The sequence below is a fragment of the Streptomyces sp. NPDC050418 genome (assembly GCF_044458745.1).
In the GTDB taxonomy this organism is placed as follows: domain Bacteria; phylum Actinomycetota; class Actinomycetes; order Streptomycetales; family Streptomycetaceae; genus Streptomyces.
The window spans coordinates 1-57,671 of sequence record NZ_JBITIG010000017.1 but is presented as its reverse complement, the minus strand read 5'-3'; the positions used below and the strand labels follow the sequence as shown (position 1 = coordinate 57,671).

Sequence of the window (57,671 nt, the reverse complement as noted above, 5' to 3'; positions counted from 1 at the left end):
ACAGCACCACGAGAGGGCTCGCCGCCCCAACGGCGGGCCCTCTCGCCCCTTTTCGGCGCGGACGGCCCCACCGGACTTCGCAACTGCCATGCACCTTAGGGTCGTACGCATGAACCAGGATGCGAGCGGCGGCATGCCCGACAGCGAACTCTCCCTGCTCACCCCCGCGCAGGCCGCGCGCCTGCGCGAACTCGCCGCGCCTCACATGCAGCAGGGGCGGTACGGACTGCGCAGCCTCGCGCAGCGCTGCCTGCGCACCCCCGAGGACCAGTGGCCGGGCCTGGTGGAGCAGCATTTCGCGAGCCTGCGCTCGGCGGGCACGGGCGGCGAGAGCCGCGAGGAAATCCTCGACGCCGTGCACCCGCGGCTGCTGCCGCACGACTCCCTCGACGCGCGCACGATCCAGGCGATGGGCTACGCGAGCCTGGTGGCCGAGGGCCTCGTCTTCGCATATGCACTCGACCAGCCCACCAGCGTACGGATCCTCACGGACCCCGACGTGGCACGCGTCGGCGACAAGGACGCGCTCGGCGAGGCAGCGTACGGCAACCTGATGCGGGTGCCCGTCGAGCACGAGGAGATCGCCCTCGAAGGGCACGCGACGCTGCAGTCCGTGTACGGGGATTCGCCGTTCGTCGCCAGCCGCGCGCTGTACCTCGCCCAGCTGCACCGGCAGCTCACCGGCGAGCAACTGCCCGACGCGGGCGCCCTGTTCGTCGTACCCACCCGCCATCTGCTCGCCTACCACCCCATCGTCGACGGTTCGGTGGCCTCGGCGGTCAACGATCTCGCGATGTACGGACTCGGGGCGTACGAGGACGGGCCGGGCTCGCTGTCGCCGCGCGTCTACTGGTGGCACAAGGGCCGGATCACCTCGCTGACCGTGATCGACGAGGAGACGAAGTCCTTCTCGATCCAGCCGCCCGCGGAGCTTCTCACCCGGCTGCGCACGCTCGTCGGGCTCGACGACGAGGGCCGTGTCCCGAACCGTGCCGCACAGGCCGTCGAGACCTCCCGGCTCACCGCGTCCGCAAGCGAGTTGCTGGCCGCCCTGCCCCAGGATCCCGCCAAGGTGCGTGAGGCATTCCCCCGCCTCCTCGACCTCGCGCTCGTCCACTGCGCGGCCGACCAGGACGCCTCGCTCCTGGACACCTGGGACGCCTGGGCGACCTCCGTCCAGCTCGGCTCCGCGCTGTTCGCCGGCGCGGGCCCGCAGACCTGCGCGCTCGGCGAGGAGCTCGAACGCCCGCTGCCCGCCTTCCCCGCCGACCCGCCGGCCGACGCGCGGGCCTGGCTCGACGCCTTCTACCTGGCCCTCATCTGCCGTGAGCAGGCCCGCGTCGAGCGTCTTCGCCAGGTCCCGCTCGACGTGCTCCGCCAGGACACCAAGGCCGACCCGTACCTGCTGCACTGGATCGACACGCTGCAGACGTACTTCGCGCCGGACGGTCCGATGGACGACGTGGTGGCGAAGCTCGGCGCCGCCATCGAGACCTCCCACGGCGATGCGGTGACCCGTGCACCGGCCGAGCTGGTCAACGCCGTCGAGTACCAGCCCATCGCGCTCTTCCATCGGCTGATCGCCCGCGACCACGAGAAGTTCGCGGTGACCCTGGCCGACGCGCTCAAGGAGCACGTGCGCTACTGGGGCGACTCGCCCGCCCCGCGCGCGCAGGTGGCCCTCGGGCCCCTGGCGATGGCGGCGCTGGCGCACAGCTGGGGCTTCCCGGTGGACGTGGGGCTGCCGCAGCTGCCGGAGTGCCTCGTGGACGGGTCCCGGATCGAGCAGATCCCCGGCTGAGCGGCGCGCGGGCGGGCAGCCGCCGGGGCGCGGGCGGCTGTGCGGTCAGGTGCGGGCGGCTGCGCGGTGAGGTGCGTGTGCGGGTGGGCGGTGACCAGGGACTTTCGTCCCTCCCGTCACCGCCCTCCGCGCAGGACCCTTGAGGTATGAGCACGCACGCACCAGTGATCGCAGCAGTCGACGGTTCGGAGCACAGCCTCGCCGCCCTGGAGTGGGCGCTGCGGGCGGCGGGCAGACGGGGCACCGAGGTGCTCGCCGTGCATGTACGCTCCGTCGGCCCCACCCCCACCGCGCCGGCACTCGCCGCCCTGCCGCCGCTCCCTGTGGAGCAGGACGGCGATCCGGTCCGTGAACGGGTCGAGAGCTGTCTTTCGGCCCGTACGGATCCGGCGGTGCCCGTCACGTACTCGGCCCTGGAGTCCGGTGCACCCTCCACCGCCCTCGCCGAACTGGCCGCCAAGGCGCAGTTGTTGGTGGTCGGATCCCGTGGACTCGGCGGATTCGCCGCCCTGTTGCTCGGCTCCACCGGGCGCAAGCTGGCGATGCAGGCACCCTGCCCCGTCGTGATCGTGCCGCACGCCGACCGGGCGGCGGACCCGTCACCGGCCTCCGCGTCCGGGCGGGTGGTCCTGGGGCTCGCGCCCGACGAGACCTCCGACGCGGCGATCGGGTTCGCCTTCGCGGAGGCGGAGCGCCTGGGCGCCGGCCTGGAGGTCGTGTCCACCTATGTGGTGCCCCTGACCTCGCTGCTCGTTGTCGGTGAGTTCGTCGATACCTCCGACACCGACGCTTCCCGCACGCTCGAAGAGGCCCAGTCGCTCCGCCTCGCCCCGTTCCGCACCCGCCACCCGTCGGTCCCGGTCACGCAGATCGCCACCGCGGGCGACCCGGCCGGACGGCTCGTCACCGCGTCGCGCGCGGCCGCTCTCACGGTGGTCGGCCGCCACCGCCGGCGGCTGCGCCCCGAGGCCCTCGTCATGGGCTCGGTGACGAACGCGGTCCTGCAGCACGCGCACGGACCGGTGGCGGTGATCCCGGGGGACTGATCCCGGAGATCCTGGGGTTTCGGCCCGGACGCACGTCCACCGGCACGGGCGTCCCGTCCCGCCCGCCATTCCACTGGCACCGGCGCCCCATCCCGCCCGCCCGCATGCCTTGACGCGGTCATGCCCCTCGACAACCATCGCGTGGGAGCGCTCCCGTATGTCCCCTGCGAGCCAGGAGTGAACCATGCGACGTCGAGCAATTCCCCTGATATCCGCGGCACTTGCCCTCGCGGCCGCGGTCCTCACCGCCCCACAGGCCACCGCGGACGACGACCCCGGCGACCGCCACAGACCCCGCCTCCATACCCCCGACGCCAACCCCGACGCGTACGCCCAGGCCTATGACCTGGCCCGCGCCGGCCAGTTCCGCGACGCCGCCGGCATCGTCGCGATGGTGCGGACCCCGCACGCGGTGTGGTTCGGCGACCAGAGCCCGGCCGAGGTCGAGCGCGAGGCCCGTCAGGTCGTACGGGAAGCCGACGGCGCCACCGCCGTCTTCGCGCTCTACAACGTGCCCGGCCGTGACTGCTCCGGCTACTCGGGCGGCGGGGCCAACACCACCGCCGAGTACAAGGCGTGGATCGACGCGGCGGCGCGCGGCATCGGCCGCAGCGAGGCGATCGTCGTCCTCGAACCCGACTCGCTCGCGCTGATCCCGAGCGACTGCGGGCAGGACGACGAGCAGGGCACCAAGACCGCCGCGCGCTACGAGGAAGTGGCCTACGCCATCGACCGGTTGGAGCCCCTGCGCGGCACCCGCGTCTACCTCGACACCGGTCACCCCGGCTGGCACGGCCCGGACTCCATCACACCGCGCCTCCTGAAGGGCGGGATCACCAAGGCCTCGGGCTTCTTCACCAACGCCTCCAACTACAACACCGACGCCGCCAACTCCTGGTACGGCAAGCTCATCTCGGTCTGCATCGCGTACGCGGGCGAAGGCGGCGACACGCGCCAGTGCCCGCACCAGTCGTGGCCGCGCGAGAAGGCCGAGGAGTGGATCGACGCGAACGTCACCACGCCCCCGTCCCGCTGGAAGCACTTCGTCACCGACTCCAGCCGCAACGGCCAGGGCCCGTGGGTGCCCCCGCCCGGCAAGTACACGGACCCGCAGGACTGGTGCAACCCGCCGGACCGCGGTCTCGGCGAGCGGCCGACTCTGCGCACGGGGGACCCGCTGCAGGATGCCCGCCTCTGGATCAAGGTCCCGGGCGAGTCGGACGGCCTGTGCCTGCGCGGCACACCGGGCCCGGAGGACCCGGAGCGCGGGATGGTCGACCCGAAGGCGGGCGACTGGTTCCGGGAGCAGGCCCTTGAACTCGTACGGCTGGCCGATCCGCCGATTCTGCCCGGGAGTTGACCGTCGCGGGGCGTGACCCCACGAGTTTCTCCTTTCTGTGGACAAAGTATGGACGCTCGGCGACCCCATCCCTACGCTGAGCGTCGCCCCGCCACAGAAGTCTGCGTTCACCACAGCGGAACCACGCAGGAGGAACCGTGGAGCCACGCCCCGCGCGCATATCCCGCACCAACCGCCGCAGCCGCCGCAGAGCCCGAAGAACCGCCGGCCTTCTGCTGACCGCACTGCTCGCGGGGGCGCTCGCCGCACCCGCGGGAGCCGACGAACGCGACGACGACCCCCGCCCCTTCGCCGACCTGCCACCTCAGGAACCCGGCGTCACGCTCCGCGTGTTCGACATCCAGTCGCCGCTCGAGAAGATCTGCGACCTCAAGCCGGCCCAGACACCGAATGTCGACAAGCTGATCCCCACCGCCGACTGGACCTCGACCGAAGGCTTCGGGTTCTCCGACAACTTCGTCAGCCAGATCATCGGCAACCTCAACGTGCCCGAGGCCGGTACGTACGGCTTCCGGCTGATCAGCGACGACGGGTCCCGGCTCTTCCTCGGTGACCAGCAGGTCATCGACCACGACGGGCTGCACGGGGCCGAGCCCAAGGACGGCGAGATCCAGCTCAACGCCGGGTACACCGCGCTGAAGATCGACCACTTCGACCGCGGCGGCGGCCAGCAGGTCACCCTCCAGTGGAAGCCGCCGGGCGCGAGCGAGTACGTGACGGTTCCCAACTCCGTGCTCAGCACCGACGCCGGAGTCGTCCGCGTCACGGCGCCCGGACGCAAGGAGTGCGAGGGCACGTACGACACCCCGGGCGACGGACTGCCGCTGAACGAGGTGAACCCGGGCTACGAGCTCACCGATCTGCGGCCCGAGGGCTTCGAACCGCAGGTCTCCGCGATGGACTGGCTGCCCGACAAGCGCCTGGCCATCACGACCTGGGGCGGCAGTACGGAGACGAAGGGCGAGGTGTACATCCTCGACAACGTCGCCGGAACGACAGGACCCGACAAGGTCACGTACAAGAAGATCGCCGAGGGGCTGAAGGAGCCCATGGGGATCAAGTACGTGGACGGGAAGCTGTATGTGTCGGAGAAGCACCAGCTCACCGAGCTGACCGACACAGACGGCAATGACGTGATCGACGAGAAGAAGAAGATCGCCGAGTGGCCCTACGGCGGGAACTTCCACGAGTTCGCCTTCGGCCTGCTCTACCACAAGGGCGACTTCTACCTGAACCTCTCCGTCGCCATCAACTACGGCGGCGCGACCACCGATCCGCAGCCCGCACCCAACCGCGGGACCACGATCAAGGTCAACAAGAAGACGGGCAAGGTCAGTTATCTGGCCGGCGGTCTGCGGACTCCCAACGGGATCGGCCGGGGGCCTGGCGGCGATCTGTTCGTCACCGACAACCAGGGCGGCTGGCTGCCCGCGTCCAAGCTGATGCACATCAAGCAGGACCGGTTCTTCAACCACTACATGAACCCGGACGGGCCGTTCGACGACCAGCCCGTCACCAAGCCGGTGCTCTGGCTGCCGCAGAACGAGATCGCCAACTCGCCCTCCACCCCGATGCAGTTGAAGAAGGGGCCGTTCGCCGGGCAGATGGTCTTCGGTGACGTCACGTACGGCGGGCTGCAGCGCGCCGACCTGGAGAAGGTCGACGGCCAGTACCAGGGCGCGGTCTTCCGCCACACCCAGGGCCTCGAGTCCGGCATCACCCGGATCAGCGAGGGGCCCGACGGCGCGATCTACGTGGGCGGCCTGGGCGCCGACGGCAACTGGGGCCAGGCGGGCAAGCTCCGCTTCGGCCTGCAGAAGCTGACGCCGAACGGCAAGACGGCCTTCGACATCAAGACGATGCGCGCCACCCGCGACGGCTTCGAACTCGCCTACACCAAGCCGCTGTCGGACGAGACCGTCGCGAAGCTGGAGGAGGGTGCCTACTCCGTCGAGCAGTGGCGGTACGCGCCGACCCCCGCCTACGGCGGCCCCAAGGTGGACGAGGAGTCCCTCCAGGTCACCAAGGCCACGCTGTCCGACGACCGGCGCAAGGTCCGGCTGACGATCCCGGGCCTGCGCTCCGACCGGGTGGTGCACATCCGCTCGCCGAAGCCGTTCTCCGCCGAGGGCGGCGAGCAGCTGTGGTCCACCGAGGCCTGGTACACGCTCAACGCCAAGCCCGGTCCGGACGAGCCGGTCACCACGTACGACGCCGAGTCCGCGCAGCTCGGCGGAAGCGCCGGCTTCGACAACGAGCACGCCGGATACACCGGCGGCGGCTTCGTCGACGGATTCGGCGACAAGGGCGCGTCGGCGAGCTTCACGGTCGACGTCGAGGACGAGGGCACGTACGACGTCGGGCTGCGCTACGCGAACGGTCCGCACCCCGCGCCCGGCACGAAGACGGTCTCCGTCGCCGTGAACGGCGGCGACGCACAGCAGATCGCCCTGCCCACCACGGTCGAGTGGAACCGCTGGTCCACCGAACCCACGCGCCTGAAACTGCGCGAGGGCCGCAACACGATCACGTACGCGGTACGGGAGGGCGACAGCGGTCACGTCAACCTCGACGCGATCGATCTGCGCAAGCCCGGGGAGCGCCGGCAGCTCTTCGACGGCGGCAGCATCGCCGCCGCCTGGCAGCACACCGACGGCCGCAGCCCCGAGTGGCCGCACACCGCGGAGAAGTCCATGGAGGTCTGCTGCGGCGACCTGCGGACGAAGGAGGCGTACAAGGACTTCAAGATGCACGTCGAGTTCCGCGTGCCCAAGCTGCCGGACGACGTGACCGGCCAGGACCGCGGCAACAGCGGCGTGTACATCCAGGAGCGGTACGAGGTGCAGATCCTCGACTCGTTCGAGGACACGACGCCCGCGAACAACGAGGCCGGCGCGATCTACCTGAAGAAGCCCGCCGACTTCAACATGGCCACCGCGCCCGAGACCTGGCAGTCCTACGACATCACCTTCCGTGCCGCGCGCTTCGACGCGGAGGGCAAGAAGACCGAGGACGCCCGGATCACGGTCATCTGGAACGGCCGCAAGGTCCACGACGACGTCGCCATCGACGGTCCCACGGGCGCGGGACTGCCCGAGACACCGGCCGCCGGGGCGATCAAGCTGCAGGACCACGGGAACAAGGTGCGGTTCAGGAACGTCTGGATCCAGCCGCTCGGCTGAGCGGGAGGGCCGGGGCCGGGACTTTGGTCCCGGCCCCGGGTCCGCCCGGCCGGGCCGGACGGGACCTACGCCGGACGAAATGATCGATCAAACGGTGTGCAATGAGAGGAGCAGCTTCCCTCAAGGTCGATGGGAGTCCCCGTGGCCACCCCTGCCGTCGTCGAAAAGCGCGGTTACTGCACGCAGTGCAAGTCCCGCTGCGGAGCGATCTTCACCGTCGAGAACGGCCGGCTCACCGGCGTACGCCCCGACCCCGACCACCCGACGGGCGCCGCGCTCTGCCCCAAGGGCCGCGCCGCCCCGGAGATCGCCCACAGCACGCGCCGTCTGACCACGCCTCTGCGCCGCACCACCCCCAAGTCGGATCCCGACCCGGGCTGGGAGCCGGTCACCTGGGACGAGGCCCTCGACGACATCGCGGCCCGGCTCACCGCCATCGCCGCCGAGACCGGCCCCGAGTCCGTGGCCTTCGGCGTGGCCACCCCCAGCGGCACGATGGTCGCGGACGCCACCGAGTGGATCGAACGCTTCGTCCGCGGCTTCGGCAGCCCGAACACCGTCTACAGCGCCGAGCTGTGCAACTGGCACAAGGACTTCGCGCACGCCTTCACCTTCGGCACCCCGCTGCCCCCGCCGGACTACGCGCACGCCGACCTCGCCCTCCTGTGGGGCTTCAACCCGGCCAAGACCTGGCTCTCGCAGTCCGCCGGCGTCTCGGCCGCGCAGGCCCGCGGAATGAAGCTCGCCGTGGTCGACCCGCGGCGCTCCACCAGCGCCCTGCAGGCCGACCACTGGCTGCGCATCCGCCCCGGCACCGACGCCGCACTCGCCCTGGGCCTCGCCCACCTCCTCATCGAACACGGCTGGTACGACGAGGAGTTCGTCCGTACGTGGACCAACGGGCCGCTGCTCGTACGGGAGGACGACGGCCGCTTCCTCCAGGCCGCCGACCTCGCGGACGGCGCCGAAGGGTACGTCGTCTGGAACGAGGAGACCGGCGCCGCGGAGACCTACGACACCCGACGCGCGGCCGGCCGCCCTGAACGCTTCGCCCTGCGCGGCACCCACTACGTCCCGACGCGCACCGGCGGCGTCACCTGCGTCCCCGCCTTCCAGCACTACGCGCGGGCCTGCGCCGAGTGGACCCCGGCACGCGTCGCCCGCACGACCTGGATCCCCGAGCGCGCGATCCGGGACCTCGCCGAGCAGATCGGCCGCGCCGAGTCGGTGACGTACTACGGCTGGACCGGCGTCGCCCAGAGCGAGAACGCCTCGCAGACCGAACGCGCCCTCGCCACCCTCTACGCCCTCACCGGCTCCTACGACACCAAGGGCGGCAACCACGTCGTACCCCCGCCGCCCTACCGCCCCGCCGCAGGACGGCTGACCCCCGAGCAGGGCGCCAAGGCCCTCGGCCTTGACCGGCACCCGCTCGGCCCGCAGGCCTCCGGCTACATCAACGCGGGCGACCTGTGCCGGGCCATCGAGGACGGACAGCCCTATCCCGTACGGGCGTTGATGGGCTTCGGCTCCAACCTCGTCGTCGCCCAGCCCGACTCCGAACGGGTCGCGAAGGCGCTGCGCCGGCTCGACTTCCAGGTGCACGTCGACCTCTTCGAGAACCCCACGAGCGCGTCGGCCGACTACCTGCTGCCGGCCGGCAGCGCCTACGAGCACGAGGCCCTGCGCTGCGGCTTCGAGATCGGCCACCGCGCACAGGAGCAGGTGCAGCTGCGGCCGCGGATGGTCGAACCGCAGAGCGAGGCGCGTTCCGACACCGAGGTGGTGTTCGCGCTGGCGGGCCGCATGGGCATGGGGGAGCTGTTCTTCGGCGGGGACATCGAGGCCGCCTGGGACTGGCAGCTCGCCCCGCTCGGCCTCACGGCCGCCGCCCTGCGCGAGAAGCCCGGCGGCGTCCGCATCCCGCGCCCCGTCAAGTACCGCAAGTACGCGGAGCCGTCCGAGGACGGGGTCACCGGATTCGCCACGCCGACCCGCCGCGTCGAGCTGTACTCGCAGCGGCTCCTGGACCACGGCTACCCCGCCGTGCCCGCGCACCGCGAACCGGCCGCCCCCGAGCCCGCCTTCCCGCTCGTGCTCACCAACGCCAAACACGGCTACTTCCTGCACAGCCAGCAGCGCGGCCTCACCACCCTGCGCCGCCGTGCCGCCGACCCGTGCCTCGACCTCAGCCCCGAGACGGCCGCCGCCCGCGGCATCGCGGAAGGCCAGTGGGTGGAACTCGCCACCCGCCGCGGCTCGATCCGGCTGCGCGCCCGCTTCGACGACTCCCTGCACCCGTCCGTCGTCGTCGGCGAATACGGCTGGTGGCAGTCCGCCACCGACCTCGCCCTGCCGGCGAGCGACCCCCTGAGCCCGCTCGGCTCCAATTACAACCGGCTCGTCGACCACTCCGCGACCGACCCGCTCAGCGGCTCCACGCCGCTGCGCGCCCAGGTGTGCGAGGTACGGCCGCTGTCCGGCGACGCGGCCTGGACGGGCCGCCGCAGCTTCACTGTCACGGCCTGCGGCGAGGAGGGCCGCGGTGTGCGCACGCTGTCGCTCGCCCCCGCGGACGGCGGCCCGCTGCCCGACTACCGGCCGGGCCAGCATCTGACCGTACGCGCGGAAGGCACCGACCTCGCCCGTTCCTACTCCCTGACGGGACCGGCCCGCGACGCCGACCGCGCCGTCTACACCCTCGCCGTCCGCCGGATCGCCGAAGGCGCGTTCTCCACGTACGCCCATGACGAGCTGCGCATCGGCGACCGGCTCGAACTCGACGCACCCGGCGGGGTGTTCAGCATCCCCACGGACACCGACACCCCCGTGGTCCTGATCGCCGGCGGCATCGGCATCACACCGTTCCTCAGTTATCTGGAGACCCTCGCCGCGACCGGCGGCACCGTCCCCGAGGTCCATCTGCACTACGGCAACGCGCACGGCGAGGACCACCCTTTCCGCGAGCGGCTGCGCGCACTGGGAGCGCGGCTCCCGCAGTTGCGGATCGTCGACCACTACGCGAACCCCCTCCCGTACGAGAAGGAGGGCCGCGACTTCGGCCGGCGCGGCTACATCACGGCCGACGCCATCGCGCCCGCCTCGCTGGTCGAACGCCGCGCCCGGTTCTACTTCTGCGGGCCCGAGCCGATGATCGAGGCGCTGACCGCGGGGCTGCGGGAGCTCGGCGTGCCGCGCTTCGAGATCTTCAGCGAGAAGTTCCGCCCGGCGCAGCGCGAGGTCACCGTCCCCGAAGGCGCCCGTTTCACCGTGCGGTTCGCCCGCTCCGGACACGAGGCGGAATGGACGGCGGGCGACGGCACACTCCTCGAACTGGGGGAGCGGGCCGGCGTGAAGATGAACTCGGGCTGCCGGGTCGGCCAGTGCGAGAGCTGCGCGTGCACGGTCCTGAAGGGAGAGGTCGCCCACCGGGTCACCCCGTCCGACGACCTCCCGCCGACGGACGCGCTGACGTGCCAGTCGGTACCGATGTCGGACGTGGTCCTGGACGTATAGGGCCGGCCCGGCTGCGCCCGTCAGCGTTCGGTAGCGCCCGTCAGTGCCCGTCAGCCGGACCCGAACGCCCGCAGAATCCGCTCCGCCGCCAACGTGGGCGTCAACTCGCCTTCACGCACCCGCCGTTCAAGATCCGGCGCCTGCGCCCGCACCGCCGGATCCGAGTGCAGCCGGCCGAGCAACTCCTCGCGGACCATCGACCACGTCCAGTCGACCTGCTGCGCCCGCCGCTTCTCGACCAGCCGACCCGTCGACTCCAGCAGAGTCCGGTGCTGCTCCAGCCGGTCCCAGACCGTGTCCAGCCCCGCCGACTCCCGCGCACTGCACGTCAGGACCGGCGGAGTCCAGGCGGCGTCCGCGGAGTGCATCAGCCGCAGTGCGCCCGCCAGTTCCCGCGCCGCCGCCTTCGCGTCACGCTCGTGCGGACCGTCCGCCTTGTTGATGGCGAGGACGTCGGCCAGTTCCAGGACGCCCTTCTTGATGCCCTGCAGCTGATCGCCGGTCCGTGCCAGGGACAGCAGCAGGAACGAGTCGACCATGTTCGCGACCGCCGTCTCCGACTGTCCGACGCCCACCGTCTCGACGAGGACGACGTCGTAGCCGGCGGCCTCCATGACCACCATCGACTCGCGGGTCGCCTTGGCGACGCCGCCCAGCGTGCCCGCCGAGGGCGAGGGCCGGACGAAGGCGGCCGGGTCCACCGACAGGCGCTCCATCCGGGTCTTGTCGCCCAGGATCGACCCGCCCGTGCGGGTCGACGACGGGTCCACGGCGAGGACCGCGACCCGGTGCCCGAGCCCCGTCAGCATCGTCCCGAACGCGTCGATGAACGTCGACTTGCCGACCCCGGGCACCCCGCTGACACCGATCCGCCGCGCCTTGCCGGAGTGCGGCAGAAGCGCGGTCAGGAGCTCCTGCGCCAGCGCCCGGTGCTGGGGCCGGGTGGACTCGACGAGCGTGATCGCGCGCGCGACGAACGCCCGCTTCCCGTCGAGCACACCCTTGACGTACGCATCAAGATCGACTGTTTTCATCCGTTACGCGGCCTCGTGGCCCAGCTCCCTCGCCAACCGCTCCACCAGGTCGTACGCCGCGTCGGGGATGACCGTCCCGGGCGGGAAGACCGCCGCCGCGCCCATCTCCAGGAGCGTCGGGACGTCCTGCGGCGGGATCACACCGCCGACCACGATCATGATGTCCTCGCGGCCCTCCTCGGCGAGCGCCTCGCGCAGCGCCGGGACGAGCGTGAGGTGCCCGGCGGCCAGTGAGGAGACACCCACGATGTGCACATCCGCCTCGACGGCCTGACGGGCGACCTCGGCCGGCGTCTGGAAGAGCGGGCCGACGTCGACGTCGAAGCCCAGGTCGGCGAAGGCCGTCGCGATGACCTTCTGGCCGCGGTCATGGCCGTCCTGGCCCATCTTGGCGACCAGGATGCGGGGCCGGCGGCCCTCGGCCTCGTCGAAGGCATCGACCAGGGCACGGGTGCGGTCCACGTTCGCCGACTCTCCTGCCTCGTTGCGGTACACGCCGGAGATCGTACGGATCTGGCCCGCGTGCCGGCCGTACACCTTCTCCAGCGCGTCGGAGATCTCGCCCACGGTGGCCTTGGCGCGTGCCGCGTTCACGGCGAGTTCGAGGAGGTTGCCCTCACCCGCGGCCGCGCGGGTCAGCGCTTCCAGCGAGGACTGGCAGGCCTGCTCGTCCCGCTCGGCGCGCAGCCGCCGCAGCTTCTCGATCTGCTGGGCGCGCACCGAGGAGTTGTCGACCTTGAGGACCTCGATGGCCTCGTCGTTCTCGACCCGGTACTTGTTCACGCCGATCACCGGCTGGCGTCCGGAGTCGATCCGGGCCTGGGTGCGCGCCGCCGCTTCCTCGACGCGCAGCTTCGGGATGCCCGCGTCGATGGCCTGTGCCATACCGCCCGCGGCCTCGACCTCCTGGATGTGCTGCCAGGCACGCCGCGCCAGGTCGTACGTCAGCTTCTCGACGTACGCGCTGCCGCCCCACGGGTCGATGGTGCGCGTGGTGCCCGACTCCTGCTGGAGCAGCAGCTGGGTGTTGCGGGCGATGCGCGCCGAGAAGTCGGTGGGCAGCGCGAGCGCCTCGTCCAGCGCGTTGGTGTGCAGCGACTGGGTGTGCCCCTGCGTGGCCGCCATGGCCTCGACGCACGTACGCGTCACGTTGTTGAACACGTCCTGCGCGGTCAGCGACCAGCCCGAGGTCTGCGAATGGGTGCGCAGGGAAAGGGACTTGGAGTTCTTCGGGTCGAACTGCTTCACCAGCTTCGCCCACAGCAGGCGCGCGGCGCGCAGCTTGGCGACCTCCATGAAGAAGTTCATACCGATCGCCCAGAAGAAGCTGAGCCGCGGCGCGAACGCGTCGACGTCAAGGCCCGCTTCCTTGCCCGCGCGGATGTACTCGACGCCGTCCGCGAGCGTGTAGGCCAGCTCCAGATCGGCCGTCGCACCGGCCTCCTGGATGTGGTAGCCCGAGATGGAGATCGAGTTGTAGCGCGGCATCCGCTGCGAGGTGTACGCGAAGATGTCGGAGATGATCCGCATCGACGGCTTCGGCGGATAGATGTAGGTGTTGCGGACCATGAACTCCTTGAGGATGTCGTTCTGAATGGTCCCCGCGAGCTTCTCGGGCGGTACGCCCTGTTCCTCGGCCGCCACGATGTACAGCGCGAGGATCGGCAGCACCGCGCCGTTCATCGTCATCGACACGGTCATCCTGTCCAGCGGGATGCCGTCGAAGAGCTGCCGCATGTCGAGGATCGAGTCGATCGCCACACCCGCCATGCCGACGTCACCGGTCACCCGCGGGTGATCGCTGTCGTAGCCGCGGTGCGTGGGCAGGTCGAAGGCGACGGACAGCCCCTTCTGGCCGGCCGCGAGGTTGCGGCGGTAGAAGGCGTTGGACTCCTCGGCCGTGGAGAAACCGGCGTACTGCCGGACCGTCCAGGGCTGGTTCACGTACATCGTCGGGTACGGGCCGCGCAGATACGGGGCCATACCGGGACGCGTACCGAGGAAGTCGAGGCCCTCCAGGTCCTCGCCCGTGTACAGCGGCTTGACCGCGATGCCCTCCGGGGTCTCCCAGAGCAGCTCGCTGTCGTCCTTGCCGGTGGACTCCTCGACAGCCTTGCGCCACGCGGCCGTCGACGCGTCCGGCGCGGGGCTCCCGAGTGCGATCCCGGAGAAATCGGGGATGGACATCAGGACACTCCCAGACGGTCGAGGGCGGAGGAGAGCACGTCCACGGCGTTGCAGCCCGCGAAGACATAGGAGTCGACGCCCTCGTACGAGGCGGGCTTCCCGGCGAGGAAGACGAACCCGGCACCGGCCGCGCGCAGCTCGGCGGCGGCCGCGGCGGCCTGCTCCTCGTACAGTCCGTCGCTGGAGCACAGGCAGACGATCCGCGCGCCGCTGCCCGCGAACTCCGCGGGGGCACCGGTGACGGGCTCGATGCCGCCCGCCTGGAACAGGTTCGCGGCGAAGGTGGCACGGGCGGTGTGCGCGGCGGCGGGGCCGAGCGTGGCGAGGAAGACCTTCGGGCGTTCCCCGTGCTCCCGCAGATGGTCGTCGGAACGGGCGCGCAGATCCTCGTACGCCTCGTCCCTGCTGACCCGCACAAGCCCCCCGGCGGGAACGGCGGGCGCGGGCTCGCGCTCGACCGGCTTCTCGGCGAGGTGCGGGAACTCGCTGACGCCCGTGATGGGCTCCTTGCGGGTGGCCAGCTTGCGGCTGCGCACCGACCAGGTCTCGGCGATCCGCTCGCGGAGCATCCCGCCGCGCAGCGCCTCGGCCTGACCGCCCGTGCGCTCGATCTCCTGGAAGAACGCCCAGCCCGCCTCGGCGAGTTGGTCGGTGAGCTCCTCCACGAACCAGGAGCCGCCCGCCGGGTCGATCACCCGGGCGAGGTGGGACTCCTCGAGGAGGATCGTCGAGGTGTTGCGGGCGATCCGGCGCGCGAACGCGTCCGGCAGTCCGAGAGCGTGGTCGAAGGGGAGCACGGTCACCGACTCGGCGCCGCCCACACCTGCCGCCAGGGTGGCGACCGTGGTGCGGAGCATGTTCACCCACGGGTCGCGGCGGCTCATCATCACCGACGAGGTCACCGCGTGCTGGCTCTGTGCGCCCTCGGCGCCGCAGACCTCGGCGACCCGGGCCCAAAGGCGCCGCGCCGCGCGGAACTTGGCGATGGTCAGGAACTGGTCGGCGGTGGCCGCGTAACGGAACTCCAGCTGCCCGGCGGCCTCCTGGACGCTCAGACCTGCATCGGTCAGCTGCCGCAGATACGCCACGCCGGTCGCCAGCGAGGCGCCCAGCTCCTGCCCGGCCGAGGCACCGGCCTCGTGGTACGGCAGGGCGTCCACGGTGAGCGCCTTCAGACCCGGGTAACCGGCGGCGAGCTGCGCCGCGTACTCCGCGACCGGCGCGAAGTCCTGGACGCGGCCCGTCCGCGCCTCGTAGCCGAGCGGGTCGCCACCGAGGCTGCCGCGGATGTCGGCGGCCGGTGTGCCGCGTTCGGTGTGCAGCCGCAGCAACTCGCGCGCGGCCTGTGGGAACTGGGCCCCCGAGTCGAGCGCGATGGGCGCGAGATCGAGGTAGACACCGTCGAGCGCGCGCGCCAGGCCGTCGACGGGCAGTCCGCCCTCACCGACGACGAGCCACAGCGACGTGACCCCGTTCTCCAGGTCGCCGAGCAGCGCCTCGTTCGCGCGGACCGGATCGGGCTGTGTGTGCCGCTGGCGTACGTCCCAGCCGGCGGCCGCGGTGCCCTCGGGGCGGGCGCCGCGGGTGTACGGCGCGAAACCGGGCAGGCCGGGCGCCGTATCGGCAGAGGTGTACAGAGGGCGGGTGGTGAGCCCGTCCTCGAGCTGGGTGGAGAGGGCATCCTCGGCTGCGTCGCCCGAGACTTCCTTGCCCGACTTGCGCAGTACGCCTTCCACGAGGCGCTGCCACTGCTCATGGGTCGCATCAGGGAACTCGGCGGCCAGGGAGAGCCCATCGTCAGGCAGGACCGTCATGCTCGGATGTTAGCCGCCGTTAGCAAAGGAGCAGCAGAGGGCAAGGCTGTGACCTTGCCCTCTCCGGGTGGGTCTTGATCCTTGAGGCGTTCTGCACTACTGGCTGGTAACAAGCGGTCTGCCGGTGCCACGCGCCCGCTCTCCACCCGATCCGCCCCTACCCGATCTCGTAGTCGAACCAGATCCGATGCGTCCCGTCCTCGTCGACTGCGATCCCGCCCGTGCCGCCGATCCCGGTGAGCTCGCCGGTGCTGCTCGCCGGGACGATCACGAAGTACTCACCGAGCCGGGAGACGTCGCCGGTCGTGGTGGCCGCGTGCGCGAAGTTGAAACTGCCCTCGCGCCCGTCCACCGAGCCCTCGAAGGATTCCATCGCCACATATGTGCCCACGCCCTTCTCGTCGTCGTACGCCGCCGTGAAAAGGGTTGTGGAACGGCCCGTGATCGCGCCCTCGAAGTGCTTCTCCATCGTGGCGACCCCGGTCGGCACCGCCGTGCTCACCTCGCCGGGCACGGTGACCTCGGCCGGGACGAAGGACTTCACTGTGAAGGTTCCTGAAGCTCTCATGCGGCCGATCGTAGGGGCGGCCACTGACAACGGGCCGCAGCCGACGCCGGGTTGAGGACCGCCGTTGTCCGCAAGCGCCGCTACCGTGCAGGACATGACGGCAGCCAAGAAGGCCCACGGCCCGGTGCTCACCACCCGCGCGCTCAACCGCGCCTCCCTCGACCGCCAGCTGCTGCTGCGGCGGCACCCGATGAAGCCCGCGGACGCGGTCGCGCATCTGCTCGGACTCCAGGCGCAGAACGTCAAGCCGCCCTATTACGCGCTCGCGGCCCGCTTGGCGGACTTCGCGCCCGAGGAGTACTCGCGCCTGATGGAGGACCGCGAGCTGGTGCGCATCGTCACCATGCGCTCGACGATCCACGCCCACACCGCCGACGACGCCCTCGCGCTGCGCGGTCTCGTCCAGCCGGCCCGGACCCGCGAGCTGGGCCAGTTCCGCAAAGGGCTCGTCGGCGTCGACCTCGACGAGGTCGCCGTACGCGCCAAGGAACTGGTCGATGCCGAGCCGCGCACGCTCAAGCAGCTCCGCGAGGAACTCCTCAAGGTGTGGCCCGAGGCCGATCCGCAGGCCATCGGTGTCGCGGCCCGCTGCATGCTGCCACAGGTCCAGGTCACGCCGCGCGGGCTGTGGCGGCGCAGCGGCCAGGTCGCGCTGACGTCCCTCGTGCACTGGCTCGGCCGGGACGACATGCCGCCCGCCACGCCCGACGCCACCGTCCTGCGCTACCTCGCCGCGTTCGGACCGGCCTCCGTCAAGGACTTCCAGACCTGGTGCGGGCTGACCCGGATGCGCGAGGTCTTCGAGCGGCTGCGCCCCGGCCTGCTCACCTTCCGCGACGAGAAGGGCGTCGAGCTCTTCGACCTGCCGGACGCCCCGCGCCCCGACGAGGACACCCCCGCACCGGCCCGGCTGCTCCCCGAGTACGACAACCTGCTGCTCTCGCACGCGGACCGCAGCCGCTTCGGCCCGTCCGAGTACAAGGGCCGCACCTGGGACGGCAACTACGCGTACAGCATCTTCATGGTCGACGGCTTCCACGCGGGCGTCTGGAAACTGACCGAGGACAAGGACGCCGCCACCGTCACCTTCGAGGCCTTCGGGAAGCTCACCAAGGCCCAGCGCGCCGAGCTCGAATCCGAGGCGGCCCGGCTGCTCGAAGGGCCGATGGGCACGGGAGTTCCGTACGACATCCGTTACGCGCAGGTGGTCGGCACACAAAGGACAGGGGCATAGCGGCGGGCCGGTCTACTCGGCCCGCCCCGTAGCGGCGACCGTCACTCCGAGCCCGATCATCGCGAAGCCGCCCGCGCCGCCGATCATCGACAGGCGGCGGTCCGAGCGGGCGAACCAGGTGCGGGCGGCCGCGGCGGTCAGGCCCCACAGGGTGTCGGTGATCAGGCCGATGCAGATCGGGACCAGGCCGAGGACGAGCATCTGGGCGGGCAGGCCGCCGGCGGAGTGGTCCACGAACTGGGGGAGCACGGCGGCGAAGAAGACGATGCCCTTCGGGTTGGTGACGCCCACGATCACGCCGTCCACGACCGTCCGCAGATCCCCGCGGCGCTCGCCCTCGCCGGCGGCCGCGCGGATCGTGGCGGCCTTCATGTCCGCGCGGTGCCGGTACGCCTGCACACCCAGGAAGATCAGATACGCGGCCCCCGCGAGCTTCACCGTCACGAACACCGCGACCGAGCGCTCCACGAGCGTGCCGACGCCGAGCGCCACCGCGACCACGAGCAGATACGAGCCGACGACGTTGCCGAGCACGGTCGCCAGGGCCGTACGGCGGCCGTGCGCGAGCGCCCGGCCGATCACGAACAGCACGCTCGGCCCGGGAATCACGATCACCAGCAGGGACATCGCGGCGAACGCGAGCAGCCGGTCCATGGACACCATGTCCTCACCCCCGCCGCGATGCTAGGCGAGGAACGGGGACGGATGTCAGACCCCGGGGCACGGTCGTCCGACGGCAACGGTGCCCGTCAGCAGCGGCCCTCCGTCAGCCGGAGCAGATCCCCGCAGGAGCCGGCAGATCCCCGCGTCGGACTGTAGATCCCTGCGTCAGACGGCAGATCCCCGCGGGCACCTCACGGCAGCAGCCCCGCCCGCCGTGCCGCCACCACGGCCTCCCAGCGTGAGCGCGCCCCCAACTTGCGCATCGCCGAGCGCAGATAGCCCTTCACCGTCTCCGCACCGAGCCCCAGGTGTCCGGCCGCCGCGGCGTTGGTCGCGCCCAGTGCCACGCACGCGAGGACATCCAGTTCGCGCGGGGCCAGCCGTACCTCCGGCGAGGGCTGCGCCTCGGCCGGCGGCGCCAGTTTGCCGTGCAGTCGCTCCAGTTCGGCCCGTAGCTGCGGGTCCCCGATCCGCGGGGCGAGCGCCCGCAGCGCGCTGTGCGCCTCCCGCACGCGCTCCCACGCGTCCGCGCCCGCCGCCGGCTCGCGGGCCGCCAGCAGGAGCGCGAGCGCCTCCTCGCGTACGACCAGGGCCTGCTCCACGTCGCGGGCCGCCGCGACCGCCGCCGTCAGGACCCGCTCGCCCAGCGGCTGCGGGGAGCGCAGCGCCCCGTACAGGACGCCGCGGACCCGGCGGCGGACGATCACCGGGACCGCGAGGACCGAGCGGACGCCCTCGGCCGCCACCTGAGCGTCGTACTCGTGACTGATGTGCCGCGCCGCCGGGTAGTCGACCACGGCACACGGCCGCGCGAGCGCCACCGCCTTGCCGCCGAGCCCCGTCCCCGCCGCGACCACCACACCGGACAGCGCGTCGGAGAAGCCGCCGCTGACCTCGTCGATCCGGATCCGCCCGCGCTGCACCTGGGAGCCGGCCGCGGGGCCGGGCCGTTCGAGGAGCAGCCCGCCGAACGCCAGCGGCAGCCCGGTGTCCCGGCGCAACCGCGTCAGCGCCGACCGCAGTTCGAACGCGTCGGCTCCCTGCCCCTCGTACCCCGTCACCTGCCGGACCTCTCTCGACCTTCTCCCCGACGCACCTTTCGTAGGGCTGGTGGGACGGGGGTTTCACACCACAGGATGCTACGGAGAACGCACCGACCGTCGCACCGGATCACAGGAGATACGACATGCGGATGCCGATGACCGTCGCGGACTTCCTCCACCGGGCGGAGGCGGGCTTCGCCGGCAGTCCCGGTGTGATCGACGAACCGGACCAGCCCGCGTCCGCCGTGCCCGACCAGACCTACGGCCGCCTGGGCGAGCGGGTGCGGGCCTGGCAGGCCGGGTTCGACCGGCTGGGGATCGGCGAGGGCGAGCGGGTGGCCGTCGTCAGCCACAACTCCTCACGGATGCTCGAACTGCTCTTCGCGGTGCCGATGAGCGGACGGATCGCCGTCCCCGTCAACTTCCGCCTCAAGCCCGAGGAGACCGAGTACATCGTCCGGCAGAGCGGCGCCTCGGCCGTGCTGATCGACCCGGAGCTCGACGCATCCCTCGTCTCCGTGAAGGCGAAGCACCGCTTCGTGCTCGGAGAGCAGACCGAGAACGAGCTGATGCGTTTCGGCGTCGAGCCGCGGCCCTGGGCGCGCCCCGACGAGGACGCGACCGCCACCATCAACTACACCTCCGGAACCACCGCACGTCCCAAGGGCGTTCAGCTCACCCACCGCAACATCTGGGTCAACGGCCTCACCTTCGGCCTGCACACCCGTGCCTGGGAGCGCGACGTGTACCTGCACACGCTGCCGATGTTCCACTGCAACGGCTGGGGCATGCCCTTCGTCATGGCCGGGCTCGGCGCCAAGCAGGTCGTCCTGCGCAAGGTCGACGGCACGGAGATCCTGCGCCGCGTCGAGGAGCACGGCGTGACCCTGATGTGCGGTGCGCCCGCCGTGTGGAACGCGGTGCTCGGCGCGGCCGCCGACTGGCAGGGCGAGATCCCCGGCCGCGACAAGGTACGGATCGTCTGCGCGGGCGCCCCGCCGCCCAGCCGGACGATCCAGCGCGTCGAGGAGGAACTTGGCTGGGAGTTCACCCAGATCTACGGGCTCACGGAGACCTCTCCGCTGCTCACCTTCAACCGCACCCGCCCCGAGGACGACGCGCTCCCCGCCGAGGAGCGGGCCCGCAGACTGTCCCGGGCCGGACTCCCCGCCCTCGGCGTACGCCTCGAAGTCGCCGGTTCCGGCGAGGTCCTGGCCCGGTCCAACGTCGTCCTCGACGGCTACTGGGACAAGCCCGAGGAGACCGAGGCGGCCCTGGAGGGCGGCTGGTTCCACACCGGGGACGGCGGCGTGATCGACGAGGACGACGGCCATCTGACCATCTCCGACCGCAAGAAGGACGTCATCATCACGGGCGGCGAGAACGTCTCGTCGATCGAGGTCGAGGACACCGTCTTCAGCCACCCCGCCGTCGCCGAGGTCGCGGTCATCGGCGTCCCGCACGAGAAGTGGGGCGAGACCATCAAGGCGCTCGTGGTCCTGGAGGAGGGCGCCATGGCCACGGAGGCGGACCTGATCGCCCACTGCAAGGAACGCATCGCGGGCTACAAGGCGCCCACGTCGGTGGAGTTCCGCATGTCGATCCCGCGGACGGCCACCGGGAAGATCCAGAAGTTCAAGCTGCGGGAGCCGTACTGGGCGGGACAGGACCGGCAGATCAACTGAGCCCGGGCCCGCCGGGTCTCACGCGGGCGCGAGCTGCAGCGCCGCCGCGGCCGCGCCCACCAGGCCCGCATCCGTGCCCAGCGCCGCCGGGGTGAGTTCCAGATGCTGTACGAAGCCGAGGGCGGCGTACGTCTTCAAGTGGCGGCGCAGCGGCGCGAACAGGAGGTCGCCCGCGGCGGCCACGCCGCCGCCGATGACACACAGATCGATCTCCACGAGCGTGGCCGTCGCGGCGATACCCGCCGCGAGCGCCCGGCCCGCACGGTCGAAGGCCGCCAGCGCCCGTTCCTCGCCGGCCCGCGCGGCGACGGCCGCCGCCACCGCGTCGGGCAGCCCCGCGTGCCGGGCGATCGACGTACCGGACGCGACGATCTCCACACAGCCGCGGCTGCCGCACGGGCAGTCCTCGCCGTCGAGTTCGACACTGATGTGTCCGATGTGACCCGCGTTGCCGGTGGGTCCGGTGTGCAGCCGGCCGTCGAGCACGAGCCCGCCGCCGACCCCGGTGGACACCACCATGCACAGCGCATTGCGGTGCCCGCGCGCCGCGCCGAGCCAGTGCTCGGCCGCCGTCATCGCCACCCCGTCACCGACGAGCACCACCGGCACGGCCGCGCCCAGCCGGGCCAGCACCGCACGCGTACGGTCGACGACCGGATAGCCGCGCCAGGCACCGATGTTGACGGGGGACACCTCGCCGCGCGAGGCATCGACGGGCCCGGCACTGCCGATCCCGCAACGCCGCACCGAACCCCACTCGGGACGACCGGCGAGCTCGGCGACCACTTCCTCGACGGCGCCCATCACCTGATCCCCGTCACCGGTGCGCGGAGTCGCCCGCCGCGCACCCACCAGAACCCGCCCCGCCCCGTCCACGAGCGCCCCGGCGATCTTCGTCCCGCCGATGTCGATCGCAAGCGACAGCCCACTGGAGCCGGCGTCGGACGCGGCGGAGGGACGGATATCGAGGGTGGTCACGCGTGGTGCTCCAGTTCGTTTCAAGCCTCTGCGGCGATTGAGCAGATCTTTCAGCCCGGCCGGCGTTCGAGGCCATCCGAACGGAGTTCGGATGAGGGGGTCCGGGGGCGAAGCCCCCGGTCACCCGACAGGCACGGTACCCACAACCCCTCACCCTCCCTGCGGCACCCCCGTACTCTCCCGAGGCTCAAGATGCGGCAACTCCCCCTGGATACTCCGCACCGGCCCCCCATCGAGCCGCGCGAGCAACTCCGCCGCAGCCAACCGCCCGAACCCCGACGTATCCCTCACGAGCGCGGTGAGCCGAGGATGCGTCACGCGGCACAACGCCGAATCGTCCCAGGCCACGATCGACAACTCACCGGGCACCTTGATCCCACGCTCCGCCGCGACCGCCACCCCCGCGACCGCCATCACGTCGTTGTCGTACACGATCGCCGTCGGCGGCACGTCCTCGTCGAGCACCCGCCGCGTCGCCTCCGCACCCTCCGCGTCGGAGTAGTCCGTCGGCACCGAGCGGATCGCCGTGAGCCCGAGCCGCGCGGCCTCCGTCCGCAGCGATGTGATGCGGCGCTCGGTGTGCGCGAGCCCGGGCAGGCCCGCGACGTGGACGATATGCCGGTGTCCGAGGCCGTACAGATGGGCGAGCACGGAGGCCATGGCCGCCGAGTCGTCGGCCCAGACGGTCGACACCTGACGGCTGCCCTCCGCGGGCGCACCGATCAGCACGGACGTGAGCCCGAGGGAGTCGAGCAGTTCGGGCCGCGGGTCGTCGCTGCGCGGGTCGACGACGAGGACGCCGTCCACGCGCTTCTCGGCCCACCACCGCTTGTACACGGCGCATTCGGCCTCGATGTCCTCGACGACCTGGAACAGCAGCGCCACTTTGCGCGAGGCGAGCACTTCCTGGACGCCGGAGACGAGCTGGAGGAAGAACGACTCGACCCCGAGCGTGTGCGCGGGCCGCGCGAGGACCAGGCCCACGCACCCGGACCGCTCCCCGGACAGCGCGCGGGCCGCGCTGTTGGGCTGCCAGCCGAGGTCCTCGGCGACACGGTGGATCCGGTCCCGGGTGCCCTGCGACACCCCGGGCCGCCCGTTGAGCGCGAAGGAGACGGCGCTTTCGGAGACTCCGGCGCGGCGCGCGATGTCCTTGATGGTGGGCCTGCGCGCGGGGGTCGTCCCACCGTCGCTCTGCGGTGTCATGGTGTCTTCCCCTCCTGCGGTGCGGTGGCGTGCCCGGCCGCGTCCGACGGCCCGGGCCGCACGCGGACGGCCACGGCGGGTCCGTACGCGATGTGCCCTTGGCACACCGCTTTGATCAGGACCCAGTAGACACCGGGCGGGGTGTCCGCGGGCGGAGTCAGCCGGAACACGATCCGGGTCGCCGCCTGTCCGTCCACCCGCAGTGCGGTGCGCTGATCGGCGACGATCCGCCAACTGCCGTACGGCGACACGGCGAAGGCCTCGCCGTGCAGCGGGCTGCGCAGTCCGTTGCGCACCCGTACGGCGAGTTCGCCGACGTCCCCGGGCGTGAGTTCCACGGCTTCCGTCTCCGCCTCGACGCGCAGGCCCGGCGGCGGTACGGGCGCCGCGCCCGGCACGGTCACGGTGAGGCTGTCCTCGACCGCCCCTTCGGGACCGGTGGCGACGATCCGTACGAGATGGTCACCGGGCTCGGCACCAGGGGCGGGCTGCACGGTCAACGGCAGCCGGACGTGGCCGCCCGCCGTGATCCGTACGGAGTCGCGGGTCCAGGAAGCGGTCCAGCCCTCCGGCGCGTGCACGTCGATCTCGTGCTCCGAAGCGCCTTCGCCGCAGGGCTCGTTGGAGGTCATCGTGACCTCGGTGTGCAGCGCTTTCGCCGCCTCCATGGCGTACGGACGGACCTGCACCGAGTACGGGGCGTTGCCCAGCGGCGCCGTGCCGGTGTTGTGCAGCCAGTAGCGGCTGGGGACGGGCTGCACGGACTCGCGCCGCGACTGGGTCCCGGGCAGCGGTTCGGGGGTGAGGCGGAGCGTGGCGTATGCGTTGCCGTGCAGATCGAGCAGGTCACCGGGAGGGTTGGCCGCGGCCGCCTTGTCACCCGCGGAGGCCTCGAGCAGTCCGGTCCGCTCGGCGCCCACCGCCACCATCTCCCGGTACAGCGTCGCCCGTACCGCACGCCCCTGCGACTCGCGCAGCCGCAGCGCGAAGCCCTCGCCGTCCTCGGTCCTCTTCAGGGTCTCCACGAGCACCTGCCCGGCGGGTTCGACCGCGAGATGCGACATCGCGGCGGGCGCGGGTCCGTCGTGGAGTCCGCCGGCCACCGCGGTGAGCGGCTGGTTGAACTCCCGCCCTCTGCGGCCGAGATCGGCCTGCCGCCAGTCGCCCTGTGAGGCCACGAGCGCGTGCTCGAAGACATGCGTCCAGTGCTGCAGCTGGAACGAGCTGCCGTCCGGCGCGGTCCGCCGCGGCGGATCCATCCACTCGCCGGCGGGCCGCCCGGTGCACGAGCGCATCAGGGTGGAGTGCAGCCGGCCGTCCGCGTCGACGGCGAAGCTCGGGGTGCCGCGGACCAGCACACCGACCGTGCGGTCCTCGAAGCTCCCGTCGGTGCCGGGATCCAGCGGCCGCACGGCGGTCAGCTTCCCGTCCCGTACGACCTGTTCGGCCAGTGCTGCCAGGGCGTCAAGGTCGACCAGGACCGCCACCGGCAGATCCCGTACCCCCGTGAGATCACAGCCCGGCTGCCACACCTCGCGGAGCGCCTTGCGTGCGGGCACCCAGACGACGGGCGCCGCGCCGGACCGTACGGCCTCGGTGAACTCGGGTCCGGCGTCGGCGAGGACGGCCGCCGTGAACGCGTTGACGTCCGGACCGCCGATCGCGATACGGAAGTCGGGAAGGCTGCTGTCCACCGCGAGATCGCCCCAGCGAGGGCCGTGGGCGCGGGTCGGTGTCGTGGTGACGCCGTGCTGTACGAGGGCGGTGACAAGGTCGCGCAGGGGGTCGGCGTCGTCGTCCGCGGGCCGTCCGTAGCCGGGAAGTCCGGCGTCCGGCAGCACGATCTCGCCCGCGCCGAGCGGGCGTTGCCCGTCGCCGAGGTCCACGCGGAACGTGGAGGAGAGGGCGAACCAGTTCAGGCACGGGGTGTCGAGGGTCCAGGGCGCGCGGGTGTGGTCCGTCCCGGTGTCGGTCCCGGGGAACGCGAACCCGCGGCCGACCGCGGCCGCCGCCGTCTCCGCCACCGGCAACGCGCCCGGCACATCGGCCGGGATCCGCAGCCGGAGCAGCTGATCGCTGCCGTCGAACTCGTCGACCCGCGTGGTGAGTTCGACGCGGTCGAGGCCGTCCCACAGGGTGGTCGTACGGGTCCAGCGCACCGGCCCCGTACGGCCGCTCGCGACGATCCGTGCCCCGAGCGGGCTCCGCTCGACGCTCACCGACGCGGCCGGCGCCTCGCCGGAACCCACCCCCGGCCCCTTTGGCAGCAGATGCCAGGGGCCTTCCTCGAAGAAGGGGTGGGCCGCGTACTCGTCCTGCACGACCAGCTCGTCCACCGCGCCCGGCGTGAGGAGTTCGCGCCCCGCCCGCCGATCGGTGACCCGGCTCAGACCGCCGCCGCGCGCGGGATCGGCCTCGACGACGAACGCCTCGTTGGCGATCCGGGGCGCGTCCCCCTCCGTCCGGGGCGCCGTGGCGACCCACCCGCCGGACACCGGCCCGTCCGCCCGCACCAGCCACCACGTCCGATGCCCGAGCGACGGCACCACCCGCGCGAGGAACGCCACATGCGCCACCCCGTCGTGCACCCGCTCGACCAGCACCGGCGCGGGCGGACGGCCGGTCTCGTCGCGCACCCCGATCCACGCCGCGTCCTCGAGACCGAGCGCGTCCAGCGCGACCTCGGTGCGCACCACGTCGGTGCGCACCCAGGAGACCGGGTTGAACACCGTCACGGCCACCGCAACGCCGCTGCCCGGAGCGGCCTTGTCCACCACGGGCGCCCGCGTGTCCACCAGTTCCGTCCACGTGGCGAGCGCGGACTCCCGCACGGACGCGGCGAGTTCGTACGCCTCGCGCCACGTCGGCAGCAGATCCAGATACACCTGGTCCGAGAACGTGCCCGTCACCGCGTCGTGGTGCGCGGCGTGCAGCAGATGCCGCCACGCCTTGTCCAGGGCGTCCTTCGGATACGGGATCAGCGTGAGGCCGTGCACGAGCGACGCCCAGGTCTCCGCCTCCTGGACCAGGTACTCCGCCGCCCGGTGCGCCTGCTTCACATCGGCGTACGTGACGTCCTTGCCGGTGTAGACCGGCCCCATCTCCCGCGTCACGGGCAGCGGCCGCTCCCCGCGCGAGGCCAGCTCCGCCCGTACGGCGGCGAAGTGCTCGCGCGGGCCGGAGTGCTCCATGCGCGGCCACGTGTAGCGCCGGTTCCACGCGTGCTGGACGTCAAGGCCCCACGGGTGCGGCCAGGAGAAGTCCGTCCCCATCGGGATCAGCACGTTGCGGGTCGCCGCACCCGTCCGCAACAGCTCGTACAGCGCCAGGAGTTGCTCGCCGGCGGCCTCCGCGGACTCCGCCTTGTGCGAGAACCAGCCCGCCGAGTAGTGCGCGGGCAGATAGTGCAGCAGCAGCCCGCCCCCGTCCGGGCCGAGCCAGTCGTACTCGGCGGGCAGCTGCATCGTGCTCGGCGGGCGCAGCGCCTCGCCCCAGGTGTCCATCATCGGACCCCACTGATGGTGCGGTCCGCGCGCGAACACCGCCGAGTCGAGGCCCGCGTCCGCCATCAGCGACGGGAACGACGGGTCGTGCCCGAAGACGTCGAGCTGCCAGGCCGTGCGCGGATCGCCGCCGATGACATCGCGGTGGAAGCCGAGCCCGTGCACCGCGCTGCGAACGGTGGTCTCGGCGGTGGTGAGGTTGGTGGACGGCTCGTTGTACGTCCCGCCGACGATCTCCAGACGGCCCTCGCGGATCAACTTCCGTATCTCGTCACGGTGTTCAGGGTGCGTGTCCCAGAACGGCTTCAGGTAGTCGATCTCCGAGAGCACGAAGCGGTACGCGGGATCGTCGGCCGCCTGCTGCAGATGCAGCGGTACGAGGGTGAAGGCCGGGACGCCCGTGTACTCCCAGCCCTTCTCCGGTTCGCCCTCGCGCTGCGGAGTGTCCCAGAGCGCCGTGTACGCGGCCTGCGTGTTCCACCACATCGGGTCGTAATGGAAATGCGGGACGAGCCGGACGGTCCAGCCGGGCTCGGCGACGGTCAGCTCGAAGGGGTACGAGGCGAGCAGCCGGCCGTCCGCGGCGTGCACCCGTGCCGTGGCCGGGAGCCGGTCGCCCGGAGTTCCGCCCGTGCGCACAGGTACCTCGGCACACGAGGTCAGCGACTGCCGTGCGACGCCCCCGAGTTCGGCCTTCGCGTCGACCCCGGCGTACGCCTCGGCCGTGTCGGCGCGCACGAGGCGCGGCCGCGGCGTGGTCACATCCGGGCCGGTGACGGAGATCCGCAGCGGGCCCGCAGGGCGGGTGCGGCCCAGGTGGACGCGGACGACCTGCAGCGGATCGCTCTGCTCGCCCGTGAACAGGGCCGGCGTGTCGACACCGCTGACATGGACGGCGTGAACCTGGTCCGGCACGGGGGGAGTTCCTTCCGTCGGCGCTGACGTGACGTTATTACCTAAACCGCATTAGTGATCACACAGTGAACGCTGTCCGGCGGCGGTGTCAAGCACGAGTATTCAGCGAGATGGCAGCGAGGTGTTGACATGAGCTAAACCGCATTAGTAGAAATTCGGTTGTCGTATTCGGTCCGAGCAAAGGAGCCCCGGCCATGCGGATATCCCGTCGCGTCGCCACTGCCACCGCCTTCGCGGTCACCTCAGCCCTTGTCGTCACGGCCTGCGGAGGTACCGGATCCGGCGGCGACGGGAACAGCGGGTCCACCGGCAAGATCGAGGGCACGGTCAAGTTCCAGACGTGGAACCTGAAGACGAACTTCAAGGACTACTTCGAGGGCGTCATCGACGGCTTCGAGAAGAAGTACCCGGACGTCGAGGTCGAGTGGATCGACCAGCCCGCCGAGGGCTACGCGGACAAGCTCAGCGCGGACGCCACCGCCGGCACCCTGCCCGACGTCGTGAACGTCGCCCCCGACCTCGCCACCCCGCTCGCCAAGGCCGGCCTCGCGCTCAACCTCGACGAGGACAAGGCCGCCGCGAAGTTCAAGGGCGAGTACCTCGAAGGCGCCTGGAAGGGCCACGAGATGCCGGGCGAGACCGGCACGTACGCCTTCCCCTGGTACCTGAACACCGGCCCGATGTTCTACAACAAGAAGCTCTTCAAGGAGGCGGGGCTCGATGCCGAGAAGCCCCCGACCTCGTACGACCAGCTCTTCGAGGACTCGCTGAAGATGGCGAAGAACAGCAACGGCAAGATCGCCATGCTGTCCAACGCCCCCGCCATCGAGGACTTCGGGCGCTACGGCGTGCCGCTGATGAACGAGGACAAGACCAAGTTCACGTTCAACGACGCCAAGGGTGTCGAGCTCGTCGAGAAGTACAAGGAGCTCTTCGAGGAGGGTGCGCTCGACGAGCAGGCGCTGACCGCCGTCGCCGAGTCCTCGGGCCGCAAGTTCCAGCAGCAGCAGATCGCCATGAACCCGGGCAGTGCGCACGACCTGGAGACGTACAAGAAGGAGGCCCCGAGCCTCTACAAGAACATCGGCATCACGCCCGCGGTCAACAACACGGGCAAGGACAACATGTACGTCCAGGGCCTGATGGTGAACGCCCAGTCCAAGGTCAAGCCCGCCGCGATCGAGTTCGCGCACTGGGTGACGAACGCCGCGAACCAGGAGAAGTTCGGCCAGGAAGTGGCGGTCTTCCCGTCCACCAAGGGCAGCCTCGACAGCGACTTCTACACCAAGGACGACGGCACCGACGAGGGCCGCGTGCGCGTGGCCGCCGCCGAGGCCCTGAAGACCGCCGTCAACTACACCCCGGTGGTCTTCACCGAGCAGATGAAGACGGTCCTCAAGAACGAGGTCGCCAAGGCGATGCAGGGCAAGAAGTCCGCGAAGCAGGCCATGGACGACGCGGTCGCCGAGTGCGACAAGCTGCTGCAGCAGGCCGGCTGACCGGGCGCCCTGAGGACCGTACGTCATGAGTGACACGTCGACGAGGAACGGTGGGCCGGTCGCGAAGACCGGGCCGGCCACCGCGGCCTCGCTCCCCGGCGCCCGTGCCGCCGCCGCTGCCGGTGGTGGCCCGGGCCGTCCGGGCTCGCCCAAGAGGCGCCGCATCCGTACGCATCTGCCGAGCACACCCTGGCTGTTCCTGCTGCCGGGTTTCGCGGTCATCGGCTCGTTCGTGCTCTTCCCGTTCTTCTCGACGGTGTCGAGCTCGTTCACGGACCAGCGGCCGCTGGTCGCGGGCAAGTACGTGGGCGGCGCCAACTACCAGGAGCTGTGGCACGACGAGAAGTTCTGGATCGCGCTGCGCAACAGCCTGCTGTACATCGTGGGCGTCGTACCGCCGCTCGTCCTGCTGCCGCTGCTCCTCGCGATGCTGGTGCACCGCTATCTGCCGGGTATCTCGTTCTTCCGTTCCGCGTTCTACCTGCCGGTCGTGGCCTCCGCTGTCGTGGTCGGCGTGATGTGGAACTGGATGCTGGAGGACCGGGGTCTGATCAACGCCGTCCTCAGCACGATCGACGTCGGGCCCATCGGCTTCCTGAGCGACCAGTGGCTGCTGCTCATCAGCGCCATGATGGTCACGGTGTGGAAGGGCCTCGCCTACTACATGATCATTTACATGGCGGCCCTCGGTAACGTGCCCAAGGAGCTGCATGAAGCGGCGGCCATGGACGGGGCGGGTGCGGTCCGCCGCTTCGTCTCCGTGACCGTGCCGGCTGTGCGCTCCACGATGGTGCTCGTCGCCGCGCTGTCCTCGGTCAACGCCTTCAAGGTCTTCACCGAGGTCTATCTGCTCGCGGGCAAGGACGGCGGCCCCGGCGGCGAGGACAACACCCTCGTCATGCTGATCAAGCAGACAGGTATCGGGCTCGACGGTCGCGTCGGCTACGCCTCCGCGATCTCGGTCGTCGTCTTCGTGCTCACGCTCGGGCTGATGCTGCTTGTGCTCAAGGCGGACAAGAAGGAGAAGGACGCATGAGCGCGCAGACCATGAAGGACAAGTTCCTCGCCGACGGCGGCCGTCGGCCGCCCGCGTGGAAGCTCGTACTGCGGTACCTGCTCCTGCTCGTGGTGTTCGCGGTCATGGTCGGCCCCTTCCTGTGGCAGCTGTCCACCTCCCTCAAGGGACCGAACGAGGACATCTTCAGCTATCCGCCGAAGCTGCTTCCCTCGGACTGGACCTTCGCCAACTACAGCAAGGTCGCCGACCTCATCCCGGTCTGGGACTTCGCGCTCAATTCGCTGAAGGTGGCCGTCGCCAACGTCCTCACCAACGTGGTGGGCGCCGCGCTGGCCGGATACGCCCTGGCCCGGCTGAGGTTCAGGGGACGCAGACTCGCCACGCTCGCCTTCGTGATGGCGATGCTGGTTCCCGTCGAGTCGATCCTCATCGCCCAGTTCATGACGATGCGGGAGCTCGGCCTCAACAACACCCTGACCGGTGTGCTCCTGCCGGCCTGCGTCGGTGCGCTCAATGTGCTCCTGATGCGCAACGCGTTCTCCAACATCCCGTACGAGATCGAAGAGGCCGCCTTCGTCGACGGCGCCAACGCCTGGCAGCGCTTCACCAGGATCGCGCTGCCGGCGGTCAAGGGCACCCTTGCGGTCGTCGCGATCTTCGCCTTCATGGGCGCCTGGGACGACTTCCTGTGGCCGCTGATCGTGCTGAGCGACCAGTCCAATTACACGCTCACCGTCGGCCTCGACTATCTGCACGGCACGTTCGCGAACAACCAGCGCCTCGTGGCGGCCGGCTCGATCATCGCCGTCGCACCCCTGATCGCCCTGTTCGCCTGTCTGCAGCGCTACTTCTTCCGCGGCGTGGGTGAGGGCGCGGTCAAGGGCTGACCTTCCTCCGCGCGACCACCCACCCCTTGCACGCTCGCAACGCTAGGACCCCCATGCCCGACGCTGCCCGCACGCACCGCACCCCGCGGTTCGGCGCCAACTACACCCCCACCCAAGGCTGGTTCCACCACTGGCTCGACTTCGACCTCGACGCCGTGCGCGCCGATCTCGACTCCATTGCCGGGCTCGGGCTCGACCACATCCGGGTCTTCCCGCTGTGGCCGCTGTTCCAGCCCAACCGGACCCTGATCCGCCCACGCGCCGTCGAGCAGCTCGTGCAGCTTGCGGACGCGGCGGCCGAGCGCGGGCTCGATGTCAACGTGGACGGTCTGCAGGGGCACTTGTCGAGCTTCGACTTCCTGCCGGCCTGGACGCAGACCTGGCACCGGCGGAACATCTTCGCCGACCCGGAGGTGATCTCGGGCCAGGAGGAGTACCTGCGCACCCTCGCCGCCGCACTCGCCGACCGGCCGAACTTCCTCGGCATGACCATCGGCAACGAGATCAACCAGTTCTCGCACGACCCGCACCCCGACCCGGACCGTATCTCCCATGAGCAGGCGGCCACTTGGCTGGAGCGCATGATCGCCGCGTGCGAGGCGGGCGCGCCCGGGAAGTTCCATCTGCACGCCGAGTACGACGCCGCCTGGTACCACGACGCGCACCCCTTCACCCCGGCCCAGGCCGCCCGGATCGGCGGGGCGACCGCCGTGCACTCGTGGGTGTTCAACGGGACGGCCCAGCGCCACGGGCGTACGGGAACGGCCACCGAACACCACGCCGCGTACATGATCGAACTGGCCCGCGCCTGGCACACGGACCCGGCCCGCCCCGTCTGGCTGCAGGAGGTCGGCGCCCCCGCGCCGCACATCCCTGAGGAGCACGCCGCGCACTTCACCGAGCGGACCATCGCCAACGCGCTCGACTGCACCGACGTGTGGGGCGTGACCTGGTGGTGCTCGCACGATGTCTCGCGCGAACTGTCCGATTTCCCCGAACTCGAGTACAGCCTCGGCCTGTTGACGAACGAGCGGGAGGTCAAGCCGGCCGGCGCGGAGATCGCGCGGATCGTCAAGGAGTGGTCCGGCAGGGAGTACGCGCCCGCTCCCCGTACGACCGCACTCGTCCTCGACACGGGGGACACCGTCGCCTCCCCGCAGCGCGCGCTCTGCGGTCCCGGCGGCGCCTTCTTCGAGGCCTGGCACCGCCTGACGGCCCAGGGCGTGCGCCCCGCCGTGGTGCTGGCCGAGCACGAGCACGACAAGGAGCACCTGGCCGCGCGCGGGATCACCGCGACGGTCGCCCCCACCGAGGTCGACTGACCCCTCAGAGGAGCATCCTGCAATGACGCAGTCCCGCCCCACCCCTCGGATACGCCCCGCCTCCGGTACCCGCCCCACCCGTCGCACCGTCGTCCTGGGCTCGGCGGCCGCCGCGGCCGCGCTCATCGCTCCCACCGCCGCCGCCCACGCGGCTGCGGGCGCGGGCCGCAAGAAGGCGGCCGGTGACCTCCAGCCGTACGCCTCCTACTGGTTCCCCGACTCGCTGCCCACCGGCACCCCCGACCCGGGCGCCGTCTGGCGCTCCCTGAAGGCCTGGGACCCGGCGACGGACGCGGACCTCGCGTTCAACCGCTCCACCGTGCCGCTCGCCGAGCGCTTCACACCGGTCGCCGTGAACACGACGGCCCGCGCGGGCCAGGGCAGAATCTCCTCCCTCGTCTCCTTCCACCCCACCGCGGGCAACCCCTCGCAGGGCCACGCCACAGCCGACTACTACGCGCTCACGCACTGGGCGTACATCGACGAACTCGTCTTCTGGGGCGGCTCCTCCGGCGAGGGCATCATCCTCGCGCCCAACGCCCCGGTCGTGGACGCCGCGCACCGCAACGGCGTGCCCGTCATCGGCAACATCTTCCTGCCGCCCGTCGCGTACGGCGGGCAGCTGCAGTGGACCCGCGACCTCGTGCAGCAGGACGCGCTCGGCCGCTTCCCGCTCGCCGAGAAGCTCGTCCAGGTCGCCACGTCGTACGGCTTCGACGGCTGGTTCGTGAACACCGAGACCGACGGCGGGGACGCGGCACTCGGCGCGCGGATGCTGGCTTTCCTCAAGGAACTGAAGCGGCTCGGCTCGGCGAAGGGGCTGCGGATCACCTGGTACGACTCGATGGTCCACAACGGCTCGATCCGCTGGCAGGACGCCCTCAACTCCGAGAACAAGGACTTCTTCCTGGCCTCGGACACGATGTTCCTCAACTTCAACTGGACCACCGCGGACCTGAGTTCGTCAGGTGCTCTCGCCCAGGACCTAGACCGTGACCGCTACGAGCTGTGGGCGGGCGTCGACACCGAGGCGAACGGCTGGAACAAGGCGGTCGACTGGGACGCCCTGTTCCCGTCCGGCGCCGAGCACGTCACCTCGCTCGGCTTCTACCGGCCCGAGTGGACCCGCAACCATCTGCCGGAGGGCCGCACCCCCGAGCAGTTCCACGCGGCCGACGACCAGTTCTGGACCGGCACCTCACTCGACCCGTCGCGCCCGTCCACCGGGACGTGGCGCGCGCCCGCGAGCGCCGTCGCCGATCAGTCGACGGTCACGTCCCTCCCGTTCGGCTGCTCATTCAACACCGGCCACGGACTCAAGTGGTACGAGGACGGGGCGCCCCGTTCCGCGGCCGCCTGGAACCAGCTCGGCCTCCAGGACGTGCTGCCCGGCCGTCGCTGGGTCGTCCGCACCACGGGCGCCCGCCCGTCGGTGACCCTCGACTTCGCGGACGCGTGGCGCGGCGGTTCCTCGGTCCTCGTCGACGGAACCCTGGACGCCCCGGTCGTCCTCGAACTGCACGCCACCCGGCTGCCGTTGAGCGCGGACACCGTCGTACGGCTCGCGCAGCGTGCGGTGTCCGGTGCGGTGCGGGTCGAGCTGGGGGTGGCACTCCAGGAGCCGTCCGCGGCCGGCGAACCGCTCACGTACTCCTTCCTCGCGGCGGGCGAGGCGGGCGCCGGCTGGTCCACGGCGGCCGTGCGCCTCGCGTCCCTTGGCACCGGCACGATCCACGGTCTGGCGGTGCGGCTCACGGGCACCGGGGCCGTGAAGTGGCGGCTCGGCGGACTGCTCGTGCAGAACGGGGAGGAGACGGTCGCCGCGCCCAGCGGCCTGAAGGTCGACCAGGTCTCCGGGGACGGCCAGTTCCGCCTCTCCTGGCGGGCCGCCTCCGCTCCCGTACGCCATTACGAGCTGTACCGCGTGCTCCCCGACGGCACGAAGCGGTTCCTGACCGGGACCTGTGCGACCGCCGCGTATGTGAAGGGCCTCACGGCCGAGCAGGGTGAGAAGAAGGTCACCTTCGAAGTACGGTCGGCCGGAGAGGTCTACACCACCTCTGCGGCCGTGAGCACGACCCACCCCTGGTAATCCCTGGCAATCCCGCACCACCGCTCCCTCAAGGAAGTTGGAGTCCCCTCATGCACGACGACCGCGCCCTCGTAGAGGCCCGCCTCAAGCGCGTACTCGAAGAGCGCATCCGTCCCGCCGTCTACCCCGCGTCCGTGCCGCTCACGGTCGAGGCCTGGACCGCGCCCGGCGAGCCCGTGCCGGTCGAGGAGGGTCTGGCCGCCGTTCACGAACCGGTGGCGGTCGGCGACGCATGGGGGGCTCCGTGGGCCACGACCTGGTTCAAGGTGACCGGCGAGGTGCCCGCGGAATGGGCCGGCCGGACCGTGGAGGCCGTGCTCGACCTCGGCTTCGACGAGCGGATGCCCGGCTTCCAGTGCGAGGCGCTCGTCTACACCCCGGCCGGTGAGCCGCTGAAGGCCGTCAACCCGCGCAACCAGTGGGTGCGCGTGGGGGACCTGGTCGCCGGGGGCGAGCGGGTCGAGTGGCACCTCGAAGCCGCCTCGAACCCCGTCCTCCTCGGCGACAAGCCCTTCCGTCCGACGCAGCTCGGCGACAAGGACACCGCGGGCTCCGAGCCGCAGTACCGCCTGGAGCGCATGGACCTCGCGGTCTTCGACCGTGAAGTCTGGGAGCTCATCGCCGACCTCGAAGTGCTCGGCGAGCTGATGGAGGAACTCTCCGTCGAGAGCGGGCGCCGCTACGAGATCCTGCGCGCGGTCAACCGCTGCCTCGACGCGATCGACCTCCAGGACGTCAACGGCACCGCCGCCACGGCTCGTACGCTCCTGGTGGACGTCCTGGCGGCGCCCGCCGACGCCTCGGCGCACCGCATCAGCGCCGTCGGGCACGCGCACATCGACTCGGCGTGGCTGTGGCCGCTGCGGGAGACGGTGCGCAAGGTGGCCCGTACGACCTCCAACATGACGAACCTCCTGGAGACCGAGGAGGAGTTCGTCTACGGGATGTCGCAGGCGCAGCAGTACGCCTGGATCAAGGAGCACCGGCCCGAGGTATACGCCAAGGTCAAGAAGGCGGTTGCCGAGGGGCGGTTCGTCCCGGCGGGCGGCATGTGGGTCGAGTCCGACACCAACATGCCGGGCTCGGAGGCGATGGCCCGGCAGTTCGTGCACGGCAAGCGCTTCTTCCTCGACGAGTTCGGCATCGAGAACGACGAGGCGTGGCTGCCCGACACCTTCGGCTTCGCGGGCGGTCTGCCGCAGATCATCAAGGCGGCGGGCTCGAAATGGCTGCTGACCCAGAAGATCTCCTGGTCGCAGATCAACAAGTTCCCGCACCACACCTTCAACTGGGAGGGCATCGACGGGACGCGGATCTTCACGCACTTCCCGCCGGTGGACACGTACAACTGCTCCATGCTGGGCCGCGAAATCGCCCATGCCGCACGGAACTTCAAGGACAAGGGCGTCGCGAAGCACTCGCTCGCGCCGACCGGCTGGGGCGACGGCGGGGGCGGCACCACGCGCGAGATGATCGCGAAGGCGCGCCGGATGAAGGACCTGGAGGGCTCGGCGCAGGTCGTCTGGGAGAAGCCGGCCGACTTCTTCGCGAAGGCCGAGGCGGAGTACCCCGAGCCGCCCGTCTGGGTCGGCGAGCTCTACCTGGAACTCCACCGCGCCACGCTCACCAGCCAGGCCAAGACCAAGCAGGGCAACCGGCGCTCCGAGCACCTGCTGCGCGAGGCGGAGCTGTGGGCGGCGACGGCGGCCGTGCGTTCGGGCTTCGCGTACCCCTACGCCGATCTGGACCGCATCTGGAAGACGGTCCTGCTCCACCAGTTCCACGACATCCTGCCGGGGTCGTCGATCGCGTGGGTGCACCGCGAGGCGGAGGCGACGTATGCGCGTCTCGCGTCGGAGCTCGAAGTGATCATCGCCGCTGCCCAGAAGTCCCTGGCCGGCAACGGCGACCGCGAGCTGGTCTTCAACGCGGCCACGCACACCCGCTCCGGGGTGGCCGCGGGTGGCGCGGGTGCGCCTTCCGTGGACGGCTCGGTGAGCCTCGCCGCCCGTGCCGGAGGCGGCTTCGTCCTCGACAACGGGCTGCTGCGGATCGAACTCGACGCGCGCGGTCTCGTCGTCTCCGCGTACGACATTGCGGCGGAGCGCGAGACGATCGCCCCGGGGGCGGCGGCCAACCTCCTGCAGATCCACCCGGACTTCCCGAACATGTGGGACGCCTGGGACGTCGACGAGTTCTACCGCAACGTGGTCACGGATCTGACGGACGTGGACTCCGTACGCGTCGTGTCCGAGACGGCCGCCGGGGTGTCCGTCGAGATCGTCCGCTCCTTCGGCGCCTCGAAGGTGACGCAGGTGCTCTCCCTCCTCGCCGGCGAGAAGCGCCTGGACATCGACACGGAGGTGGACTGGCACGAGACGGAGAAGTTCCTCAAGGCGGCCTTCCCGCTCGACCTCCACGCGGACCGGTACGCCTCGGAAACCCAGTTCGGCCACCTCTACCGCCCCACCCACACCAACACATCCTGGGAAGCGGCCAAGTTCGAGGCCTGCAACCACCGCTTCGTACACCTGGAGGAGCCCGGCTTCGGTGTCGCGCTCGTCAACGACTCCACGTACGGCCACGACGTGACGCGTGACGTGCGCCCTGACGGAGGCACGACCACGACGCTCCGCGCCTCCCTCCTGCGCGCCCCCCGCTTCCCGGACCCGGAAACCGACCAGGGCATCCACCGCTTCCGCCACGCACTCGCCCCGGGCACCACAGTGGTCGACGCGGTCCGCGAGGGCTACCGCATCAACCTGCCGGAACGCCACGTCACGGGTTCCGCCGAGGTGGCGCCCCTGTTCACGGTGGCCTCGGACGCGGTCGCGGTGAGCGCGGTCAAGCTGGCGGACGACGGCTCGGGCGATGTGGTGGTCCGCGTGTACGAGGCGGCGGGGGCACGGGCGCGTACGGCGCTGCGGGTGGGACTCGACGCCACGTCGGCCGTCGCCACGGACCTCCTGGAACGCCCGCTCGCCGGCGCCCCGACGCAGACGGTGACGGACGGCGAAGTATCCCTGTCGCTGCGCCCGTTCGAACTGGTTACGCTGCGCTTCACGCGCTGATCGTGCAAGGCGAGCGCCGGGCGGCCGTGTGGGGCGGCCCGGCGCCCGGCGTTCGGCCGGGGGAGGGGGAACCGTGCCGAAACCGCTGCTCTTCCTCGACGTGGACGGCCCGCTCAACCCGTACGCCGCCAAGGCCCAGCGCCGGCCCGAGGGCTACACGACGCTGCGTGTTCCGCTGGACGGGGCGGCCGACCCGGGTGCCGGACCCCGCCTGCGGCGTCGGCCCCTGAGGGTGTGGCTCAACCCCCGCCACGGCCCATCCCTGCTGTCCCTCCCGTACGAACTCGTCTGGGCCACCACGTGGATGGCCGATGCCAACCGCTGGATAGGACCGGTCCTCGGACTGCCCGCCCTGCCGTACGTCGACTTCGGCGACACGCTCCACGAGGACCGTCCCGACGGTGTCCACTGGAAGACCCGCCCGCTGCTCGCGTATGCCGAAGGCCGCCCCTTCGCGTGGGTGGACGACGAACAGAGCGGCCTGGACGACGCGTACGTCAGCACGCGCCATCCGGGCCCTGCCCTGTTGCATCACGTCAATCCACGGATCGGTCTGGCGGAGCCGGATTTCACGGCGCTTGCCGGGTTCGCCGAGGCCGTGGCGAGCCGGTCCTAGCGACCCAGCACCCCAGCCCCCGCATACCGCCCACTCGCCCCCAGCTCCTCCTCGATCCGCATCAGCTGGTTGTACTTCGCCGTGCGGTCCGAGCGGGACAAGGAACCCGTCTTGATCTGGCCGCAGCCCGTTGCCACTGCCAGGTCGGCGATCGTGGTGTCCTCCGTTTCGCCCGAGCGGTGGGACATCACGACCGTGTAGCCCGCGCGGTGGGCCGTGTCGACCGTGTCCAGGGCCTCGGAGAGTGTGCCGATCTGGTTGACCTTGACCAGGATCGAGTTGGCCACTCCCGAGGTGATGCCCTCGCGCAGGATCGCCTCGTTCGTGCAGAAGACGTCGTCGCCCGTGAGCTGGCAGCGGGCGCCGACCCGTGCGGTCAGGTCGCGCCAGCCCGTCAGGTCGTCCTCCGCCATCGGGTCCTCGATGGACACGACGGGGTACGAGTCGATCAGCTTGACCAGGTAGTCGGCGTGTTCGGCCGGCGTGCGGCGGACCCCTTCGCCCGCGTAGTCGTACACCCCGTCCCGGAAGAACTCCGAGGTGGCCGGGTCCATCACGAGGCCGATGTCCGTGCCGGGCCGGTAGCCCGCGCGTTCCACCGCCGCCACCACGAAGTCCAGCGCCTCCTCGGCCGTACGCAGCGAGGGAGCGAAACCGCCCTCGTCGCCGACGCCCGTGGCGTGCCCGGCGGCGAGCAGGTCGCGGCGCAGGGTGTGGAAGATCTCGGAGCCCATCCGGACGGCCTCGGCGAAGGAGTCCGCGCCGATCGGGGCGATCATGAACTCCTGGAAGTCCAGCGGATTGTCGGCGTGCGCACCGCCGTTGACGATGTTCATCATCGGGACGGGAAGGAGCCGGGCGCCGGAGCCGCCGATGTAGCGGTAGAGGGGCAGTCGGTGCGCGGCGGCCGCCGCCTTGGCCGCGGCCAGGGAGACGCCGAGGAGCGCGTTGGCGCCCAGGCGCGCCTTGGTGGGTGTGCCGTCCGCGGCGATGAGCGCCGCGTCGAGGCCCGACTGGTCCTCGGCCTCGCGGCCCACGACGGCGGCGGCGAGTTCGGAGTTGACGTGCCCCACCGCCCGGTCGACGCCCTTGCCGTGCCAGCGGGCCGGATCGCCGTCGCGCAGTTCGACGGCCTCGCGGGCGCCGGTGGAGGCGCCGGAGGGAACGGCGGCCCGCCCGAAGGAACCGTCCGCCAGCTCGACATCCACCTCGACGGTGGGGTTGCCCCTGCTGTCGAGAACGCGCCGGCCGGTGACGGAAGTGATGGCGGTCATGGGAATTCCTCCCTGGTCGCATACGTGCCGGGGCCCGGCTGCGACGACGGTGGCGCTGGTCCCGACGGAACGAAACTCTACAGCAAGACTGTGCAGTCCTGCTGTGGAATCAGTGATCGCGGGAATCGGCGGTCGCGCTACCATGCGGCATGCCCGCACACCAGCCCGCCGCCGTCGCGACAGCCCTGCGCACCGCGATGGGCAAGCTGACGCGGCGCGTACGGCTCGAGGACCGGATGCCGGCAGGTCAGGTGGCCGTCCTCGGCACGCTGGACCGCAACGGCGCGCGCACCACCAGCGAGCTCGCCGCCGACCAGCAGGTCCGTCCGCAGTCCATGGCCCGTACCGTCGAACTCCTCATGGAGCAGGGCCTGATCACCCGCCGCGCGCACCCGACCGACGGCCGCAAGAGCCTGGTCGAGCTGTCCGCCGAGGGCCGCGCGCTCCTGGAGGAGGCCCGCGAGCGCAGGGCGGACTGGCTGGCGCAGGCGATCGACGCCGAACTGACCCGGGAGGAACGGGAGCTGCTCGCCCGCGCGACCGTCCTCGTGGAACGCCTGGCCGCGCACTAGGCGGCCCGAACGGCGCCTGCCGATGGTCAGTCCTCGCGCACGGTTCCGTACTCCCCGCAGCACCTCGAACGCGTACCGATCCCGCACGGATCCGTAACCCTCCGGCGCGCGGCGCGTGCCATGATGCCCGCTTGGGCGGAACGGGAGGGATACGGGCGTGAACAGCGGGCGCGGGGTCACGATGACGCACATCGGGGACCGGTGGCGGGTGACCCGGGAGTGGCCCGAGGCACTGCGCCCGTATGTGCACAGCTACACCGGCTACTGGGACTCCGCCGCGAGCCCCTTCCGCGCCCGGATCGTGCCCACCGGCAGAGCCGTCGTCCTGATCAGCCTGGGCGAACCCTTCGCGCAGGTGCACCGCGTGGCCGGCGGCGGCCCCGAGCTGAGCGTCGTCGGCTCGCTCGTCGGCGGTCTGGAGGACGGGCCCCGGATCGCCGACCACCCCGGCGGCCAGGAGGCGATCCGCCTCGAACTGTCCCCGCTCGGCGCGTACCGCCTGTTCGCCGTGGACATGCGGGAGTTGACCAACCGCGTCGTCGAACTCACGGAGATCCTCGGGCCGCGCGCCGGACAGCTCGTCGAGCGGATGTCCGCCACCCGCGACTGGGGCACCCGCTTCGACCTGCTCGACGCGGCGCTGCTCACCCGCCTCGGCGAGGGACCCGAACCCGCGCCCGAGGTGGGCCGGGCCTGGCAGCTGCTCTCCCGCTCGGGCGGCACGATCCCCGTGGCGCGGATCGCGCAGGACATCGGCTGGAGCCACGGGTATCTCGTCCGCAAGTTCACCCAGCAGGTCGGTCTCACCCCGAAGATGTCGGCGCGCGTGCTGCGTTTCCACCGGGCGATGGGCCTGATGATCCGCGGGCCCGTGGATCTCGGGGCGGTCACCGCGGCCTGCGGGTTCTACGACCAGGCCCATCTCAACCGCGAGTTCCGTGCCCTGGCCGCGATCACCCCCGGGCAGCTCGTCGCGGCGCGGGTGACGGAGGGCGCCGTATCGCTGCTGCCCGAGGTTCCCGGGTTTCCCGGGGCCGCGGAGCCGAGGTCAAATTCGTCCAAGCCAGTGGCCGCCCTCGCTCGCTAACGTCCTGGACTGTGATCTTCCGGTCGGGCGACGGCCGGAGACGCCGAGCTGTCCAGGGGGAGACATGTCGAACCGCCGCCGTATGCGCTGGGAACGCTACAAAGTCACCCGCCCGTTCTCGGGCCAGGACCTCGCGGGGCTGTGGGGCGCGATCATCGGGGTCGTCGCGCTCGCGCTGCTCCTCGGCTGGGCGCTGGAGATGAAGGGCGGCGCGGTGATCGTCCTCGCGATCCCCTTCATCTCGCAGTGGTTCGACGCCAAGCGCATCCTCTTCCAGTTCGACGCGGCGGGCGTGCGGATCGGCAACGTGGTGCTGCCGTGGCGCGACGTCAGCGAGTTCGTCGTCGCGACGCCGGGCGGGGACCACGCCCTGATCGGGGTGCGCCTGGGGCAGCACACGACCCTGCCGCCCGGCGCGGAGGTTCCGCCGGCCCACCCGGCGATGCCCGCGCCGCTCCACGTCGCCGTGCAGAGCGAGAAGTTCGATCTCGCGAAGATGGTGAGCAAGGCGCGCAAGTACGCGCCCACCTACGTCCCGATCGTCGTCGCCGAACCGACGGGCGAACGCGTCGCCTCCTGACACGAAGGCGACCTCCTGAACGGGGGGCCGGGCGGGCCGGACCAGCGGCCCGCCCGGACTTTTTCGTTTCCCGGCCCACCCGGTAGGTTCGCCGGGGACGCAACGGGCGCCAGGGACGGGGGACATCAGGGTGAGCGTGTCGACGGGCCATCAGGGCGGACAGGTCACGCCGGACGACGGAACACACCCCGGGGCGGGCCGCCGAGGGGTGAGCGCATGGGTCTCGCTGCGCAGAACACTCTTCCTGATCCTGTTCGCCCTGGCGGGCGCCGCGGGCAACACCGCGCTCGCCTCGGTGACCCTTCAGCAGCAGTGGATCCCGATCTCCGCCGGACTTGTCGTCTGCTTCGCTTTCTTGATCATGCTGGCGCTGCTCCACCGCGCCTGGTGGCTGACCGTACTGTCGCTGCTGCCCTCGCTGTTCGTGCTCGTCGGCTCGGTGCAGCTCGGCCCGGAGGTGGCCCTGGAGGCCCGCGGCGTACGCGAGAGCGTGGTGGTCGTCGCGGACAGCGCCGCGGGCACCGGTTCCAACGACCACCGACTGACGCTGCGGACGGAGGACGGCCAGACGCTGGACGAGAAGTTCGTCTACTCCGGATCCAGCGGATACCCGGAGGTCGGTGAGCGCCTCGACATCCTGCGTGATCCGGACGGCAAGGTGCCGATGGAGCAGGCCGACCAGGTCGACGCGTCGGGGGAGCGCGGCACGCTGATCGGCGGCGTGGCGACGTGGGTGGTCTTCGTGCTGCTCGCCGGGTGGCGCGGCCACGTGCGCCGCCGCAACGGCAAGGAACTCAAGGACCTGCCGACCTTCTAGACCGACGCCGTACGCAACGCGCCCCGCCCGGAATCCCGGGCGGGGCGCGTTGCGTCGCAGGTCGTACGAAAGGCGATCAGTCCGTGCCGAACTCCATCGCGGCCCGGTCGAGCGCCTCGTCCGCGTCCGAGACCTCGCCGCGCGAGGCGATGGCCTCGGCGCCGCCCGTCGGCATGGCGCCGATGAGGCCGGTCGCCGCGGCCTGGGCGGCACCGATTGCGGAGTCGGAGGCGCCGATCAGACCGAGCTGCGCGTACTGCTCCAGGCGCGTGCGCGAGTCGGCGATGTCGAGGTTGCGCATGGTGAGCTGGCCGATCCGGTCGACCGGGCCGAAGGCCGAGTCCTCGGTGCGCTCCATGGACAGCTTGTCCGGGTGGTAGCTGAACGCGGGGCCCGTGGTGTCGAGGATCGAGTAGTCCTCGCCGCGCCGCAGCCGCAGCGTGACCTCACCGGTCACCGCCGCGCCGACCCAGCGCTGCAGCGACTCCCGGATCATCAGCGCCTGCGGGTCCAGCCAGCGGCCCTCGTACATCAGCCGGCCGAGCCTGCGGCCCTCGATGTGGTACTGCGCGAGGGTGTCCTCGTTGTGGATCGCGTTCACAAGGCGCTCGTACGCGGCGTGCAGGAGCGCCATGCCCGGGGCCTCGTAGATGCCACGGCTCTTGGCCTCGATGATCCGGTTCTCGATCTGGTCGGACATGCCGAGACCGTGCCGGCCGCCGATCGCGTTGGCCTCCATGACCAGATCGACGGCGGAGGCGAACTCCTTGCCGTTGATGGTCACCGGGCGGCCCTGCTCGAAGCCGATGGTCACGTCCTCGGTCGGGATCTCGACCGACGGGTCCCAGAACTTGACGCCCATGATCGGCTCGACGGACTCGACGCCGTTCTCCAGGTGCTCAAGGGTCTTGGCCTCGTGCGTGGCACCCCAGATGTTGGCGTCCGTCGAGTACGCCTTCTCGGCGCTGTCCCGGTAGGGCAGGTCGTGCGCGACCAGCCACTCGGACATCTCCTTGCGGCCGCCGAGCTCCGTCACGAAGGCGGCGTCCAGCCACGGCTTGTAGATCCGCAGGTTGGGGTTGGCGAGCAGGCCGTAGCGGTAGAACCGCTCGATGTCATTGCCCTTGTACGTCGACCCGTCGCCCCAGATCTGGACGTTGTCGTCGAGCATCGCCCGCACCAGGAGGGTGCCGGTGACGGCCCGGCCGATGGGCGTCGTGTTGAAGTAGGCGCGGCCGCCCGAGCGGATGTGGAACGCGCCGCAGGTCAGTGCCGCAAGGCCCTCCTCGACCAGCGCCGCACGGCAGTCGATGAGACGCGCGATCTCGGCGCCGTAGGCATGGGCGCGGCCGGGCACCGAGGCGATGTCGGGCTCGTCGTACTGGCCGATGTCGGCGGTGTAGGTGCAGGGCACCGCGCCGTTCTCGCGCATCCAGGCGACGGCGACGGAGGTGTCGAGACCACCGGAGAAGGCGATGCCGACGCGCTCGCCGGCGGGGAGGGAGGTGAGGACCTTGGACATAGGAATAATATGCAACGGAATGCATGAACATGCAAGCCGGTGCGCAAGTGGCGGTGCTCACGGCCTCGCGGAGGTGCCGGTCCGTCCCGTCAGCCGGTCCGTCCCGTCAGTGTCGGGTCATGCGCCCGTGCTGATCAATTCGTCCGCCGGGCTGTTCACCGGCTGGGGCGTCCCCGTCAGGTCCAGGACGAACAAGGGGATCGCCAGGCCGTCCGCGCGAGTGCGGGCGTCGTCCGTGTAGCCGGCCAGTGAGAAGCAGACCGGGACCGAGGACTCGTTGAGCGCCGCGAGCCAGACGCACTCGACCTCGCGCGCGCCCATCGCGCGCGTGGTCGGCTCGACCTGGGCGCGCAGGCCCGGCGCCGAGAGGCCCACGCCCGAGCCCGAACGCTGCTCGGCGCGCCGTATGTCCTTGTAGCCGAGCCAGCGCAGATAGAGGGCCGCCGCCTGGACCGCGTCGCGCGCCGTGCGGATCGTGACCGGGTGGAAGGCCGGGCGCGGCGCCGGTGCCGTCGGCGGCAGCGGGATGTGCAGCGGGAGCGGGGCGTGGCCGGGGGCCGGGCCCGAGGCGGCCGGGTGCACCGGGATGTGCAGCGCCGTGCCGCAGTCGCAGCCGAGCTCGGGCTGCGGCCACTGGTCGAGGCGCCCGCAGGACTCGCAGCGGACCGTGACCCAGTCGTCGTCCCATGTCACGTGGGTGATGGGCAGGGGGTCCGCGCCGCGCACGACGGGGGGCGACACGGGCGTGCCGCACGCGCAGGGATAGACGTGCGGCGCGTACAGGTGCTCGCGCCGGCAGACAGGGCAGCGCACCGGAATCCTCCCGGACATCGGCGTCCCCCTCCCGTACGAACCCACGAACGCGACCCCGCGCCTCTCTCATCGTCCACCAAGAGCCAAGCCCTGGGGAGGGATTCAGCGACCTTTGTCGCATCGGGGAGCGGACAAAGGCCCTTGACGTGCCCCTTGACGTGCTCCTACATTGCTTCCATATAGCAGAAGATAACTTCCGCATTATGGAAGACGCGGATGGGACGGACCAGGAGTTAACGCGATGCCTCGAATGACAGCCGCCCACGCGGCAGTGGAGATCCTCAAGCTCGAGGGTGTTACGGACGCGTTCGGTGTGCCGGGCGCCGCGATCAACCCCTTCTACAAGGCCCTCAAGGAGGTCGGCGGCATCGACCACACCCTCGCGCGGCACGTCGAGGGTGCGACCCACATGGCCGAGGGCTACACCCGCACCAAGGCGGGCAACATCGGTGTCGCGATCGGTACGTCCGGTCCCGCGGGCACCGACATGATCACCGGCCACTACTCGGCCGCCGGCGACTCGATCCCGATCCTCGCCATCACCGGCCAGGCCCCGAGCCACCTCCTGCACAAAGAGGACTTCCAGGCCGTCGACATCGCCTCGATCGCCAAGCCGCTCACCAAGATGGCCGTCACGGTCCTCGAGCCGGCCCAGGTCCCCGGCGTGTTCCAGCAGGCCTTCCACCTGATGCGCTCCGGCCGTCCCGGACCGGTCCACATCGACCTGCCGATCGACGTCCAGCTCGCCGAGATCGACTTCGACCCGGAGACGTACGAGCCGCTGCCGGTCTACAAGCCGGCCGCGACCCGCGCCCAGATCGAGAAGGCGATCGGCTTCCTCCTGGAGTCCGAGCGTCCGCTGATCGTCGCCGGCGGCGGCATCATCAACGCCGACGCCTCCGACCTGCTGGTCGAGTTCGCCGAGCTCACCAACACCCCGGTCGTTCCCACCCTCATGGGCTGGGGCACCATCCCGGACGACCACGACCTGAACGCCGGCATGGTCGGTCAGCAGACCGGTCACCGCTACGGCAACGCCACGTTCCTGGAGTCGGACTTCGTCCTCGGCATCGGCAACCGCTGGGCCAACCGTCACACCGGCTACAAGCTGGACGTGTACCGCGAGGGCCGCAAGTTCGTCCACGTGGACATCGAGCCGACCCAGATCGGCAAGATCTTCGCCCCGGACTACGGGATCACCTCGGACGCCAAGGCTGCCCTGGAGCTCTTCGTCGAGGTCGCCCGCGAGCTGAAGGCCGCCGGCAAGCTGCCCGACCGCTCCGAGTGGGTCGCCTCGCACCTGGACCGCAAGGCCACGCTGCAGCGCCGTACGCACTTCGACAACATCCCCATGAAGCCGCAGCGCGTCTACGAGGAGATGAACAAGGCGTTCGGCAAGGACACCCGCTACGTCACCACCATCGGTCTGTCCCAGATCGCCGGTGCGCAGATGCTGCACGTGTACAAGCCGCGCCACTGGATCAACTGCGGCCAGGCCGGCCCGCTGGGCTGGACCATCCCGGCCGCGCTCGGTGTCGCCAAGGCGGACTCCGAGACCCCCGTCGTCGCCCTCTCCGGTGACTACGACTTCCAGTTCATGATCGAGGAGCTCGCGGTCGGTGCCCAGCACCGCATCCCGTACATCCACGTCCTCGTGAACAACGCCTACCTGGGCCTGATCCGTCAGGCGCAGATCGGTCTGGACATCAACTTCCAGGTCAACCTGGAGTTCGAGAACCAGAACAGCCCCGAGCTGGGTGTCTACGGCGTGGACCACGTCAAGGTCGCCGAGGGCCTGGGCTGCAAGGCGATCCGCGTGACCGACCCGGCCGACCTCGCCGAGGCCTTCGAGAAGGCCAAGAAGCTGGCGCAGGAGCACCAGGTGCCGGTCGTCGTCGAGGCGATCCTGGAGCGCGTCACCAACATCGCGATGAGCCCGACCGCGGACATCAGCGCGGTCAAGGAGTTCGAGGACATCGCGACCGAGGACTGGCACGCCCCGACGGCGATCCTGCCGCTGAAGGCCTGAACCACGCAGTACTCCGCCTGAACTGAGGGGCGGCCCATCCGGAGGGGGATGGGCCGCCCCTTCGGCGTTGTGTGCCGCGTGCAGGGCGCCGTGGCGTACGTACATGACGCCTCCCTTTCGCGTCCGGGGCCATTACGCTCTCTTGGCTCCAGCTGATCGTCGAAGCCCGCCAGCCCCGTGGAGACCGTAGGAGGCGTTCCGTGTCCAGTTCGGCCGAGCACATACCGAGCCAGTGCCCTGGCTGTCTGCAGAAGGCCCACGAGGCCGCCGAGAAGGAGCAGGAGGCCGACAAGAAGCGGCAGGAGGCGGAGGACAGGGCGGCCCAGGGCCCCATCGTCCTGTGGGGCTGTGTGGGCGCGGTCCTGATCCTGGCCATCGGCAGCGTGATCCCTTACCTGATCCTCAGATACGGCTGAGAGCGCCGGCGACGGACTCCCTCGGTGTACGACAAAAAGAGCGCCGAGTACGGGACCGTCCGTACTCGGCGCTCTGGCTGAGGGAGTGGTTACCGTCCGACGGCGTAAGGCTGGCGCGACAGGACGTTCACGCCGCCGGACGGAGCTTGTGGAACTTCCCGTGGAGTACGGGAAGTTCGAGGAGACCGCGGCGGGTGCGATGAGTCCTCGATGCCGTTTCCCTCAGGTCGAGAAACGTGCCGTAGGACCTTCACCACCGCACTGGCTCGCACGCCGCCGCGGTCTCCGTGTGTCCGCTTCAGGAGCGGACGTGTCCACCGAGGGTGGACGCCCGTACCACCTGCCACCCCTCATCCGGGCAGGAGGTCCGGGCCGGTGCCAAGGGATGACCTCCCGTCAAACCCCTGGCACAGCCTCACAGTTGAAGAGGATCAGTCGCGCAGGGCGCGCACAGCCTCTTCGACGCGCTTGCCGTAGTCCGCGTCGGCGGCGGCGAAGTGCGCGATGTTCTTCTCGATGATGTCGTCGCGCGAGACCTGCGAGAGGCCGCCGGCGATGTTGGCGACGAGACGCTGCTTCTCGTCCTCCGACATCAGACGGAACAGCTCGCCCGCCTGGAAGAAGTCGTCGTCCTTGGTGTGGGCCGGCGCCTCGTGGGTGCCGGTGTACCCGTGGATGGCGAGCGGCGCCGACAGCGGCTGACCGGTCTCGACCGGGCCGTCGAAGGAGTTCGGCTCGTAGTTCTTGACGCGGCCCTGGGCGTTGGCGGCCATCAGGCCGTCGCGGCCGTAGTTGTTGGCGGTGGTCGCCTTCGGGGCGTTCACCGGCAGCAGCGTGTGGTTGACGCCCAGACGGTAGCGGTGCGCGTCCGCGTAGGCGAACAGACGGCCCTGCAGCATCTTGTCGGGGGAGGGGCCGATACCCGGAACGAAGTTGTTCGGGGAGAAGGCGGCCTGCTCGACCTCGGCGAAGACGTTGTCGGGGTTGCGGTCCAGGACCAGCCGGCCCACGCGCTGCAGCGGGTAGTCGCTGTGCGGCCACACCTTGGTCAGGTCGAACGGGTTGAAGCGGTAGTCCGCCGCCTCGGCCGCGGGCATGACCTGCACGTACAGCGTCCACGAGGGGTACACGCCGCGCTCGATGGCCTGCAGCAGGTCCGTCTGGTGCGAGTTGCCGTCCTTGCCGACGAGCTCGGCGGCCTGGTCGGCGGAGAGGGAGCGGATGCCCTGGTTCGTCTTGAAGTGGTACTTGACGAAGAAGGCCTCGCCCTTTGCGTTGGTCCACTGGTAGGTGTGGGAGCCGTAGCCGTTCATGTGGCGGTACGAGGCGGGGATGCCGCGGTCGCCCATCAACCAGGTGACCTGGTGCGTGGCCTCGGGGGCGTGCGCCCAGAAGTCCCAGACGTTGTCCGCCTCCTGCTTGCCCGTGAACGGGTCGCGCTTCTGGGAGTGGATGAAGTCGGGGAACTTGATCGGGTCCTTGATGAAGAACACCGGGGTGTTGTTGCCGACGAGGTCGTAGTTGCCCTCTTCGGTGTAGAACTTCAGCGCGAAGCCGCGCGGGTCACGGACGGCGTCCGCGCCACCGAGGCTGTCGGCCACGGTCGAGAAGCGCAGGAACGTCTCGGTCTTCTTGCCGACCTCGGACAGGAAGTCCGCGGAGGTGAAGCCGGTGACGTCGTCGGTCACCTCGAAGTGGCCGTAGGCGCCGGAGCCACGGGCGTGCACGACACGCTCCGGGATGCGCTCCCGGTTGAAGCGGGCGAGCTTCTCGAGCAGGTGCTGGTCCTGCAGGAGGATCGGGCCACCGACGCCGGCGGTGGCGGAGTTCTGGTTGTCGGCGACCGGGGCGCCGGACTCGGTCGTAAGCACGCGCTTCGACATCGTGACCTTCCGTACGAAAACTTCGGGAACTGCGACTGCGACAGCGGCTGCATGAACTGCAGGCACTGCGAAAACTGCTGCTGCGTCTGCGGTTTCAGGAGCGTATGTAGCGCGTGAACCTGACGTCAACAGTTTGTTGAAACTGAAGTCTGGTGTTCCGGTCGGCGGCGGCGCCTGGGCGCGACAGGACAGGTGTCAGCGCCGCCGCCGACCGGGGTCTACGGGGCCTTGCGGCCCGGGGGCTCAGACCTGCGAGCCGGAGAGGCGCTCGACGGCGCGCAGCAGGGCCGAGTGGTCCAGGCCGCCGTCGCCCTGCGCACGCAGGGAGGCGACGAGCTGGGCGACCACGGCGCCGACCGGCAGCGAGGCACCCACGTTGCGGGCGGCGTCGGTGACGATGCCCATGTCCTTGTGGTGCAGGTCGATGCGGAAGCCCGGCTTGAAGTCGCGGTTGAGGAAGTTGTCCTTCTTGCGCGTCAGGACGGTCGAACCGGCCAGGCCGCCGTTGAGGACGTCGAGCGCGGCCTTCAGGTCCACGCCGGACTTCTCCAGGAAGACCACGGCTTCGGCGCACGCCTGGATGTTGACCGCCACGATCAGCTGGTTGGCGGCCTTCACCGTCTGGCCCGAACCGTGCGGACCGCACAGCACGATGGTCTTGCCGAGGGCCTCGAGGACCGGCTTGGCCTCGTCGAAGTCGGCCTGCTCGCCACCGACCATGATGGACAGGACGGCCTCGATGGCACCGGCCTCGCCACCGGAGACGGGCGCGTCGATGACGCGGATGCCCTTGTCCTTGGCGTTCTTCGCCAGGTCGATCGAGGTCTGCGGCGTGATCGACGACATGTCGATGATCAGCGCGCCCTGCTTGGCGTTCTCGAGGATGCCCTCGGGACCGTAGGCGATGGCCTCGACCTGCGGGGACGCGGGCACCATCGTGATGACGACATCGGCGTCCTTGACGGCCTCGGCGATCGAGCCCGCGGCCGTACCGCCGTTGGCGGCGAGACGGTCGAGCTTGTCCTGCTCCAGGGTGAAGCCGGTGACGGAGTAACCGGCCTTGATCAGGTTCTCGGCCATGGGGGAGCCCATGATGCCGAGGCCGATCCACGCGATCTTAGGAAGGTTGCTCATGACGGTGCCTCTCAATAAGTCTTGATACGTACGGGAGTTGGCCTGACCGGGCCGGTACCGCTCACCCGCACAGTGAGCGGTCGCCGGGGGACGTCAGCGCACGAGGGTCGGTGCGCGGGGCTCAGTGGGCGGGGCTCAGCGCGCGGCGCGGGCCCCGGCCGGCAGCCAGCCGAAGGAGGCGGCCGCGTCGGGGGCCTTGTACTCCAGGCCCACGTAGCCCTCGTAACCGGCCTTCTTCAGCTGGTCGAGGAGCTCCTCGAGGGGGAGCTCGCCGGTGCCCGGGGCGCCACGGCCCGGCTTGTCGGCGATCTGCACGTGACCGGTCTTCGCCGCGTAGGCGTCGATGATCTGCGGCAGGTCCTCGTCGTTCATGGCCAGGTGGTACAGGTCCATGAGGAACTTGGCGTTGCCGAGGCCGGTGGCCTCGTTCACCTTGTCCACGACCTCGATACCGGCCGGCGCGCTCACCAGCGGGTAGAGCGGGGACTCCGGCTTGTTCAGGGTCTCGATCAGGAGGATCGCACCGATGCGGTCGGCCTCCTTGGCCGCCAGCACCAGGTTCTCCAGGGCGAGCTTGTCCTGCTCGGCCGGGTCCACGCCCTCGACGCGGTTGCCGTAGAGCGCGTTCAGCGCCTTGCAGCCGAGCGACTGGGCGAAGTCCGCCGCGACCTTGAGGTTCGCGCGGAAGCGGTCCGACTCCTCGCCGGGTACGGAGACCGCACCACGGTCGGGGCCGGGCAGCTGACCGGCGTAGAAGTTCAGGCCCGTCAGCTGGACGCCGGCGTCCTCGATGGCCTTCTTGAGGGCGTCGAGCTCGGCCTGGTCGGGAGTCGGGGTCTCGATCCAGGGCCACCACAGCTCGACCGCGGTGAAGCCCGCCGCGGCGGCGGCCGCGGGGCGCTCCAGGAGCGGGAGCTCGGTGTAGAGGATCGAGAGGTTCACATTGAAGCGCTGGTCCGTGTAACCCATGAGGGGAAGGCGCTCCTTCCGTATCGCGGAAGTTACTTTCTACTTGACGGAAGACTGCCTAAGGGCCTGGTCACCTGTCAAGTGGGGGCTCCCGTAAATCACGTACAGCCCAGTAGGTTGATGCGCGTGCGATTGAGAGTGGAGTTCACGACCGAGCCCTTCGACCTCGACGAGGCCCCGGCGCATGCCGTGGCCGCCCGGGAGGTCATCGAGGCCGCCGATCTGGACGAGGTCGACGTCGGCCCCTTCGGAAACACCGCCGAAGGCGGGGCCGAGCCGGTCCTCGCGGCGGTCGACGCGCTGCTGCGCCGGTCGCTGGCCGAGGGCGCGACCCGGGTCTCCCTCCAGGTGAACGTGATCCAAGAGGGGGACCAGAAGTGACCGAGCCCCGAGACCACCCCTTCGTCGCCGCGGTCAAGCCGCTGGTCGACGCCATGGGGGCCCGGGTCATCGCGCCGGCCGAGGCCGGCGATGACGACGTTGTCCTCGCCTGGGAGGGCGAGGACGTCCTTGCGGTGCGTCTGCCCCAGCTGGCGGACTCCCTCGACCACATCCTCGCGGCCCTGGAGCGCAAGCACGGCAGGCCCCTGGCGGAGCTCGACCGCAAGTCCAAGCAGGAGGTCGTACGCCTCCTGGAAGCGCGTGGCGCCTTCGCCGTACGCCATGGTGTGGAGACCGTGGCGGGAGCGATAGGCGTATCCCGCTTCACTGTGTACAACTACCTCAACAGGGACAACACCACGAAAAGCGAGTAGTGCGTACCCGCAGAACGCACCAAGCTCGTGGCGCCCCGTCCGCACGAAGCCACAAGAAACCGCTGCCTGATCTTCAGGCAGCGGTTTCTTTGTTCAATTCCTTTCAACAAAGTGTTGACGCGGTGTTGCCGAGGGTCTTAGCTAATCCCCAGCCCGTCCAGCACCAAGGCCACGGAGGCTTCCCGTGACTTCGCGTACGACACCGGGGCTGACCCGGTTCAACACCTCCGACGAGAACGCGGCGACCGCGGATCTCCACGAGGTGTGCAGCTCTTCGGCGTGGGGCAGCAAGGTTCTCGCCCAGCGCCCCTACGCCGACGCCGACTCCCTCTTCACCGCAAGCGACGCCGCCATGGCCGAGCTGACCGCGGCGGACCTGGAGGAGGCCATGGCGGGGCACCCGCCGATCGGCCGTCCGAAGCCGGGAGACCCGACCTCCGCGCGCGAACAGCGCGGCATGGCCGGCGCCTCCGAGGAGCTCAAGAACGAGCTGCTCGAACTGAACCTGGCCTACCAGGAGAAGTTCGGTCACGTCTTCCTCATCTGCGCGACCGGCGCCACGGCCGAGTTCATGCTCGGCCAGATCAAGGTACGGATCGAGAACGGGGCCGAGCAGGAGCGGGAGATCGTCCGCACCGAGCTGGGCAAGATCAACCGGATCCGCCTCACCCGCCTCGTAGAGGAAGCAGCTGAGTAGTAATGAGCACTGACACGACCGCATCGGTGTCCACGCACATCCTGGACACCAGCATCGGACGCCCCGCCGAAGGCGTCGCCATCTCGCTCGCGGCCCGCGCCGGTTTCGACGCGGACTGGGTGGCACTCGGCGGATCCGCCACCGATGCGGACGGGCGTTGCAAGGACCTGCCGGCCCTGCCGGAAGGCACCACCCACGTACGTCTCGATTTCGAGACCGAGGCGTACTTCTCCAAGAAGCAAGCCGAAGCCCAGCAGGACGCCCCCGCGAATCGGGACAGCGGTGCGTTCTTCCCGGAGGTGGCGATCACGTTCGCCGTCAAGCCGGGCGAGCACTACCACGTACCGCTGCTGCTCAACCCGTTCGGCTACTCCGTTTACCGAGGGAGCTAGCAGACATGCCCACGATTCTGGGACAGAACCAGTACGGCAAGGCCGAGAACCGCGTCGTGAAGATCACGCGCGACGGCGCCACGCACCACATCAAGGACCTCAACGTCTCGGTCGCCCTCTCGGGCGACATGGACGACGTCCACCTGACCGGCTCCAACGCCAACGTCCTGCCGACCGACACCACCAAGAACACGGTGTACGCGTTCGCCAAGGAGTACGGCATCGAGTCGGCCGAGCAGTTCGGCATCCACCTGGCGCGTCACTTCGTGAACAGCCAGGACCCGATCCACCGGGCGCGCATCCGCATCGAGGAGTACGCCTGGGAGCGCATCGAGACCTCCGAGGCCAACTCGAAGTTCATCGGCTCCGAGGACGTCAAGCACTCCTTCGTCCGCAAGGGCCAGGAGACCCGCGTCAGCGAGATCACCTACAACGGCTCCGAGTGGCAGGTCATCTCGGGTCTGAAGGACCTCGTGGTCATGAACTCCACCAACTCGGAGTTCTGGGGCTACGTCAAGGACAAGTACACGACGCTCCAGGAGGCGTACGACCGCATCCTGGCCACGCAGGTCTCCAGCCGCTGGCGGTTCAACTGGACCGACGACGAGCAGCGGATGCCCAACTGGGAGCGTTCGTACGAGCAGACCAAGCGGCACATGCTCGAGGCCTTCTCCGAGACCTACTCCCTCTCGCTGCAGCAGACGCTGTACCAGATGGGCTCGCGCATCATCAACAACCGCGCGGAGATCGACGAGATCCGCTTCTCGCTCCCGAACAAGCACCACTTCCTTGTCGACCTGGAGCCCTTCGGCCTCAAGAACGACAACGAGGTGTACTTCGCGGCCGACCGTCCGTACGGCCTGATCGAGGCGACCGTCCTGCGTGACGGTGTCGAGCCGCAGATCCCCGTGGACACGACCAACCTCTGAGCCCGCAACGGGTCCTCCCCGGACCCTGACGAGCTCACAAGCCTCGACAACCTCCGACGCGAGTGCGCCGGCGTCTGCCCCGGGATCACCGCCGAGTGATCCCGGGGACCAGGAGGGGAGCGGGGGCATCTGCGCAACACCCGCAACGGTCTTCGTAATGACGCGTTGACACGTGCACCACGAACTCGGTCGTCACCCCGCTCGGCCCCCGGGTTCGTACATCCGAAGAGGAAGAACGAGGATCCGCCATGGCGGCTTCGCGCATCGTTATCGAAAACTGTGCCATCGCGACCGTGGACGCGAACGACACCGAGTACGCCTCGGGCTACATCGTCGTCGCCGACAACAAGATCGAGTCCCTGGGTGCCGGCAAGGCCCCCGAGAACCTCGAGAACGTGGTCCGCAGGATCGACGCCACCGGTCACCTCGTGACCCCGGGTCTGGTCAACACGCACCACCACTTCTACCAGTGGATCACCCGTGGTCTGGCCACCGATCACAACCTCTTCAACTGGCTCGTCGCCCTCTACCCGACGTGGGCGCGCATCGACGAGCCGATGGCCCGCGCCGCCGCGCAGGGCTCCCTCGCGATGATGGCCCGCGGCGGTGTGACCACCGCGATGGACCACCACTACGTCTTCCCGCAGGGCTCCGGCGACCTGTCCGGCGCGATCATCGGCGCCGCGAGCGACATGGGTGTCCGCTTCACCCTGGCGCGCGGTTCCATGGACCGCTCCGAGAAGGACGGCGGTCTGCCGCCGGACTTCGCCGTCGAGACCCTCGAAGGTGCGCTCGCCGCCACCGCCGAGACCGTCAAGAAGCACCACGACGCCTCCTTCGACGCGATGACCCAGGTCGCGGTCGCGCCGTGCTCCCCGTTCTCCGTCTCCACCGAGCTGCTCAAGCAGGGCGCCGAGCTGGCCCGTTCGCTCGGCGTACGGATGCACACGCACGGCTCCGAGACGGTCGAGGAGGAGAAGTTCTGCCACGAGCTCTTCGGCATGGGCCCGACCGACTACTTCGAGTCCACCGGCTGGCTCGGCGAGGACGTGTGGATGGCGCACTGCGTCCACATGAACGACTCGGACATCGCCGCCTTCGCCCGTACGAAGACCGGTGTCGCGCACTGCCCGTCCTCCAACGCCCGTCTCGCGGCCGGTATCGCCCGCGTCCCGGACATGCTGAAGGCCGGCGTCCCGGTCGGCCTCGGTGTGGACGGCACCGCCTCCAACGAGTCCGGTGAACTGCACACCGAACTGCGCAACGCGCTGCTCATCAACCGCCTCAACACCGAGCACCGCGAGGCCGCCCTGAACGCCCGCCAGGCCCTGCGCCTCGGCACGTTCGGCGGTGCGCAGGTCCTCGGCCGCGCCGACAACATCGGCTCGCTGGAAGCCGGCAAGCTCGCCGACTTCGTGCTCTGGAAGATGGACACCCTCGCCCACGCCTCCATCGCCGACCCGGTCACGGCCCTGATCTTCGGCGCCGCGGCCCCCGTCACCGCTTCCTTCGTCAACGGCAAGCAGATCGTCGAGAACAACCGACTGCTGTTCGCCGACGAGGACCAGATCGCCCGCGACACCCGCGCTGAGGCCCAGCGTCTCGCGCGCATCGCCGCCGGGTCCTGACCCGGCGCACCGGCCCTGCGGTTCGCCGCAGGAGCCGGGCCAAGGAGTCCGGTCGAGGGGGACGGCCCTCGACCGGTCGCCGTGGACCCGAGCGGGGTCCATGGCAGCCGACCCCGGTGGGCGGGGGACCCAGCGCCCGCGCCCACCGGATCGGTGACCGTCCGAACCCCTCGCATGTGAACGGCGACCGCATATCGCTGCCCTGACAACTTCATATGGCGCACGAACAGCACGAGCCGCGGCCCCCGACGCGGTCAGCACCACCCGTACTTCTTGCACCACTCGCACGTTTGCCCCATCTGTACGACCTCCAAGACACCCGCGTCGCTGGCGACGCGTTAACCGACCGGAGGAACCGCCGTGGCAGCAACGCCCAGGGTTCGCAAAGCAGTCGCCGTGCCAGAGGACGGAAGTGTCCGCGACCAGATGCCCGAAAAGCACCCGGTCGACGAGAAGCTTCCGCCTCTCAAGATGATGACCAGCGGTCTACAGCACGTAGCCGCCATGTACGCGGGTGTCGTCGCCCCGCCGCTGATCGTGGGAGCGGCCGTCGGCCTCTCCGCCAAGGAACTCACGTTCCTCACAGGTGCCTCGCTCTTCTGCGCGGGGATAGCCACCCTGCTCCAGACGCTCGGGTTCTGGAAGATCGGCGCCAAGCTCCCGTTCGTCAACGGTGTCACCTTCGCCGGTGTCGCCCCGATGCTCGCGATCGTCGACCAGACCAAGGACAAGGACGACGCGCTGCCGATCATCTACGGCGCGATCATCGTCGCGGGTCTGCTCGGCTTCGTCGCCGCCCCGTTCTTCTCCAAGCTGGTCCGCTTCTTCCCGCCCGTCGTCACCGGCACCGTGATCACCCTGATCGGTGTCTCGCTGATGCCCGTGGCCTTCGGCTGGGCCCAGGGCCCCAATCCGGCGGCCGAGGACTACGGGTCCATGAAGTACCTCGCGCTGGCCGGCATCTCGTTGGTCATCGTCCTGCTCATCCGCCGCTTCACCACCGGCTTCGTCAAGCAGATCGCCGTCCTGCTCGGCCTCGTGATCGGCACCTTCGTGGCGATCCCCTTCGGTGTCACCGACTTCTCCGCCATCGGTGAGGCGGACATCATCGGCTTCCCGACCCCGTTCCACTTCGGCGTCCCGCAGTTCGCCGCAGCGGCCATCGTGTCGATGATCGTCGTGATGATCGTGTCGATGACGGAGTCCACCGCCGACATGCTGGCCCTCGGCCAGATCGTCGAGAAGCCCGCCGACGAGAAGACCATCGCGGCCGGTCTGCGCGCCGACACCCTCGGCTCCGCGCTCTCGCCGCTCTTCAACGGCTTCATGGCCAGCGCCTTCGCCCAGAACGTCGGCCTCGTCGCCATGACGAAGATCCGCTCGCGCTTCGTGGTCGCCGTGGGCGGTGGCTTCCTGATCCTGATCGGTCTGATGCCGGTCGCCGCCTCGCTGATCGCCACCGTGCCCCGTCCGGTGCTCGGCGGCGCGGGTGTCGTCCTCTTCGGCTCGGTCGCCGCCTCCGGTGTGCAGACGCTCGCCAAGGCCGGTCTGGAGAAGGACAACAACATCCTCATCGTGGCCGTCTCGCTCGCCATCGGTCTGATCCCGATCGCGGCGCCGGAGTTCTACCACGCGTTCCCCGAGACCGCGATGATCATCCTCGACTCGGGCATCTCCACCGGCTGTGTCGCGGCCGTCCTGCTCAACCTCGTCTTCAACCACACCGGGAAGAACCGTGCGGACGACGACGAAGTGGCGCACGCCATGGAACCGGGGGAGACCCTCTCGGAGACCAGGGCACCCGCAGCGGCGCACTGAATACGCGGCGCCGGAACCTGACCGCGGGGGGGGGGGGGGGGGGGGGGGGGGGGGGGGGGGGGGGGGGGGGGGGGGGGGGGGGGGGGGGGGGGTGGGGTGGGGGGGGGGGGGGGGGT

At 70.4% G+C, this 57,671-nt stretch carries 42 protein-coding genes; 27 read left to right on the top strand and 15 right to left on the bottom strand.

The window, feature by feature from the left end; all coding sequences use genetic code 11:
- The first annotated feature begins 109 nt into the window (after nt 1-109).
- The 5 genes from ACIBI4_RS32695 to ACIBI4_RS32675 all read left to right on the top strand — a co-directional run bounded on the left by ACIBI4_RS32695 (nt 110) and on the right by ACIBI4_RS32675 (nt 10,905).
- Nucleotides 110-1,801, top strand: a complete 1,692-nt coding sequence (locus ACIBI4_RS32695; RefSeq protein WP_399207827.1) for an immunity 49 family protein — start codon at nt 110-112, stop codon at nt 1,799-1,801.
- 146 nt (nt 1,802-1,947) lie between these two features.
- Nucleotides 1,948-2,847: a universal stress protein gene (locus ACIBI4_RS32690; RefSeq protein ID WP_399207826.1), complete on the top strand. Its 900-nt coding sequence runs from the start codon at nt 1,948-1,950 to the stop codon at nt 2,845-2,847.
- Between the two features lie 184 nt (nt 2,848-3,031).
- Nucleotides 3,032-4,207: a glycoside hydrolase family 6 protein gene (locus tag ACIBI4_RS32685; RefSeq protein WP_399207824.1), complete on the top strand. Its 1,176-nt coding sequence runs from the start codon at nt 3,032-3,034 to the stop codon at nt 4,205-4,207.
- Nucleotides 4,208-4,344: 137 nt separating this feature from the next.
- Entirely contained in the window at nt 4,345-7,389 is a 3,045-nt protein-coding gene (locus ACIBI4_RS32680) for a family 16 glycoside hydrolase (protein WP_399207823.1), read from the top strand.
- 141 nt (nt 7,390-7,530) lie between these two features.
- Nucleotides 7,531-10,905: a molybdopterin-dependent oxidoreductase gene (locus tag ACIBI4_RS32675; RefSeq protein WP_399207822.1), complete on the top strand. Its 3,375-nt coding sequence runs from the start codon at nt 7,531-7,533 to the stop codon at nt 10,903-10,905.
- Nucleotides 10,906-10,955: 50 nt separating this feature from the next.
- Here ACIBI4_RS32675 and meaB read toward each other — a convergent pair whose 3' ends face one another.
- From meaB to ACIBI4_RS32655, 4 genes are all read right to left on the bottom strand, one after another.
- Nucleotides 10,956-11,939, bottom strand: a complete 984-nt coding sequence (meaB, locus tag ACIBI4_RS32670; protein ID WP_399207821.1) for a methylmalonyl Co-A mutase-associated GTPase MeaB — start codon at nt 11,937-11,939, stop codon at nt 10,956-10,958.
- Nucleotides 11,940-11,942: 3 nt separating this feature from the next.
- Nucleotides 11,943-14,126 (bottom strand): methylmalonyl-CoA mutase, encoded by a 2,184-nt coding sequence (scpA, locus tag ACIBI4_RS32665; RefSeq protein WP_399207820.1) that lies wholly within the window; start codon nt 14,124-14,126, stop codon nt 11,943-11,945.
- Complete coding sequence (locus ACIBI4_RS32660; protein ID WP_399207819.1) at nt 14,126-15,940, bottom strand: methylmalonyl-CoA mutase family protein; 1,815 nt, start codon at nt 15,938-15,940, stop codon at nt 14,126-14,128. The genes scpA and ACIBI4_RS32660 overlap by 1 nt, the downstream gene beginning before the upstream one ends.
- A gap of 157 nt (nt 15,941-16,097) precedes the next feature.
- The gene (locus tag ACIBI4_RS32655) at nt 16,098-16,508 is read right to left on the bottom strand and encodes a DUF3224 domain-containing protein (protein WP_399207818.1); all 411 of its coding nucleotides are present in this window, start codon (nt 16,506-16,508) and stop codon (nt 16,098-16,100) included.
- Nucleotides 16,509-16,602: 94 nt separating this feature from the next.
- Between ACIBI4_RS32655 and ACIBI4_RS32650 the strand changes: the two genes are divergently transcribed.
- Nucleotides 16,603-17,742, top strand: coding sequence for a winged helix DNA-binding domain-containing protein (locus ACIBI4_RS32650; protein WP_399207817.1), 1,140 nt, complete (start codon nt 16,603-16,605; stop codon nt 17,740-17,742).
- 12 nt (nt 17,743-17,754) lie between these two features.
- Here the strand turns inward: ACIBI4_RS32650 and ACIBI4_RS32645 are convergent, their stop codons facing one another.
- Nucleotides 17,755-18,405, bottom strand: a complete 651-nt coding sequence (locus ACIBI4_RS32645; protein WP_399207816.1) for a LysE family translocator — start codon at nt 18,403-18,405, stop codon at nt 17,755-17,757.
- Nucleotides 18,406-18,596: 191 nt separating this feature from the next.
- Nucleotides 18,597-19,466, bottom strand: coding sequence for a LuxR C-terminal-related transcriptional regulator (locus ACIBI4_RS32640; protein ID WP_399207815.1), 870 nt, complete (start codon nt 19,464-19,466; stop codon nt 18,597-18,599).
- A 125-nt stretch (nt 19,467-19,591) separates the two neighbouring features.
- Here ACIBI4_RS32640 and ACIBI4_RS32635 point away from each other — a divergent pair, with 125 nt between their 5' ends.
- Nucleotides 19,592-21,133, top strand: a complete 1,542-nt coding sequence (locus ACIBI4_RS32635; protein ID WP_399207814.1) for an AMP-binding protein — start codon at nt 19,592-19,594, stop codon at nt 21,131-21,133.
- Nucleotides 21,134-21,151: 18 nt separating this feature from the next.
- Here the strand turns inward: ACIBI4_RS32635 and ACIBI4_RS32630 are convergent, their stop codons facing one another.
- The 3 genes from ACIBI4_RS32630 to ACIBI4_RS32620 form a co-directional block, all read right to left on the bottom strand.
- On the bottom strand, nt 21,152-22,111 hold the full coding sequence (locus ACIBI4_RS32630) for an ROK family protein (protein ID WP_399207813.1): 960 nt from the start codon (nt 22,109-22,111) through the stop codon (nt 21,152-21,154).
- Nucleotides 22,112-22,261: 150 nt separating this feature from the next.
- Entirely contained in the window at nt 22,262-23,317 is a 1,056-nt protein-coding gene (locus ACIBI4_RS32625) for a LacI family DNA-binding transcriptional regulator (RefSeq protein ID WP_399207812.1), read from the bottom strand.
- On the bottom strand, nt 23,314-27,735 hold the full coding sequence (locus ACIBI4_RS32620; protein ID WP_399207811.1) for an NEW3 domain-containing protein: 4,422 nt from the start codon (nt 27,733-27,735) through the stop codon (nt 23,314-23,316). Before ACIBI4_RS32620 ends, ACIBI4_RS32625 begins: the two co-directional genes overlap by 4 nt.
- A gap of 194 nt (nt 27,736-27,929) precedes the next feature.
- On the opposite strand from ACIBI4_RS32620, the gene ACIBI4_RS32615 reads away from it, so the two are divergent.
- The 7 genes from ACIBI4_RS32615 (at nt 27,930) to ACIBI4_RS32585 (ending at nt 38,240) form a co-directional block, all read left to right on the top strand.
- Entirely contained in the window at nt 27,930-29,234 is a 1,305-nt protein-coding gene (locus ACIBI4_RS32615; RefSeq protein ID WP_399207810.1) for an ABC transporter substrate-binding protein, read from the top strand.
- 25 nt (nt 29,235-29,259) lie between these two features.
- Nucleotides 29,260-30,270 carry a carbohydrate ABC transporter permease gene (locus tag ACIBI4_RS32610; protein WP_399207809.1) on the top strand — a complete coding sequence of 337 codons (1,011 nt, stop codon included), beginning with the start codon at nt 29,260-29,262 and terminating at the stop codon, nt 30,268-30,270.
- The gene (locus ACIBI4_RS32605) at nt 30,267-31,139 is read left to right on the top strand and encodes a carbohydrate ABC transporter permease (RefSeq protein WP_399207808.1); all 873 of its coding nucleotides are present in this window, start codon (nt 30,267-30,269) and stop codon (nt 31,137-31,139) included. The genes ACIBI4_RS32610 and ACIBI4_RS32605 overlap by 4 nt, the downstream gene beginning before the upstream one ends.
- 53 nt (nt 31,140-31,192) lie before the next feature.
- On the top strand, nt 31,193-32,461 hold the full coding sequence (locus ACIBI4_RS32600) for a glycosyl hydrolase (protein ID WP_399207807.1): 1,269 nt from the start codon (nt 31,193-31,195) through the stop codon (nt 32,459-32,461).
- A gap of 22 nt (nt 32,462-32,483) precedes the next feature.
- Nucleotides 32,484-34,553 (top strand): endo-beta-N-acetylglucosaminidase, encoded by a 2,070-nt coding sequence (locus tag ACIBI4_RS32595; protein ID WP_399207806.1) that lies wholly within the window; start codon nt 32,484-32,486, stop codon nt 34,551-34,553.
- A 50-nt stretch (nt 34,554-34,603) separates the two neighbouring features.
- Complete coding sequence (locus ACIBI4_RS32590) at nt 34,604-37,624, top strand: alpha-mannosidase (RefSeq protein WP_399207805.1); 3,021 nt, start codon at nt 34,604-34,606, stop codon at nt 37,622-37,624.
- Between the two features lie 73 nt (nt 37,625-37,697).
- Complete coding sequence (locus ACIBI4_RS32585) at nt 37,698-38,240, top strand: hypothetical protein (protein WP_399207804.1); 543 nt, start codon at nt 37,698-37,700, stop codon at nt 38,238-38,240.
- On the opposite strand, the gene eno is transcribed toward ACIBI4_RS32585, so the two are convergent.
- Nucleotides 38,237-39,514 (bottom strand): phosphopyruvate hydratase, encoded by a 1,278-nt coding sequence (gene eno, locus ACIBI4_RS32580; protein WP_399207803.1) that lies wholly within the window; start codon nt 39,512-39,514, stop codon nt 38,237-38,239. The two genes, ACIBI4_RS32585 and eno, sit on opposite strands and share 4 nt — an antisense overlap.
- A 149-nt stretch (nt 39,515-39,663) precedes the next feature.
- On the opposite strand from eno, the gene ACIBI4_RS32575 reads away from it, so the two are divergent.
- The 4 genes from ACIBI4_RS32575 to ACIBI4_RS32560 all read left to right on the top strand — a co-directional run bounded on the left by ACIBI4_RS32575 (nt 39,664) and on the right by ACIBI4_RS32560 (nt 42,570).
- Nucleotides 39,664-40,086, top strand: coding sequence for a MarR family winged helix-turn-helix transcriptional regulator (locus ACIBI4_RS32575; RefSeq protein WP_399207802.1), 423 nt, complete (start codon nt 39,664-39,666; stop codon nt 40,084-40,086).
- A 157-nt stretch (nt 40,087-40,243) separates the two neighbouring features.
- The gene (locus ACIBI4_RS32570) at nt 40,244-41,173 is read left to right on the top strand and encodes a helix-turn-helix domain-containing protein (protein WP_399207801.1); all 930 of its coding nucleotides are present in this window, start codon (nt 40,244-40,246) and stop codon (nt 41,171-41,173) included.
- Between the two features lie 64 nt (nt 41,174-41,237).
- Nucleotides 41,238-41,753 carry a hypothetical protein gene (locus ACIBI4_RS32565; RefSeq protein WP_399207800.1) on the top strand — a complete coding sequence of 172 codons (516 nt, stop codon included), beginning with the start codon at nt 41,238-41,240 and terminating at the stop codon, nt 41,751-41,753.
- 130 nt (nt 41,754-41,883) lie between these two features.
- Nucleotides 41,884-42,570 (top strand): hypothetical protein, encoded by a 687-nt coding sequence (locus tag ACIBI4_RS32560; protein WP_399207799.1) that lies wholly within the window; start codon nt 41,884-41,886, stop codon nt 42,568-42,570.
- Between the two features lie 76 nt (nt 42,571-42,646).
- Here ACIBI4_RS32560 and argG read toward each other — a convergent pair whose 3' ends face one another.
- Nucleotides 42,647-44,092, bottom strand: coding sequence for an argininosuccinate synthase (argG, locus tag ACIBI4_RS32555; protein ID WP_399207798.1), 1,446 nt, complete (start codon nt 44,090-44,092; stop codon nt 42,647-42,649).
- 117 nt (nt 44,093-44,209) lie between these two features.
- Nucleotides 44,210-44,923, bottom strand: coding sequence for a hypothetical protein (locus tag ACIBI4_RS32550; RefSeq protein WP_399207797.1), 714 nt, complete (start codon nt 44,921-44,923; stop codon nt 44,210-44,212).
- A gap of 223 nt (nt 44,924-45,146) precedes the next feature.
- On the opposite strand from ACIBI4_RS32550, the gene gcl reads away from it, so the two are divergent.
- Together gcl and ACIBI4_RS32540 are read left to right on the top strand one after the other, a co-directional pair.
- Nucleotides 45,147-46,934: a glyoxylate carboligase gene (gene gcl, locus ACIBI4_RS32545; RefSeq protein ID WP_399207796.1), complete on the top strand. Its 1,788-nt coding sequence runs from the start codon at nt 45,147-45,149 to the stop codon at nt 46,932-46,934.
- A gap of 200 nt (nt 46,935-47,134) precedes the next feature.
- Nucleotides 47,135-47,350, top strand: a complete 216-nt coding sequence (locus ACIBI4_RS32540; protein WP_399207795.1) for a hypothetical protein — start codon at nt 47,135-47,137, stop codon at nt 47,348-47,350.
- A gap of 431 nt (nt 47,351-47,781) precedes the next feature.
- Here ACIBI4_RS32540 and ACIBI4_RS32535 read toward each other — a convergent pair whose 3' ends face one another.
- The 3 genes from ACIBI4_RS32535 to ACIBI4_RS32525 form a co-directional block, all read right to left on the bottom strand.
- Nucleotides 47,782-49,233: a catalase gene (locus ACIBI4_RS32535; protein WP_399207794.1), complete on the bottom strand. Its 1,452-nt coding sequence runs from the start codon at nt 49,231-49,233 to the stop codon at nt 47,782-47,784.
- Nucleotides 49,234-49,476: 243 nt separating this feature from the next.
- Nucleotides 49,477-50,367 (bottom strand): 2-hydroxy-3-oxopropionate reductase, encoded by an 891-nt coding sequence (locus ACIBI4_RS32530; RefSeq protein WP_399207793.1) that lies wholly within the window; start codon nt 50,365-50,367, stop codon nt 49,477-49,479.
- A gap of 135 nt (nt 50,368-50,502) precedes the next feature.
- Entirely contained in the window at nt 50,503-51,336 is an 834-nt protein-coding gene (locus ACIBI4_RS32525) for a TIM barrel protein (protein ID WP_399207792.1), read from the bottom strand.
- A 126-nt stretch (nt 51,337-51,462) separates the two neighbouring features.
- Between ACIBI4_RS32525 and ACIBI4_RS32520 the strand changes: the two genes are divergently transcribed.
- From ACIBI4_RS32520 to ACIBI4_RS32490, 7 genes are all read left to right on the top strand, one after another.
- Complete coding sequence (locus tag ACIBI4_RS32520; RefSeq protein ID WP_399207791.1) at nt 51,463-51,717, top strand: hypothetical protein; 255 nt, start codon at nt 51,463-51,465, stop codon at nt 51,715-51,717.
- Complete coding sequence (locus ACIBI4_RS32515) at nt 51,714-52,091, top strand: helix-turn-helix domain-containing protein (RefSeq protein ID WP_399207789.1); 378 nt, start codon at nt 51,714-51,716, stop codon at nt 52,089-52,091. The genes ACIBI4_RS32520 and ACIBI4_RS32515 overlap by 4 nt, the downstream gene beginning before the upstream one ends.
- A 184-nt stretch (nt 52,092-52,275) precedes the next feature.
- On the top strand, nt 52,276-52,788 hold the full coding sequence (uraD, locus tag ACIBI4_RS32510) for a 2-oxo-4-hydroxy-4-carboxy-5-ureidoimidazoline decarboxylase (RefSeq protein WP_399207788.1): 513 nt from the start codon (nt 52,276-52,278) through the stop codon (nt 52,786-52,788).
- A gap of 2 nt (nt 52,789-52,790) precedes the next feature.
- Entirely contained in the window at nt 52,791-53,180 is a 390-nt protein-coding gene (uraH, locus tag ACIBI4_RS32505) for a hydroxyisourate hydrolase (protein ID WP_399207787.1), read from the top strand.
- A 5-nt stretch (nt 53,181-53,185) separates the two neighbouring features.
- The gene (pucL, locus tag ACIBI4_RS32500; RefSeq protein WP_399207786.1) at nt 53,186-54,109 is read left to right on the top strand and encodes a factor-independent urate hydroxylase; all 924 of its coding nucleotides are present in this window, start codon (nt 53,186-53,188) and stop codon (nt 54,107-54,109) included.
- Between the two features lie 248 nt (nt 54,110-54,357).
- On the top strand, nt 54,358-55,737 hold the full coding sequence (locus tag ACIBI4_RS32495; protein WP_399207785.1) for an 8-oxoguanine deaminase: 1,380 nt from the start codon (nt 54,358-54,360) through the stop codon (nt 55,735-55,737).
- 360 nt (nt 55,738-56,097) lie between these two features.
- Nucleotides 56,098-57,555, top strand: a complete 1,458-nt coding sequence (locus tag ACIBI4_RS32490) for a nucleobase:cation symporter-2 family protein (protein WP_399207784.1) — start codon at nt 56,098-56,100, stop codon at nt 57,553-57,555.
- Nucleotides 57,556-57,671 lie beyond the last annotated feature (116 nt).

Bases quoted from the DNA above. Each gene is read 5' to 3' on its own strand.
- ACIBI4_RS32695 (WP_399207827.1), top strand. From the start codon at position 110: ATGAACCAGGATGCGAGCGGCGGCATGCCCGACAGCGAACTCTCCCTG.
- ACIBI4_RS32690 (WP_399207826.1), top strand. From the start codon at position 1,948: ATGAGCACGCACGCACCAGTGATCGCAGCAGTCGACGGTTCGGAGCAC.
- ACIBI4_RS32685 (WP_399207824.1), top strand. From the start codon at position 3,032: ATGCGACGTCGAGCAATTCCCCTGATATCCGCGGCACTTGCCCTCGCG.
- meaB (WP_399207821.1), bottom strand. From the start codon at position 11,939: ATGAAAACAGTCGATCTTGATGCGTACGTCAAGGGTGTGCTCGACGGG.
- scpA (WP_399207820.1), bottom strand. From the start codon at position 14,126: ATGTCCATCCCCGATTTCTCCGGGATCGCACTCGGGAGCCCCGCGCCG.
- ACIBI4_RS32660 (WP_399207819.1), bottom strand. From the start codon at position 15,940: ATGACGGTCCTGCCTGACGATGGGCTCTCCCTGGCCGCCGAGTTCCCT.
- ACIBI4_RS32655 (WP_399207818.1), bottom strand. From the start codon at position 16,508: ATGAGAGCTTCAGGAACCTTCACAGTGAAGTCCTTCGTCCCGGCCGAG.
- ACIBI4_RS32650 (WP_399207817.1), top strand. From the start codon at position 16,603: ATGACGGCAGCCAAGAAGGCCCACGGCCCGGTGCTCACCACCCGCGCG.
- ACIBI4_RS32645 (WP_399207816.1), bottom strand. From the start codon at position 18,405: ATGGTGTCCATGGACCGGCTGCTCGCGTTCGCCGCGATGTCCCTGCTG.
- ACIBI4_RS32635 (WP_399207814.1), top strand. From the start codon at position 19,592: ATGCGGATGCCGATGACCGTCGCGGACTTCCTCCACCGGGCGGAGGCG.
- ACIBI4_RS32625 (WP_399207812.1), bottom strand. From the start codon at position 23,317: ATGACACCGCAGAGCGACGGTGGGACGACCCCCGCGCGCAGGCCCACC.
- ACIBI4_RS32615 (WP_399207810.1), top strand. From the start codon at position 27,930: ATGCGGATATCCCGTCGCGTCGCCACTGCCACCGCCTTCGCGGTCACC.
- ACIBI4_RS32610 (WP_399207809.1), top strand. From the start codon at position 29,260: ATGAGTGACACGTCGACGAGGAACGGTGGGCCGGTCGCGAAGACCGGG.
- ACIBI4_RS32605 (WP_399207808.1), top strand. From the start codon at position 30,267: ATGAGCGCGCAGACCATGAAGGACAAGTTCCTCGCCGACGGCGGCCGT.
- ACIBI4_RS32600 (WP_399207807.1), top strand. From the start codon at position 31,193: ATGCCCGACGCTGCCCGCACGCACCGCACCCCGCGGTTCGGCGCCAAC.
- ACIBI4_RS32595 (WP_399207806.1), top strand. From the start codon at position 32,484: ATGACGCAGTCCCGCCCCACCCCTCGGATACGCCCCGCCTCCGGTACC.
- ACIBI4_RS32590 (WP_399207805.1), top strand. From the start codon at position 34,604: ATGCACGACGACCGCGCCCTCGTAGAGGCCCGCCTCAAGCGCGTACTC.
- eno (WP_399207803.1), bottom strand. From the start codon at position 39,514: ATGACCGCCATCACTTCCGTCACCGGCCGGCGCGTTCTCGACAGCAGG.
- ACIBI4_RS32575 (WP_399207802.1), top strand. From the start codon at position 39,664: ATGCCCGCACACCAGCCCGCCGCCGTCGCGACAGCCCTGCGCACCGCG.
- ACIBI4_RS32565 (WP_399207800.1), top strand. From the start codon at position 41,238: ATGTCGAACCGCCGCCGTATGCGCTGGGAACGCTACAAAGTCACCCGC.
- argG (WP_399207798.1), bottom strand. From the start codon at position 44,092: ATGTCCAAGGTCCTCACCTCCCTCCCCGCCGGCGAGCGCGTCGGCATC.
- ACIBI4_RS32550 (WP_399207797.1), bottom strand. From the start codon at position 44,923: ATGTCCGGGAGGATTCCGGTGCGCTGCCCTGTCTGCCGGCGCGAGCAC.
- gcl (WP_399207796.1), top strand. From the start codon at position 45,147: ATGCCTCGAATGACAGCCGCCCACGCGGCAGTGGAGATCCTCAAGCTC.
- ACIBI4_RS32535 (WP_399207794.1), bottom strand. From the start codon at position 49,233: ATGTCGAAGCGCGTGCTTACGACCGAGTCCGGCGCCCCGGTCGCCGAC.
- ACIBI4_RS32530 (WP_399207793.1), bottom strand. From the start codon at position 50,367: ATGAGCAACCTTCCTAAGATCGCGTGGATCGGCCTCGGCATCATGGGC.
- ACIBI4_RS32525 (WP_399207792.1), bottom strand. From the start codon at position 51,336: ATGGGTTACACGGACCAGCGCTTCAATGTGAACCTCTCGATCCTCTAC.
- uraH (WP_399207787.1), top strand. From the start codon at position 52,791: ATGAGCACTGACACGACCGCATCGGTGTCCACGCACATCCTGGACACC.
- pucL (WP_399207786.1), top strand. From the start codon at position 53,186: ATGCCCACGATTCTGGGACAGAACCAGTACGGCAAGGCCGAGAACCGC.
- ACIBI4_RS32495 (WP_399207785.1), top strand. From the start codon at position 54,358: ATGGCGGCTTCGCGCATCGTTATCGAAAACTGTGCCATCGCGACCGTG.